Genomic DNA, 56,161 nt, shown 5'->3' with positions numbered 1-56,161 from the left:
CGTAAGGCGGAACCGGCGATGGCCTACGACCAGGGTGACGGGACGATGCGGATCTACCGGTGGCTGTCCGACGGTGACTCGTTCAACCGCACCAGCGACTACGACTCGGGGCCGTTCCGGCTCAGCGCCGTGGGTGACCGGATGGCCTCCGGTGACGTGGACGGTGACGGCAGGGACGACATCGTGATGGCTTACCAGCAGCCGGATGGCACGTTCTCGTACTACGTGTGGCGCAACGGCAACTCGGCTGCCCGTGTCTGGTACGACAGCGGGCCGTTCGGTCTCAGCCGGGTCGGCGGGCGCCTGGTGCTCGGTGACTTCAACGGTGACCGTAAGGCGGAACCGGCGATGGCCTACGACCAGGGTGACGGGACGATGCGGATCTACCGGTGGCTGTCCGACGGTGACTCGTTCAACCGCACCAGTGACTACGACTCCGGAGCCTTCCGGCTCAGCGTCGTCGGTGACCGGATGGCCTCCGGTGACGTGGACGGTGACGGCAGGGACGACATCGTGATGGCCTACCAGCACGGCGACGGCACGTTCTCCTACTACGTGTGGCGCAACGGCAACTTCGCCGCCCGTGTCTGGTACGACAGTGGACCGTTCAACCTCAGCCAGGTTGGCGGGCGTCTGGTGCTCGGCAACTGGTAGGCGCCGACTCTGGCGTGCCACGGCGCGGCCTCCGCAGGACGGTGCGGAGGCCGCGTCGCTGTCGTGACGCCGTGTCCTCGGCCGCGCAGGTGCCGGGTGGCGCCCAACCGCCGTCGACGTCGCCGGTATGACGCTTCCGCTATGCCGAACATCGAACGCCGTCACACTAATATCGGCGTACATCGATGACCGGCGGCCCGATGGTCGTCGGACGACCGTAGGGGAGTGCCCGATGTTCCGAGGACAACTGAGACGCGCGGCGCTGGCCATGCTGGTGGCGATCCTGGCGGCGGCCGGGATGCAGCTCGCCACCGGCACGCCGGCCGCCGCCGTCCGAACCGTCTACTACGACGCGAGCCGGACCGGCGAGTTCCGCACCAACTTCGACCAGGCGGCGCAGATCTGGAACAGCCGGGTCAGCAACGTCCGACTCCTGGCCGGCACCCCGGCCAGCATCACCATCTACGTCGACGACGGCTGGCCCCGCGCGCAGCCGACCGGTCTCGGCTCGGGCCGGATCTGGATGGGCCGCACGGCCGTCAACCAGGGCTACGACCGCACCCGCATCGCCACCCACGAGGTCGGCCACATCCTGGGCCTGCCGGACCGGCGCACCGGCCTCTGCTCCGACCTGATGTCCGGCAGCAGCGCACCGGTCTCCTGCCGCAACGCGAACCCCAGCGCCGCCGAGGCGAGCCGGGTCAACTCGCTGTTCGCCGGCACCCTGGCCGCACCGGCCAGCACGACGTACACCTGGAACGACGCCTCGGACATCAGCCCGCTGGTGGTCGGCGGCCGGCCAGCCACCGAGAACTACCCCTTCATGGTGTACGTCTCCGGCTGCACCGGCACGCTGATCAAGGGCAACTGGGCGGTCACCGCCAAGCACTGTTCGACGCCGTCCTCGGTGCGGGTGGGCAGCGTCAACCGCACCAGCGGCGGGACCGTGGTGCGGGTGACCCGGGCGGTCAACCACCCCAGCGTCGACGTCAAGCTGCTGCAACTGGCCAGCTCGGTCACGTACGCGCCGGCCCCGATCCCGAGCACCTCCGGCGCTGTCGGAACCGCCACCCGGATCATCGGCTGGGGCCAGACCTGCGCCCCGCGGGGCTGCGGTTCGGCCCCTGCCGTGGCCAACGAACTCGACACGTCCATCGTGGCCGACAGCCGGTGCTCCGGCATCAACGGCACGTACGAGATCTGCACCAACAACACCAACGGCAACTCCGGCGCCTGCTACGGCGACTCCGGTGGCCCGCAGGTGCGCCGGGTCAACGGAGTGTGGAACCTGATCGGCGCCACGAGTCGGGCCGGCAACAACAACTCCACCTGCGCGACCGGCCCGTCCATCTACGTCGACCTGCCGTCCATCCGATCGTGGATCTCCACTCAGGTGGGTGGCCTACCGGTCTGACCATCAACGACATTGCGGGGCGGGGGGGCGAGTGTCAGGCGCGCCCCCGCCCCGGTGTGCCGGTGTCACCCACGCGATCCCACGATGCGGTACGGTGCGTGGCATATCGGCACATCGGAGGTGGCGGCATGCCTACCGTCGTCGTTCTCGCGCTGACCCTCGCCCTCGCGCCCGCGCCGTCCCCGTCGGCCACCTCGAACCCGCTCGGTGACATCGTGGGCGGCGTCGGCCAGATCGTCGACGACCTGCTCGGTGGCGACACCCCCAGTGCCGCTCCGACGCCGATCGTCACCGCCTCTGCGGCGGCAACGCCGAGTCGGCCACCGGTCACCGGTAAGCCCAGCCCGGTGGAACCCACAGTGATTCCCGGGCCCGCCGTGTCGGCGGGCAGCGTCCCCGCACCAGCAGCCCCCGATCGCCGCACCGCTGGGGCGAGCAGCGGCACCAGCGAGGCAGCCGCGCCCTGGCGCGTCGGCGACACCCCCGCACCGACCGCCCCGCCTGCGCTCGCCAACCCCACCCGCAATGCCTGGCCACCAGTGTCGTACCTGCTGGTCGTTGCGGTCCTCGCGGTGTTGGCACTGCTGCTCCTGCGCCGCCGGGCCCCCGTTTCCGCCGCCGCACCCGATCCCGGTCCGACGTCGGATCCCGGGCCGGAGCCGGATCCCGGCCCGACGCCGGACAACGTCAGCCGGTTGCCGACCAGCCTCAACGCCATCTACGAGATGGGCCGGCAGGACGAGCGACTCGAGCAGGAGCGCCGCCGGCGTACCTGAGGGCACGCCGTCCTCACGACGCCGAGTAGGCGCCCTCACGCCGGGGGATGGCGTCGTCGTACGCCCCGACCGGCCCGCTGTAGCGGGCCTTGCCCTTCGGGTACGGCCAGGCGTTCGCGGCGCAGCCGTGCAGGCCCAGCGTCTGCTGCTGCATCACCGGCGCCGGCCGGCCCCGCCCGGGGCACCGCTCGTGGCCGTACCCGAGTTTGTGCCCCACCTCGTGGTTGACCATGTACTGCCGGTAGGTCTGCACCGTCGCGCCGTAACCCGGCACCCCCTTGACCCAGCGCGCCACGTTGAGCACCACCCGGCCCCCGTTGCGGCAGGAGGTGTAGGCGTCCGGCACGTCCTGGCAGAGGGTGTCGCGGGTGCCGGGGGTCGCCAGGTAGATGGTGAAGTCGGTCGGTTCGCCGGCACCGACCCGGCGCAACCGCCCCGCCCCGCCCGCCGTCCACCCGCGTGGGTCGTTCAACGTCGTGGTGATCGCCGTGGCGATGTCCTTCGCCGGCAGGCCCCGGATGTCACGCTCGACGGCGACCCGGTAGCGCAGCAACCGGCCGGCAGTCGCGCGCACGGGGGTTGTCTCGCCGGGTGCCACCGACCAGCGGTTACCGCCGGTGGCGGGGTAGCTGACCGGGACGACGGGCGCGGAACTGGGTCGGACCTCGGCGGCCCCGGTCGGCCGACCGGTAGATGTCGCCGGTCGGCTGGGCACCGGCCCAGCGGCGACCGGGACGGCGGCGGGTTGCCCGGCGGCTGGCAGGCCGCACCCGGTGAGCAGCGCCACCACCAGCAGTGACGCCATCGAGGCGGTACCCCAGCGGCGGGTAACCTTCGTCGACATGTCTCTCCCCTCGCGCGTCGCCGGGTGGCGGCGCGGAGGAGAAGACGGGTGACAGTGGCGAAAAGTTGATGTGACCCAGGGCTCAACCTTTTGCCGGCTCCGCCCGTCTCTAGCTCTGTGGCACGGGGAGGGTTCGCGGTGGCGCGGGGTGACGCGGATTTCGTCGAGTTCGCGCGGGCGGCGTCCGCGCGACTGGTGCACGCCGCGTTCCTGATGACAGGTGACCACCACCAGGCCGAGGACGCCGCGCAGACCGCGCTGGTGCGCACCTACGCGTCGTGGTCGCGGATCCACGACGACGACGCCTACGGATACGCCCGCCGCACGCTGGTCAACCATCTGGTCGACGGGTGGCGACGGCCGATGCGGGAGTACCCGACCGACGAGGTGCCGGAGCAACGGCGTGGCGACGTGGCCGACGACGTAACCACCCGGCGCTGGTTGATCACCATCCTCGGTGCGCTCAGCCCCCGGGAGCGCGCCATCGTCGTCCTGCGCTACTACTTCGACCTGCCGGAGGCGCAGGTGGCCCGGGAACTCTCCGTATCCGTCGGCACTGTCAAGAGCACCAGCTCGCGAGCCTTGGAGAAGTTGCGCACCGCAACCCCCCGCACGGCCGATGAGAGGGCGCGCCGATGAGCGAGCTGGAACGGCTCCGCCACGCGATGCGGGCGACCGAGCGTCCCGACGCCGTGCTCGATCTGGACTCCGTGATGCGCGAGGGACGTCGGCTGCGTACCCGTCGATGCCTCGCCGGAGCCGGGGCGGCGACGCTCGTGACCGGCCTGGCCGCCGTGGTCGTCGTGGTGGCGGTCGGCGCGTCCGGGCCCGGCGATCCGGCGCCGACCGAGCGCCCGCCGCCGGTCGCCGTCGCCCCACCGTCGGTCGGTGTCTCGCCGTGGGCGGAGAAGTCGCTGGGCTCCACGCCACCGCCGACTGTGGGCCGCGACGAGCCGCCACCGAAGGCCCTGGGCCAGATCGTGGACAGCGGGGTGCGGCACGGCGCGGAGCGTCGGGTCTACTACTTCGTCGCGGTGTCCGTGCCCGGTGAGCCCAAGGTGTCCATCGGGCTGGCCGCCGGTCGCCAGGCTCCGGACGGCTCGTTGAGCACCGACATCCTGGTCAACGACGTCCACGGCAGCGACCGCGGCGCCGGGTTCCACCAGATCGGCTACGACGAGGGCTTTGCCGCGCCGGTGCCCACCTTCGGCTACTTCGTCGGCCCCGCCAGACGGATCATCGGCACCGTCGGCGGTCGGCAGGTCGACGCCCGAGTGGCGCCATGGAGTGGCGACAAGCAGGTGCTGATCTTCTGGTTCGACCCGGCGCGGCTCACTCCGGGGGAGCGGCTGGACGGCATCATCGCCCGTGACGCCAGCGGCCGCCGACTCTGACCCGCCGCCGGCACTCAGGCCAGTCGACGCTCGATGGTCACAGTCGTTCCCTCGGCGGTGGAGACCAGCCGCACGTCGCCGTAGGCGTTCATCAGCAGCGCGCCGCGTCCCCGGTCCATCGCCGGCCGGCGGTCCCGCCAGGTGCCGAAGTCCCGTACCGAGATCCGGATCAGCCCGCCACCCACCTGGGCGCGCACCCGTACCTCCGGACGACTGGGTCGCTGTGCGTGCTCGACGGCGTTGTTCATGGCCTCGGAGGCGGCGAGCAGGAGATCTTCCAACACGTCCGGGTCCACGTCCAGGTCGCCCAGCGCGCCACGGACGTCCCGACGCATCGCGGCGGCGGAGGTGGGGGCGGACGGGTACGTCCACCCCACGTCCAGGAGGTCGCCCAGCCCGTCCGGCTCGGCCGGCGCCTGCACGATCACGGCCGCGTCGCGGACGGGTTCGACCGCCGGGCCAGGCGCCCCCGGTTCCACCGGGGCGGGCCGAGCCGAGGGAGCTGCGGCAGCGACAGCGGCCGGGTCACCGACGACGGCCGCGGCAGGGGTACGGTCGCGGGCTCGGCGGATGCTGGCCCGGATCCGGGCGATCAACTCGGCCGCGGCGAACGGCTTGACCAGGTAGTCATCGGCACCCAGGCTCAGGCCCTCCACGCTGGCCTCCCCACCCGCACGGGCGGAGAGCACCAGCACCGGCAGCGTCCGGGTCGTCGGGTCGGCGCGTAGTCGGCGCACCAGGTCGAAGCCGTCCAGCACCGGCATCATCACGTCGGTGAGGAGCAGGTCGGGCAGCTCACTGTGGATCTCGTCGAGGGCCTGCCGGCCGTCGGTGACGGCCCGCACCCGCCAGCCCTGCCCGGTGAGCAGCCGGGTGAGGTACGCCCGCATGTCGGCGTTGTCGTCGGCGAGCAGGATCCGGGCCCCGGCCAACTCGTCAGTGGCCGGCCCGGACGCGGGATCGGGCTCGGTCAGCGCGTCCGGTTCGGTGAGCCAGCCCATCGCCTCCTCGACGGCGGCGCGTGCCGCGTCACCCCGCCCGTCCACCGCCGGCCCGGTGACCGCTGTGCGGTGCGCCGCCGACCAGGGCAGCGTCACCGTGAACCTGCTGCCGACGCCCACCTGGCTGGTCACGTGCACGTCGCCGCCCTCCAGCCGGGCCAACTCGTGCACCAGGGCCAGCCCGATGCCCGTGCCCTCGTGACTGCGCGAGCGGGCGCCCCGCACCCGGTGGAAGCGTTCGAAGAGTTTCGGCAGGTCCCGTTCCGCGATGCCGATGCCGGTGTCCGCGACGGTGAGGCGCACCTCTTCGTCGTCGGCGTCGACGGTGACCCGGATGCGGCCGATGAACGTGTACTTCAGTGCGTTGGAGAGCAGGTTCGTGACGATGCGTTCCCAGTTGACCGGGTCGACAGCTACCGGCCGGGGCAGCGGTGGGCAGCTCACCTCGAGAGTCAGCCCGGCCCGCTCGACGGCGGCCCGGAACACCCCGGCGAGTTCGGCGGTCAGCGCGGCCAGATCCACCACCCGGGCGTCGCTGCGCGCCCGCCCGGCCTCCAGGCTGGAGAAGGTGAGCAGGCTGTTGACCAGCGTCAACAGTCGGGTGGCGTTGCGCCAGCCGGTCTCCACCCGCTCCCGCTGCACCGCCGCCAACGGCGCGGTGGCGTCGGTGAGGGCGTCGGTCAGCGGGCCGAGGATGAGGGTCAACGGGGTACGGAACTCGTGGCTGACGTTGGCGAAGAAGTCGGTCTTGACCCGGTCCAGTTCCGCCATCGCCTCGATCCGGCGCCGCTCCTCCTCGTACTCCTGGGCGTTGCGCAACGCCACGGAGATCTGCTGGGCGAGCAGTTGGTGGAAGGAGCGGTACGCCTCGTCGAGCCCTCGGCTGGGGCTGACCCCGGCGAGCAGGACGCCGAGCGGCTGATCCTCGTCGGCGGAGGGCAGCGGTAGCGCCAGCGCGGTGCGAACCGGGTCGTTCCACGGGCCGGCGGGCAGCGGCAGCCGGTCGGCGACGTCGGTCACCTGGGTCGCCCGGCCCTCGGCGGCGTCCGCAAGCCCCCAGGCGTACGCGGGCGGGCCCGGGTCGGTCAGCTCGACGGTGTCCGGCAGGGCCGGGGCGTGCCCCTGGTCGCCGCCGGTGCAGGTGACCCGGCGCAGTGCCGTGCCGTCGCGCAGGTAGATGGCGGCGAACGGCACGTCCAGGGGGTGGCCGTCGATCACGTCGATCAGCCGCGCGCCGGTGGCGTCCACGTCGACGGTGCGCCCGTCGCCGAGCACGGACAGGTCGCGAAGGAGACGGAGGCGGCGTTCGCCGACGACCTGCTGGGTGACCTCGCTGCACACGGTCAGTACGCCGACGGTGCGGCCGTCGTCGTCGCGGGCGGGGGCGTGCGAGACGCTGAAGTAGGCCTCCTCGCGGTAGCCGGCCCGCTCCAGCAGCAGTTGCAGGGCGGGGACCCAGCTGGCCACCCCGGTCGCCATGGCCTCCTCGATCAGCGGGGCGAGCACGTTCCAGCCTTCGGCCAGCGTCACCCGTACGTCGTCGCCGAGCGCGGCGGGGTGCTTGTCGCCGATCAGCGCGGAGTACGCGTCGTTGTAGAGCTGGGAGTAGCTCTCACCCCAGAGCAGCAGCATGGGGTACCGGGAGGAGAGCACCATCCGGACGGCGGCGCGCAGGCTCTGCGACCATTCGTCGACCGGGCCCAGCGGGGTGCCGGCCCAGTCCAGTTGTGCCATCAACCGCCCGGTGTCGCCGCCGAGGAACAGGTCAGTGCTGGGTCGCGTCACGCTCGATCCGACCCCATCGCAAGCCCCCGTTCCGGGCCCGACGACCCCTGCCGCGTTACCTACCCATCCTGACACCTCTACTCACCTGTGCCGACGCCGGTACCCACAGTCGAACCGGCGGCGGTTCGGGACGAACGACCGATGCTCAACAAATAGATATCTGTAAGTGTCTCGGGTATCTCTCCAACCCCGAGGAGCCCCCATGAGAGGCAGAACGCTGAGCGCGGGAATCGCGCTCGCCGTGTTCGCCGGGATGACGGTGCCGCTGGTCGCCCAACCGGCGACCGCGTCACCTCCGACCGCCACGACGGTGACCCGGCCGATCGCCGCGTCCGCCGCCGCGTTGGCCGCGCCGGACATCTCCATCACCAACGTCCAGGCGCACCTGACCCAGTTCAACGCCATCGCCACCAGCAACGGTGGCAACCGACGGGCCGGCTCGGCCGGCTACACCGCCTCGCTCAACTACGTCAAGACCAGGCTCCAGTCGGCCGGCTACACGGTCAGCGAGCAGTACTGCTCCAGTTGCCGGTACCCCTCGAACAACCTCATCGCCGAGTGGCCCGGCGGCCCGGCCGACCAGGTGGTCATGTTCGGCGCGCACCTGGACGGCGTCGCGGCCGGTCCGGGCATCAACGACAACGCCACCGGCTCGTCGACCCTGCTGGAGAACGCGCTGGTCCTGGCCGCGCAGAACCCGACGATGACCAAACGGGTGCGGTTCGCCTGGTGGACCGACGAGGAACAGGGGCTCAACGGCTCCCGGTTCTACGTCAACTCGCTCAGCGCCACCCAGCGCGGCTACCTCAAGGGCTACTACAACTTCGACATGGTCGGCTCGACCAACGGCGGCTACTTCATCAACCGCGTCACCTCGACCACCGCGGCGCCGTTGAAGGCGTACTGGGACTCGTTGGGCCTGCAACCGGAGGAGAACGTCGAGGGCCAGGGCCGCTCCGACGACTACTACTTCCAGCAGGCCGGCATCCCCACCTCGGGCTATGCCGCCGGCGCCAGCGCGCGCAAGACCAGCGCCCAGGCGGCCAAGTGGGGCGGCACCGCCAACTCCGCGTACGACCCGTGCTACCACCGGTCCTGCGACACCACCGCCAACGTCAGCGCCACCGTGCTGAACCGGGCGGCCGACGGTGTCGCGTACGCGCTGTGGCAGCTCGCCGTGGGCGGCGGCACCCCGACCTGCACGGGCGGTCAGGTGGTCGCAAACGGTGGCTTCGAGAGCGGCAGCACGCCGTGGACAGCGTCCTCCGGCGTGATCACCAACGCCAGCGCCCAGCCGGCCCGGACCGGGTCGTACAAGGCGTGGCTCAACGGCAACGGCAGCAGCGGCACCGAGAGCCTGACGCAGTCGGTGACACTGCCGGCCGGGTGCGCCAGTTACACGCTGTCCTTCTGGCTGCACATCGACACCGCCGAGACCACCGGCTCCACGGCGTACGACCGGCTCACCGTGCAACTGGGGTCGACCACGCTGGCGACGTACTCGAATCTGAACAGGGCGTCCGGCTACGTCCAGCGCAGCTTCTCGGTGGCCGGGTTCGCCGGGCAGACGGTGACGCTGCGCTTCACCGGCACCGAGGACTCGTCGTTGCAGACCAGCTTCGTGATCGACGACGTGACGCTGGTGGCGAGCTGACCTCGTACCCCGAAAAGGGCCGCCGCCGGCAGCGTCCGGCGGCGGCCCGTCACGTCGTGGGTCAGGGGAGCTGTGGGTAGAGCGCGGCGACGCCGCCGGGGAACCCGGCCTGCACCCGCCGGCTGACGTCGTCGGCCACGATCTCGTAGGCGTCGGCCTCGACGCCGTCGACGGCGAGCCCGGCGATCACCGCCGGGTCGGACTTCGGGCCGGTGACCGTCGCGGCCATGTCGGTGTCCAGGTAGCCGATGTGCAGGCCGGCCACCCGGACGCCCCGGTCGGCGAGCTGGAGGCGCAGCGCGTTGGTCATCGCCCACTCGGCGGACTTGGCGGCACCATACGACCCGTGCAGGGGGAAGTTCACCCAGGACAGCACGGAGAGCACGTTGAGGATGGTTCCGCCGCCGTTGCCGGCGATGACCGGCGCGAATGACCGGATCATCGACAGGGTGCCGAGGTAGTGGGTCTCCAGCTCCAGCCGGATGAGGTCCAGGTCGCCGTCCAGCAGATCGGCCCGGTTGTCGACGCCGGCGTTGTTGATCAGCAGGTTGACGTCGCCGGCCAGTTCGGCGGCGGCGGCCACCGAGGCGGGGTCGGTGATGTCGAGGCGCACCGGCGTCACGCCGGGCAGGTCGACGCTGTCGGGGTTACGGGCGCCGGCGTAGACGGTGGCGCCCCGGGCGAGGAGTTCGGCGGCCAGATGCCGGCCGAGGCCACGGTTGGCGCCGGTGACGAGGGCGGTGCTTCCAGCGATCTTCATGGCGGTCACGCTATCCGACCTGACTTCTGTTAAGCAAAGTCAGCCATGTCACGGGGGTCGTCAGCCGGATCGGGAATACGACCCGGATGCGCCCACACCCCGACCCGTGACGACTCGTATCCTTTCCGCGAACCTTCGCACGAGCCGAGATGGGAGACGGTGTGAGCAACCAGGCCGAAACGTTGGAATTCCAGGCCGAGGCGCGTCAGCTCCTCCAGTTGGTGGTCCATTCGATCTATTCGAACAAGGACGTCTTCCTGCGGGAACTCATCTCGAACGCGTCCGACGCACTGGACAAGCTCCGGCTTGCCACCCTCGTCGACAAGGACCTCGTCGCCGACACCGACGACCTGCACGTCGCCCTGGAGATCGACAGCGACGCCCGCACCCTCACAGTGCGCGACAACGGCATCGGGATGACCCGCGACGAGGTCGTCCAGCTGATCGGCACGATCGCCAAGTCGGGCACCGCCGAGCTGCTGCGCCAACTGCGCGAGTCCGCCGACGCCCACGCCAAGCAGGACCTCATCGGCCAGTTCGGGGTCGGCTTCTACGCCGCGTTCATGGTCGCCGACCGGGTCACCCTGCTGACCCGCAAGGCCGGCGAGACCGGCGGCACCCGCTGGGAGTCCACCGGCGAGGGCACCTACTCGATCGAGGCGGTCGACGAGGCGCCGCAGGGCACCACAGTGACGCTGCACCTCAAGCCGGCCGACACCGAGGACAACCTGCACGACTACACCGCCGAGTGGACCGTCCGCGAGATCGTCAAGCGCTACTCCGACTTCATCGCCTGGCCGATCCGGATGAGCGTCGAACGCCCCGGCGTCGACGGTGCGGCCGCCACCCGTGAGGTGCAGACCCTCAACTCGATGAAGGCGCTCTGGGCGCGACCCCGCGACGAGGTCGACGCCGCCGAGTACAACGAGTTCTACAAGCACGTCAGCCACGACTGGGCCGACCCACTCGAGGTCGTGCACATGAAGGGCGAGGGCACCTTCGAGTACGAGGCGCTGCTCTTCCTGCCCAGCCACGCCCCACTGGACCTGTTCTCCCCGCAGGGCCGCCGCGGCGTCCAGCTCTACGTCAAGCGCGTCTTCATCATGGACGACTGCGAGGCGCTGGTCCCGACCTACCTGCGCTTCGTCAAGGGCGTGGTCGACGCGCACGACCTGTCGCTGAACATCTCCCGGGAGATCCTCCAGCAGGACCGGCAGATCCAGATCGTCCGCCGCCGCCTGGTCAAGAAGGTCCTCGCCACTGTCAAGGACCTCAAGGCCAACCACGCCGAGCGCTACCGCACCTTCTGGACCGAGTTCGGCGCGGTGGTCAAGGAAGGGCTGATCGACGACACCGACAACCGCGACGCCCTGCTGGACCTGCTGTCGGTGGCCTCCACCAACGATCCGGCCGAGCCCACCGACCTGGCCGGCTACGTCTCGCGGATGAAGGACGGCCAGAGCGACATCTGGTACGCCACCGGCGAGTCCCGGGCCGCCATCGAGAACTCTCCGCACCTGGAGGCGTTCCGCGCCAAGGGGCACGAGGTGCTGCTCCTCACCGACCAGGTCGACGAGGTGTGGGTCGAGCGGGTCGGCACGTACGACGGCCGGCCACTGCGCTCGATCGCCAAGGGCGAGATCGACCTGGACACCGACGAGGAGAAGCAGCAGGCCGAAGCCGAGCGCGAGCAGCAGCGACAGGAGTTCGCCGGGCTGCTCGACTGGCTGGGGACCACCCTCACCGACAGCGTCCGGGAGGTCCGGCTGTCGTCGCGGCTGACCACCTCACCGGCCTGCGTCGTCGGCGACGCCCACGACCTCACGCCGACCCTGGAGAAGATGTACCGGGCGATGGGGCACGAGATCCCCACCACCAAGCGGATCCTGGAGATCAACCCCGGTCACCCGCTGGTGTCCGGGCTGCGCAAGGCCCACGAGCAGGGCAGCGACCCCACCGCCCTGACCGAGACCGCCGAGCTGCTCTACGGCCTTGCGGTGCTCGCCGAGGGCGGTGAGCTGACCGATCCGGCCCGCTTCACCCGGACGCTCGCCGACCGACTGGCGCGCACCCTGTAAGCCTTCTGCCAGGTTGGTTCGCCTCGTCGATCATGGAGTTGCGGTGGGTGACAAAGCGCCCGTCGCAGTGCCTAACAGGCACCACAACTTCAAGATCGACGAGGCTGGCGCCCCTCGCCTGCGTGAGGTGGCTCCCGGTCAACTGGTGCGGGCGCTGGTAATGTTGGCGGCCTCAGGGTCCGCACCCTCCCGGCCAGCGGGAGGCGCAAGATCTCCGCTTTCATGCTGGGGAGTCTTGCCGTGCTTCTACACAATCGACCGACGAATCCACCGCACGCTCGGCTGCGCCTGTTGACTGCGGTCAACGCCCGCAAGGATGCGGGCAGCAGCCCCACCGGGATCGTCGGGCGGAGCCTGGCTCGGCAACTGCTGGGCGCCGGCGACAGGGTGCGGGTTCTCGCCGAGCCCGGCCAGGCCGATGACTGGCCCGACGGGGTCGAGGTCGTCGAGGGATCCATCACCCGCCCGATCGAGTACGCCGAGGTCTTCGACGGCGTCGACGGCGTCTTTCTCGCCGGAGCCGTCCCGACGACGGTGCCGGATGCCCTGGAGGTCGCCCGGGATGCCGGTGTACGACGGGTCGTCGTGCTGTCCTCGCACGGGCCGGAGTACGAAGAGGAGCATCCGCCGGAGACGTGGTTCTGGTTGGCCATCGAGCGGGCCGCCGAGTGCTCGGGCATGCAGTGGACGCACATCCGCCCGTCGGCGGTGCTAGGGGCGATGATCGAGGGCACCTATCCAGCGACGGGGTCGGACTGGCCGGAGATGATCCGGGGCGATGGTGTCGTACGGGAGGCGTTTCTGGGCGGCGGACACTACCCCTTCATTCACGAGGACGACCTCGCCGCGGTCGCGATGGCGGCGCTGCGCGTCGACGACCACGTCGGCACCGTACTGGAGGCGGTCGGTCTGCCGATCAGCAGCCGTTCGCGGGTGGCGAGCATCGCCAGGGCCATCGGCCGCGACATCGCCGCCGTCGAGGTGACGCCCGACGAAAGCCGCGCGAGGTGGCGGCGTGACGGCTGGCCCGACAGTGGCATCGACGTGACGCTGTACGCGCTCGAGGAGTACGGGGCGCGGCTCGCCGAACTCACCGCGTGGACGCTCGACCAACGGCCGGCCGTGCACGAGATCATTGGCCGCCCACTACTCGACGTCGACGACTGGGTGGTCGAGAACGCCGAACTGTTCCGCTGAGCGTGGGTTGCCCCGCCTGCGCTAGCGCATCGCATCGTGGCCTGACTCCGCCGCCGTCACCGGCCGGGGATCACCAGACCCGACTCGTAGGCGATCATCACCGCCTGGGCGCGGTCGCGCAGGTGCAGTTTGGTGAGCAGGTTGCCGACATGTGTCTTCACCGTGTGCTCGCTGAGGTGGTGGTGGGCGGCGATCTCGGCGTTGGACAGGCCGGCCGCGATCAGGCGCAGCACGTCCGTCTCACGGGCGGTCAGGGCAGTCACCGCGGCGGCCCGGGCGGGGTCCGGATGGCCCCGCCGGTGCAGCTCGCCTATCACTCGGGCGGTGACGGCGGGAGCGAGCAGCGCGTCCCCGGCGGCCACCACGCGGACCGCGTTCACCAGGTCGGCTCGGGGAGCGTCCTTGAGCAGGAAGCCGCTGGCCCCGGCCCGCAGGGCCGCGTACAGGTAGTCGTCGGTGTCGAACATGGTCAGGGCGAGGACCCGGCTCGGGGTGAGCGCGCAGACCTGGCGGGTCGCTGCGACACCGTCCAGGACGGGCATCCGCATGTCCATCAGGACGACGTCGGGGCGGTGTTCGCGGGCGGCCCGCACTGCGGCTGCGCCGTCCGGGGCCTCGGCGACCACCTCGATGTCCGGCTCGGCGCCGAGGATGGTGGCGAACCCCGCCCGGAACAGGTCCTGATCATCGGCGAGCACGACACGCAGCATCAGATCACCGCCGGTGTCGACAGCGGCAGGACAGCGGTCACCGCGAAGCCCTGGCTGTCGGAGGTCGGGCCGGTGTGCAGGGTGCCGCCGCAGGCGTGGGCGCGCTCGCGCATGCCGACGATCCCGTACCCGGCCCGGCCGGCGTCGGACGCTCGATGACCGCGCCCGTCGTCGGTGATCGACACGGTGAGCGAGTTCGCCGTGTAGTCCAGTCGGACGCGAACCGATCCTGCCCCGGCATGGCGCACCACATTGGTCAGGGACTCCTGCACGATCCGGTAGGCGGCCACCCCGACGTCCGGGGGTGGCGCGAGCGGCGGCTCGACGGCACCCGCGGACGGCGAGACGGTGAGCACGGCATCGAGGCCGGTGGCGCGGACCCGCTCGACCAGGACGGGAAGGTGGTCCAGACCCGGCTGGTCGAGTGGCTGGTCGGTGGGTTCGTGCAGGCTGCCGACCGCGCGGCGGAGCTGGACGACAGCGTCCCTGCCGGTGGCGGCGATCGTCGCGAACGTGGCATCGGCGCGATCCGGCTGGTGACGGACCAGGAGGGGACCCGCCTCCGCCTGGACGATCATGACGCCGACCGCGTGGGTGAGGATGTCGTGCAGGTCGCGGGCGATCCGGGTGCGTTCACGCAGCACCGCCGCCGCACGTTCACCGGCGATCCGACGATCGCGTTCGGCGAGGGCCGCGGTCTGGCTTCGGCGTGCCCGGGTGCTGGTGCCCAGCGCGTACGCGAAGAGGTAGGCGACCGACAGGTAACGCAGCACCTCCACGTCCGGGCGGGGATACAGCAACGAGACCAGCAGGCCGGCGGCGGTCAGCACGATGCCGAGCAGGCGGATCGGCACTGAGGCCCGCGCCGCGAACGTGTAGAGGCAGACGAGCGGTCCGACCGGCAGCAGTGGGGGCGCGCCGAGCGAGGCGGACACGGTGGTGGCGACGCCCACCACGAGGGCGACCCGGAGCAACGCCTGGTCCCGCCACAGCACCGGCACCGACGACGCCACCGCGAGCGGCAGCACCCACCACTCGCGTGGCCCACCGGCCAGGGCGGGCAGCACTGTCGCGGCGACGGCGGCCACGGTGACGGCGAGATTGACGTACCGCTTCACGTCGGCAGTATCGTCCGACCCGGCGCGTTGACGCCTCCCTCCACGGGACCAGATCGATCCGGCCTCGCAGGGCGATCCGACCCGGCCGCCACCGCCGCACGCTCGACACATGATGACGATCCTCGCCACGCTCCTGAGTGGCCTGCTCTGGTTCGGTGGCACCGGGCTGCACCCGGTCCCCGCGCTGACCTGGCTCGCCCCGCTCCCGCTGATCCTCGCCTCGACGCGGGTACGCCCGAGGACGGCGCTCTGCGCGACAGCCCTCGCCTGGTCGATCGGTCAGTGCGGCGTGCTCGGCTACTACCTCGGCACCCTGCGACTACCGGTCCCCGTGGTCGTCGGTGTGGTCCTGCTCGGCGTCGGTCTCGCGACCGGCACGGTCCTGCTCGCCCGCGCACTGCTGTTGCGCGGACGAACAGTCCTCGCCGTCCTCGCCGTGCCCTCGCTCTGGGTGCTGGGGGAGTACGTCGCGTCCCGCCTGCTGCCCAACGGCGCCTGGTGGAGCCTCGCCTACACTCAGGCCGACGTCCGCCCGGTGATCCAACTGACCGCGCTCACCGGCGTCTGGGGCGTCACCTACCTGCTGCTCGCCGTCCCGATCGCCCTCGCCGCCCTGCGCGGAAGCCCTCGTCCCGCCCTCACCTGCCTGCTCGTCCTCCTGCTCGGCGCCGGCGGGTGGTCGGCCTGGTCGCTGGGCCGTTCGCCCGAGCCGGCCGAGCGGCTGACCGTCGGCCTGGTGGCATTGCGGCAGCCCGAGGACGGGCTCCCGATCGACGGGCAGCCCGGCCGTGACCTGCTCGCCCGTTACGCCGCGCGGGTCGAGAACCTGGTCGCCCGCGGGGCGCGGATCGTCGTCCTGCCGGAGAAGGTGTTCGCCGTGACGGACACGACGATGCCGGTGCTCGTGGCCGCGCTCCAGCAGACCGAGGCTCAGGTCGTCGTCGGCGCGGTGCGGCGACGGGCCGACAGGGCGAGCAACGTCGCGCTGGTGCTCACACCGGGCGGGACCATCGCGACGTACGAGAAGCAGCATCTCGTCCCGGGCCTGGAAGACTGGCTGACGCCGGGTGACGAGGTGCTCGTGGACGGGCGGTTCGGCGTCGCGATCTGCAAGGACCTCGACTTTCCCGGCCTGGTCCGGCGGTATCGGGCGCAGGGCGCCTCGGTGCTGCTCGTCCCCGCCCTGGACTTCACCTCCGACGGCTGGCTGCACGGACGGATGGCACTGGTCCGGGGCGTGGAGAACGGGCTCGTCGTGGTCCGGGCCGCGGCGTTCGGCCGGCTGACGGTCACCGACCCCGGCGGCAGGATCGTGGGTGAGGCCACCGCCGGTGACGCGCAGTTGCTGCTCGCCACGCCGACGTCGGGGTGGGGCACTGTCTATTCGCGTACCGGAGATTGGTTTCCGCTGTTGTCAGTGGTCCTGTTGGTACTGGCCGTGGGTGGCGCGCGGTGGTGGCCGGTTACCAGCGGTTCCGGTGGGCGAACGCGTCCGGGTCGGCCCACGGACCGGGCTTGAGGTCCATCGTTGCCAGGCTCCGCCGCGACAGCCGAACGCTCGGCCGGACAACCGGCCGAGCGTTCGCCTGTGCGGTGCGGATCAGCGCAGGGGTTGGTGGCCCGTCACGCCGCGGAGGCGGCCTTCGCCTCTCGGTGCGACGCCACCGGTCCGGCGTTCCAGCCCCAGCGGGGGGCCGGTACCGCCGCGTCACGACGCCCGTCCGTGTCGGCGTCGTCGCCGTCTGTTCCGTCGACGGTCAGTTCGACCGAGGCGGGTGTGCTGCGGGCCAGCCGCAGTGAGTGCTCGGCGCCGGTGCGGGCCGCGCACGGCCACTGCTGCCCGGCGCACTGGAGGTTGCGGCACTGGCCCTCGTCGTCCGGCTCGTGTGCGCTCAGCACGTCAATCGCCAACTGCCACAGCAGCGGATCGGTCACGTCGTGCGGACGCTCGGCGGTGCGACTCGGTCGGTTGCTGGTGTCGTCGGACATGGTGGGCCCCCCTCGTCAGGCTGTACCCCCCAAGGGTCACCCGTCAGTCGCCGGCTAAACCGCCGACCTGCTGTGATGTGTCTCTGATCGCAGCTCGGCCGAGGACGCCGCACGCTTATCGGTCAGTCCGGCAGAAGCGGCATCTCCACGCCCGGCTCCCGGCCGAGCAACACCGCCCGCGTGAGCGCCGCTGATCCGAACCGGTCGCGGACCGCGTCGACCGCAGCGTCCAGATGGGACCCGGAGTCCGGCTGGAACGGCAGCTCAGGCTGGACCGGGTTGTCGTCGAGGTTGCCCACTGAGACACCGATCAGGGTGATGCCACGCCGATCGATCTCGGGCAGCGCGGCGCCTAGCAGCGCACGCGCGGCGGCGAGCAGTGGCGTCGTCTCCGCCGTCGCCTTACCCACCGTGTGTGAGCGGGTCGCCCGGGTGTAGTCGCCGAAGCGCAGCCGCAACACCACGGTGCGGCCGGACCGCCCGGCCGTCCGCATCCGCCGGCTGACCCGGTCGACCAGGCTGGCGAGGATGGCGTCCAGTTCCGTCGAGGCGTGCGGGGTGCGACTCAGCGCGTGTTGCGCGCCCATCGAACCGCGCCGCCGCCCCACCTGCACCGCCCGGGGGTCGCGATTGTGCGCCAGCGCGTGCAGGTGCCGGCCGGCGCCCGCACCGAGCAGCGACACCAGCGCCGCCTCACCGAGGCGGGCCACCTCCCCGACGGTACGGATCCGGCGTTCGCGCAGCTTCGCGGCCGTGACCGGGCCGACGCCCCAGAGCCGTTCCACCGGCAGCGGGTGCAGGAACGCCAGCTCGGCGTCCGGTGCGACCACCAGCAGGCCGTCCGGTTTCGCCACGCCGCTGGCCACCTTGGCCAGGAACTTCGTGCGGGCCACCCCCACCGTGATCGGCAGGTGGACCCGGTCGCGGACCTCCCGGCGCAGTCGCTCGGCGATCTCGGCCGGTGGCCCGACCAGCCGCCGTAGACCACCCACGTCGAGGAACGCCTCGTCGATGGAGAGCCCCTCGACCAGCGGTGTGGTCTGCCGGAAGATCTCGAAGACCGCGCGGCTCGCCGCCGTGTACGCCGACATCCGAGGCGGCACGACGATCGCGTCCGGGCACAGCCTCCGCGCCTGCTGGCCGCCCATCGCGCTGCGGACGCCCCGCGCCTTCGCCTCGTAGCTGGCCGCGAGCACCACGCCGCCACCGACGATCACCGGCCGCCCCCGCAGACGCGGGTCGTCACGCTGCTCGACCGACGCGTAGAACGCGTCCAGGTCGGCGTGCAGGATGCTGGCGCCGGGCGACACGTACACATGTTCGCATGGCGTCCGGCTGGTGCGGCAGTGAGCTGGGCGAACGTCGGTCAGTCGAGGCAGAACTCGTTGCCCTCGGGGTCGGCCATGATGAGATGACCGGCGCCCAATGGGGGAGTGGGCTCGTGCCGACTGAGCCGCTTGGCACCGTGCGAGACGAGCCGTTCGGCCTCCGCCTCCAGGGCCGCCATCCGCTCCTCACCCTCCAGTCCGGGGGCCGCGCGTACGTCGAGGTGGACGCGGTTCTTCACCTGCTTGTGCTCCGGCACCCGCTGAAAGAACAGCCGTGGCCGCGAGCCCTCGGGGTCGACCACCGCCGACGCGTCGTTGCGCTTCTCCGGCGGCACACCCATCGCCTCCAGCGCCTGGTCCCAGGACTCGAAGTCTCCGGGTGGTGCCTGCACCTGGTAGCCGAGCGTCTCGGCCCAGAACGTGGCCAACCTCGCCGGGTCGGCGCAGTCGAACGTGATCTGGACGTCGCGGGTCACGGCGGATCCCTGCTTCCTGTTCTGGTCGGTCATGATTTCAGCCTCTCGCGGATAGCGGACAGGGTTGTTCCGCTATCCGTGAAACGATCGACGCGTGACAGTCGAGGCGACGACCGAGCGGGTGCTGCGCCTGCTGGCGCTGCTGCAACGACGGCTGTCCTGGACGGCTGCCGAACTCGCCGCCGAGCTGGGGGTCAGCGGCCGTTGCGTGCGCCGCGACGTGCAGCGTCTGCGGGCGCTCGGCTACCCGGTGCACGCGGTGTCGGGCGTCGGCGGCGGCTATCGACTCGGTGCGGGCACCCGGCTGCCGCCGTTGCTCCTCGACGACGAGGAGGCGATCGCCACGGCGGTGTCGCTGCGGCTGGCCTCCGGGGGCACGATCGCCGGTGCGAGCGAGGCGGCGCTGCGGGCACTCGCGAAGCTCGACCAGGTGATGCCGTCGCGGCTCCGCGCCGAGGTGCGGGCGGTGCACGGCTCCACCGACACCCTCATCGGTCCGGTCGCCGAGATCGACGCGGAACTGCTGGTGACACTCGCCCGGGCCTGTCGGGACGGGGTCCGCGTTCGGTTCCACTATGCCGGCCGGGACGCTGGTGAGCAGGAACGGACTGTCGAGTATGCCGGCCGGGACGCTGGTGAGCAGGAACGGACTGTCGAGCCGATCCGGATGGTCACCACCGGCCGCCGTTGGTATCTGATGGCCTGGGACGCAGACCGCGCCGACTGGCGGACGTTCCGACTGGACCGGATGCGGGCTGCGGTGGCGACGACCTGGCGTTTCCCCGCGCGCGACCACCCGGATCCGGTTTCCTTCGTGCAGCGTTCCGTGACCGGGGCGCCGTACCGGTACCTCGCCCGGGTGCGGGTGCACGCCCGACCGGAGCGGTTGCGGGAGGTTATCCCAGCACAGGTGGGGCGGGTCGAGGAAGACCGCGACGGTTGGTCAGTGCTGGTCGTCGGCGGCGACAGCCTGGACTGGCTCGCCGCGCACCTCGCCCGCCTGGATCACGAGATGGAGGTGTTGGAGCCTCCCGGGCTGCGCGAGGCCGCAGGCCGGCTGGCCCGTCGCCTCGCGGGGCTGGCCGGCGCGACCTCGGAGCCCGGCGCGCGGTGACGCAGCGTGTAGTGGCGCAGCGACACCGGGCTGCCGTCGGGAGCGGTCCATGGTGCCGTGCTGGTGCCGACCCACAGCCACCCTGCGCGCTCGTACAGCGCGGCGGCCGCGGTGCCACCGGCGGCCAACTCCAGCACCAGGTCCGTTGCGCGTTTGTCCGCCCACTGGCGGGCCCGTTCCAGCAGCGCGCTGCCCAGCGCCAACCCACGGGCTCTCGGCGCGACGAAGAGACGAGCCACCTCGGCTGTCGGCCGGCCGGGCGGGCCGTCCACCTGATCGGGGATCCGATGCACCGCGACGTGTCCGACAACGGCCGCGTCGGCGTCGACGGCGACCCAGGCTCGCGCCGGGTGCGGCTCGCGCAGCCAGCGGTGCGGGTCGGCGGGCCAGTTCAGTGGGTACCCGTCGACCCGGTGAACCTCGGCGAGCGCCGCGACGCAGCCGTCCAGGTCGGTGGCGCGTCGTCGACGCACAGCCTGTCGGTTCACAGGTCGTCGAACGGGCTGGCGTAGCGGAACTCGCCGCGGATCGACTCGCGCCAGGCGTGCGACTGTCGCGCCATGAAGTACTGCGGCCCCCACGGCTGGGGCGGGGTGACGCCCAGCTCGACGGCCGGCCGGAACCCGAAGCGCGGGTAGTAGTCGGGATGCCCGAGCAGGACCACCAGCGGTTCGTCCCGTGCGTCGGCCGCGCCGAGCACCGCGTGCATCAACGCGCTGCCCACACCGCTCCGCTGCCGGTCCGGCAACACGCCCAGCGGCCCCAGGCCCAACGCCACCGGCGCACCGTCCACTCGGCCGCGGGTGGCCACCACGTGCCCGACCACCCGGCCGTCCACATCGGTCGCCACCAGGGAGTACGCGGGCAGCCAGCCCTCGTCGGCGCGCAACGCGTCGACAAGGGTCGCCTCGACCGGTACGCCGTCACCGCCATCGGCCTTGGCGAAGGCTGCGCAGTGCACCGCCCGAACGTCGTCGACGTCGGCGGGTGTCTCGCGTCTGATCAGCACCGCGCCACCATACGGGTGCCCTCGGCAACGGCTCCACGCGTTATCCCGTCGAATGCCGACGACGCGACGTCCCCGGCCCGCCGACCCGTGGCGCCCGTGGCGCCGATCATCTGGACGTCCGCGGTTCGGCGCTGTGCTCGGCCGGTTGGCGCGGGCCGGTCGGTTGCCTCGCCGGGGCTGTTGCCGAACCGACGGCAGTTGGAGGGCATGTCGCGGAAACGGGCGATGACTGTCAGTCATATTGATGACTGACAGTCATCGCACGAATGAGCGAATAGGGCTCCCGGCCCGAGATCAGCGGGGTCGTAGGCCGGCGGGTCGGAGTCCAGGTCCGGTCGGAGGCCGGGGCGGGGGCGGGTCAGCGGCCAGGTCCGGTCCGGCCAGGTCCGGTCCGGCCAGGTCCGGTCCGGCCAGGTCCGGTCCGGCAAGGCCCGGCTCGGCTCGGCTCGGCACAGCCCGGGTCGGGTCGGGTCGGGCGCCATCTCAGCCGACGGCAGTGGCGGAGGGCGGGGCGCTGCCGCCCTGGGGTGCCTCCGGGACCATCAGCCGGATGATCTCCGCCTGGTCGGCGGGCGAGGGCAGTCCCCATTCCGGTCGGTAGCCGTACACCTGGTGCAGTGGGGTGGAGCCGGTGCGGCCGTCCAGGATCTCCACGGCGTCGGTGCCGATCAGGCCGGGGTGTTCGACGCCGCAGGCCTCGGCGACCTTGGTCAGGTCCCGGCGCAGCGTCCGCAGGTAGTTGGCCGCCCGGACCGACTTCGACGTCGGGTCCAGGCCCCGGGCGAGCCACGCGTTCTGGGTGGCGACGCCGGTGGGGCAGGTGTCGGTGTGGCACTTCTGCGCCTGGATGCAGCCGATCGCGAGCATCGCCTCCCGACCGACGTTGACCATGTCGCAGCCGAGCGCGAACGCCACTATGGCGTTGTCCGGCAAGCCGAGCTTGCCGCCGCCGACGAAGACCACCTGTTCGTGCAGATCCCGCTCGGCGAAGATCTTGTAGACCCGGGAGAAGCCCTGCTGGAACGGGAGCGACACGGAGTCGGTGAAGATCAGTGGTGCGGCCCCGGTGCCACCTTCGCCGCCGTCGATCGTCACGAAGTCCACACCCCTGCCGGTGTCCCGCATCAGGGTGGCCAACTCCTGCCAGAAGCTCAGGTCACCGACCGCCGACTTGATGCCGACCGGCAGACCCGTCTCGGCGGCCAGCAACTCCACCCAGTCGAGCAGGCTGTCGCAGTCGGAGAACTCGGCGTGCCGGGATGGGCTGACGCAGTCCTGACCGGCCGGGATGCCCCGGGTGGCGGCGATCTCGGCGGACACCTTCGCCCCGGGCAGCAGCCCACCGAGGCTTGGCTTGGCGCCCTGGCTCAGCTTGATCTCCAGCGCCCGCACCGGTGCGCCTGCGACCAGGTCCTTCAGCCGGTCGAGGCTGAACCGGCCGTGCTGGTCGCGGCAGCCGAAGTACGCGGTGCCGAGTTGGAAGACCAGCTCACCGCCGTTGCGGTGGTACGGCGACAGGCCGCCCTCGCCGGTGTTCTGCAGGCAGCCGGCGAGCGCCGCCCCCCTGTTGAGCGCGGCGATGGCATTGCCGGAGAGCGAGCCGAAGCTCATCCCGGAGATGTTGACCACCGACTCCGGTCGGAACGCCCGGGCGCGTCCCCGTGCCGCTCCGAGCACCTTCGCGCAGGGCAACCGCACGTCGTGCCCGGCTGTCGGTGACGACGGCGGCACGGCACGGCCGAACGTGCGGTGCTTGATGATCGGGTACCCGGGGGTGTACTCGATGTCGTTGTCAGTGCCGAAACCGAAGTAGTTGTTCTCCTGTTTGGCCGACGCGTACACCCAGCGGCGCTGGTCGCGGGTGAACGGCCGCTCCTCGTTGTTACCGGCCACGATGTACTGCCGTAGCTCCGGCCCGATCGTCTCCAACAGGTAGCGGGCCCGGCCGAGGACCGGAAAGTTGCGCAGCAGCGCGTGGTCGCGCTGGATCAGGTCCCGCGCGGCGAGGGCCGCGACGGCGGCGGCGACAGCGGGTACGGCTCGACGGGCCCAGGTCATGCCCGGGACTCTTTCCGCCCGGGCGGCGGATCAAACCGGTGAGCTGGCTGGTGGCGGTGCGGGTGCGGCCCGCACCGCCACCCCGCGCTCAGCGGTGCCGGAACGACTCGCGGACCGATCCGCCGACGACAGTGCACCACGTGCTCGTGCTGAGTTTGCCGTTGCGGGGCAGACCGTGCAGCGCCTGAAGGTCCTGCACCGCCCTCCGGGTGGCGTGGTCGTACGCCCCGGTGACGGTGACCGCGTACCCCTTGGTGGCGAGGATTTCCTGCACGGCCGTGACCGGCGCCCCGGCGGCGTGCTGGTCCAGCTCCGGGGCGAGGGTCTCCCAGGTCGGCGTGGTGAGTGTGGCGTCCACGTCCACCGCGATGCCGTTGCGGGCCTGCCAGTCCTGCACCGCCGCGACGGTCGCGGCGTCGAACGTGCCGCTGACGGTCACCGGGTAGCCCCGGTAGGCGAGCAGGTGCTGCACCACGCGAACCGAGGGGGAGTTGACGAAACGCCACAGATCCGGCCAGCGGCGTGCCGGCACCTCACCGAGCTTGGTGCCGAGGGCGGCGTGCACCCGCCGCCGCAGCTCGGGGAACTGCCGGTAGAAGGCCGCGCCCGGGCACTCGGTGGTGCGGAAGTCCCAGTGGCCGAAGATGTCGTGTGCGTGCAGCCCGTACTGCCGGCAGATCGCGACGCAGAGCTTGACCAGCGAGTCGGTCAACGCCTCGGGTGGCGTCTCGGTGACGTAGGTGCCCTCGTTCTCGATGCCGATGGCCCTGCCGTTCTCACCCGGACAGTGCGCCGAGATCATTTGCCGGTCGCCGGCTTCCAGGCGCTCCAGGCTGCCCCGGCGACCCTCCAGCACGTACCCGCCACGGCTCACTGTGAAGTGCTGGCCGGTGTCCGACCAGCCGTTGCCGTCCATATGCAGGTCCTGGCAGTCGTGGGCCAGCTTGACCGCCTGCTCGCGGGAGTAGTCGGTGACGTTCGGGAACGCCATGTGGTGCACGATGATCTTGTTGGTGGCGATGGCGCTCACCGACAGCGGGTCCTTCGGTGGGCGGGCGGCCCACTCGTCACAGCTGATGATCCAGTCCAGGTCGGCGCCCGGCGCGGCCTGCGCCGCGCCCGGGAAGGCGAGTTCGCTCCCGACGACGGCGACAGTGGCGGCGCCGAGACCGGCCCGCAGCAGCGTCCGGCGATCCACTTCGGAATGGTCGACGTGCATTGCGTCTCCTCCTGCGGCCGACGGCGGGGGGATGAAAAGTAGCTCCAGTGGCCGCACTTACTCCGGAGAATATTGCCAAGACTCGTCCCCGCGCCAGAGGGGCGGTCCTGCCTGGTCGGCGTTTCCGCGCGTCGGGTCGGGGGTAGGTCGGGACTGACCGTTCCGGCTGCCACATTTAAGGAATGACCAGATGAGTGACAACGTCAGCGACGCGGTGGGCGACGCTCTCCGCTCGGTGATGCTCTTCCTGCCCAAGGCCGTCGCCTTCCTGGCGATCCTGGTGGCCGGATGGCTGATCGCCAAGGCCGCACTGAAGATCGTGGAGAAGGTCCTCGAACGGGTGGGCTTCGACCGCGCCGTCGAACGCGGCGGCATCCGCCGCGCGTTGAGCCGCTCCCGGTACGACGCCAGTGACATCGTCGCGAAGCTCGTCTACTACGCGGTGCTGCTGTTCACCCTTCAGCTCGCCTTCGGCATCTGGGGGCCGAACCCGATCTCCGACCTGCTCGGCGCGGTGATCGCGTGGCTGCCCCGCGCCTTCGTCGCGATCGTCATCGTCGTGGTCGCCGCCGCCATCGCCAACGCGGTCAAGGACATCATCAGCGGCGCGCTCGGCGGCCTGTCGTACGGCCGGGTGCTGGCCACCATCGCCTCGGTGTTCATCCTCGGCCTCGGCGTCATCGCCGCGCTCAACCAGATCGGCGTGGCCACAGCGGTCACCACTCCCGTGCTGATCGCCGTGCTGGCCACGATCGGCGGCATCCTCGTCGTCGGTGTCGGCGGCGGTCTGATCCGTCCGATGCAGAGTCGTTGGGAGTCGTGGCTGACCCGCGCCGAGCAGGAGTCGCAGGTGATCGCCGAGCACGCCCAGGCGTACCGGGCCGGTCGCCGCGACGCCGAGGCCGAGCTGGCTCGCCGGTCGGCCACCACCAGCGGCGCGGAGGCCACCCAGGTGGTGCCCCGGCCGGCCGCCGCCGACGCCACCCAGGTGGTGACCCGGCCCACCGACCCGGAGGCCACCCAGGTCGTCCACTTCCCGGTCAGCTCCGACGCCACCCAGGCGGTCGATCGCAGCGCCGTCGACGACGTGACGCCGATGCCGGCCCGGCCCTCCGCTACCGACGACACGACCCAGGTGGTCAGCGGCTCGGCCGATTCGGACACCACGCAGGTGGTGGGCGCCGGCGTCGACCCCGACGCCACCCAGGTGGTCACGGGCGGCACCGATCGCGCGGTGCCCGGGCAGCGCACCAGCGACGACGGTGAGACCACCACTGTCATTCCGCCGGTCGACAGGCGCTGACACCAGCGGTACGGCGGCGGGGCGGGATCGATCTGATCCCGCCCCGCCTCTCGTTGGCCACTCCGCCTCGCCCAGCCGGCGCGGTTCGCGTTGCCCGGCACACCGAAAGCGCTGGCCGTAGCCGCGCCGGTTGTCTAGCATCGCGGCCATGACCTGGCGACATTGATCCAGCAGCGTCGGCCGATCCCGTGGACCACCACGGGCACCGAACGTCCGGTGTCCGTCTCCACTCTCACGGGAAGGCCCCATGACCCGCATCGACTCGCGCGTGCCCGAGCCGGCGGTCCGTCGGCTGACGGCGACCCTCTACGGGTACTCGTTCCTCAGTGACCTCGTCCTGCTCTATCCGCTGTACGTGGTGTTGTTCGCCGACACCGGGCTGTCGGTGGGGCAGATCGCGTCGCTCTTCGTCATCTGGTCCGCCGCCGGCATCCTGTTCGAGGTGCCCTCCGGCGCCTGGGCCGACGTGCTGTCCCGCCGGCTGCTGCTGTGCCTCGCCCCGCTGGCGGCCGCCGCGGGTTTCGCGCTCTGGGTGCTGCTGCCGTCGTACCCGGCCTTCGCTGTCGGTTTCCTGCTCTGGGGCGCCGGTGGCGCACTGGTCTCCGGTGCGCTGGAGGCGTTGGTCTGGACCGAGTTGGACCGGCTCGGCGCTGTCGGCCGGTACGCGCGGGTGCTCGGGCGGGCGCGGACGGCGGGTGTGCTGGGCGTTGTGGTCTCCGGAGTGCTCGCCGGCCCGGTGCTCGCCGTCGGCGGGTACCCGGTGGTCGGCGCGGCCAGCGTGCTCGCCTGCCTGCTCGCCACGATCGTCGCGACCCGCTTCCCGGAGCACCGCACGCCGACCGCCGCGGCCGTCCCGGTCGCCGAGCCGGCGATGGCCGCCCGGCCGGTGGGTGCCGCACCCCCGGGACCGCACGAGCCGGACACCGTCGCGCCCGCGAGCCCGGACGACGATGGGGACCTGGGGTGGTGGGACACGCTGCGGGCCGGAGTGTCACAGGTCCGCACCCGCCCGCCGGTACGGGCCGCCGTGCTGCTGGTGGCCGTTGTCGCCGCCGACTGGGGTGCCCTGGACGAGTACACCCCGCTGCTCGCACTGGACACCGGCGTCGACGCGCGGGCCGTACCGCTGCTGCTCCTGCTGCTCTGGGCCGGAGTGACGGTCGGTGGGCTGCTCGCCCCGGCGGGGGAGCGGCTGGGCAGCCGAGGCTACGCCGCCCTGCTGGGGCTGGTCGGCGTCGCGCTGGCCGCAGGGGCCCTGCTCCGGCACCCGGCGGGGTTCGTGCTGCTCGCGGTGGCCTTCGGGGCCGCGCAGTTGGCCACAGTGCTGGCCGACGCGCGGCTCCAGGCCCGGATCACCGGCACCACCCGCGCCACAGTCACCTCGTTGGCCGGGATGGCCACCGACGTGCTGATCATCGTGACGTACGCCGGCTACGGTCTGCTCGCCACGGCGGCCGGCAACGCTGTGGCGTTCGCGCTGACCGCCGGGGCGTACCTCGTGGTGGCGCTGGTGCTGCTGACCCACCGCCGCCGGACGGCGGTGCCCGTCGGCGTGGCCGCGGCGGTGCCGGACTGACCGGGGCCCGGCGGCGGCCTCCTCGGGCCGCCGCCGGGCCGTACTGTCAGCCGGCCATGTGCAGGAACGACCACTGGTGGCCGTCGAGGTCGCGGAAGCCGCGCATGTACATCGGGCCGTTGGCCATCCCCGGCCCGAGCGACTCCCCACCCGCGACCGCCGCCTGGTCGACCAGTTCGTCGACCTGCCCTCGGCTCGACGCCGACAGCCCGATGATGACCTCCCGGCTGGTCGCCGTGTCCGGCGTGGCGACCCCGGTGTACGCCTCGAAGCCCGAGCGCAGGTGCAGCACCAGCCGGGTGGTGTCGGAGATGGTGAGCACCGTGCTGTCGCCGTCCGGCCCGGCCTGGTCGCTGGTGAAGCCGATCGCCCGGTAGAACTCGGTGGCGGTGGTCAGGTCGCGCACCGGCAGGTTGATGAATGTCAGTGTCATCGGTGGTCTCCGTCCGTTTCGAGCAACACCTTCAGCGCGGTGAGCCGGTCCCGCCAGTACGCCTTCAACTCCGCGGCCTGCTCCGCTCCGGTCAGCTTCTCGTGCAGGACGTTGACCCGGGCCTTTGACTCGCCGACAGCGCCGGCTCGGCGGTCCGCTTGATCAGGTGCCGGCGGGCGGTGGTGTAGCTCTCGCCGGTCTTCTCCATCCGGGCCCGGCCCACGTTCCCGCCGACCCCGCCGGAGTGGGGCATGTGGCACCACGTCCCGAGGGCTCAAGGCCCCCTCTGCCTCCGCGTTGCCGACGGCGCGAGCGCCGGGAGGGAGGTGCGGCGCAGGACTACGCCGACGTCATCCTATGCCCGAACAGCCGTCAGGGTTGGTCACCGTCGAGGTAGACCCACCTGCCGTCCTCGCGGACGAACCGGCTGTGTTCGGTCAGCGTGCCGGGCTGGCCCGCGTCCCGGTAGTGGGCGTGGAAGGTCACCGTGCCGGCGGTGTCGAGCAGGCCGCCCCGCTCGGTCTCCACGACCTCCAGTCGGGTCCACCGCTGCCCCGGGTCGAGCTCCAGGGAGGCGGGCCGGGTCGAGGAGTGCCAGCTGCGCAGCAGGTAACCGGAGTCGCCGAGGGCGAAGGCGCTGAACCGGGAGCGCATCAACGCCTCGGCCGTCGCCGGGGCGTCGCCGCCGTGCGCCGGGGCGCAGCAGTCCGCGTACGCCCGACCGGAACCGCACGGGCACACCCGTCCCGTCGTCGCGTTCGCCCGCCGACGTCCCGCACCTTTACCCACGTCGTTCATCCTGCCGCACCCCCGGTCTTTGGCCCGCCCGCCCAGGCCCGCCTCACGCGATCTTGCACTTTCTGTGGCGACATAAGTAATTAAGGGTGCGTATCGACGACACAAACTGCAAGATCGCGGGGCGGGGCGGGGGCGGGGGCGGGGGCGGGGTGAGGGTGGGCTCACAGCCAGCCGGAGCGGCGGAACAGCCGGTACAGGAACAGGGCCGCCGCCGCCATCAGGGTGAGGGCCCCGGCGTAGCCGTAGCGCCAGGCCAGCTCGGGCATGTGGTTGAAGTTCATGCCGTAGATGCCGGCTATGCCGGTCTGGGTGGCCGCGATGGCCGCCCAGGCGGCGATCTTGCGCATGTCGTTGTTCTGCTCGACGGCGAGCTGCGCCAGTCGCGACTGAACGATCGAGGTGAGCAGGTCGTCGTACGCGGCCACCCGGTCCACCGCCCGGCTCAGCCGGCCGTCGACGTCGACGAACCAGCGGTGCAGGGCACGCGGCGGACCGTCGGGTTCGAGCAGCGTACGCATCGGCGCCTGCAACGGCAGGACTGCCCGCTTGAACTCCACCACCTCCCGTTTGAGCTGGTAGATGTGCTGGATGTCGGCGCTGCGGTCGCGGGCGAACACCGCCTCCTCGACCCGTTCCAGGTTCCGTTCCACGTGCCCGGCCACCTCCAGGTAGGAGTCGACCATGCGGGCGCAGACCGCGTACGCCACCGCCCACGGGCCGGCGGCCAGCAGCGCGGGGCGGCGCTCGATGTCGGCGCGGACGCTGCGCAGTGCCCCGGCGGCGCCGTGCCGCACAGTGATGGCGAAGCGGTCGCCGAGCAGCACCATCACGTCACCGGTGTCGATCACCTCGGAGGTGTCGGTCAGCTCGTCGTGCTCCACGTACCCGGCGGTGCGCAGGACCAGCAGCGTGACCGGCCCGTGGCGCTGCACTGTGGGCCGGTGCCCGTCGGCGAGCGCCTGTTCGACTGTCAGTTCGTCGAGGCCGAAGGTCTGGCCGACGGCGGCGAGCACGGCCGGGCCGGGATCGTGAAGTCCCAGCCACACGAAGGCGTCGCGGCCGTGCCGCGCCCGGGCGTACGCGTCGGCGTAGTGCGGTTGACCGGGTTCCCGGCGGCCGTTGACGTAGACGGCGCAGTCGACCACGGCGTCCGGGTTGGACCGACGGGGGGTGGGGGAGGCGCCCTCGACCCGTCCGAGCAGTCGCCGGGCCAGGGCGCGTACGCCTCGACCGGTCCGGTCCCGTACCGGTCGCTGATCCACCGCGTGCCTCCCCGTCGCCGCCGCACCGTCCCGATCAGGGGATGGTGCCACCGCATTCTGCCGACCAGGGTCCGGCTCCCGACAGCGGGGAGTCGGCCCGGGCGTGCTCGGTTTCAGGCGGGTGGTCCGGTTCAGGCGGTGCGGGTGGCGAAGACGACGATGTTGTCGACGTAGTTGCCGGTCGCCGCGTCGAACCGGCCGCCGCAGGTGATCAGGCGTAGCCCGGCGGCGTCGGCCGGGCCGTAGACCAGGGTGGTGGGGAAGTGCTCCTTGGGGTACGCCCGCACGTCGTCCACTGTGAATGTGGCGACCCGCGCGTCGGCGCGGGTGACCTGCACCTGCTGCCCGGCGCGGAGCCGACCGAGGTCGAAGAAGACCGCGGGGCCGGACGGCGCGTCGACGTGTCCGACCAGGACGGCGTTGCCTGTCTCACCGGGGCTGACCCCGTGCCGGTACCAGCCGGCGAGGGTGGGCCGGTCCAGCGGCGGCACCTCCAGCACCCCGGCGGCGTCGGCGCCGACGGGGACGATGTCGGCGCGTACGTCGATGGCGGGGATCTGCACCCGGATCGGCGCGGCGGGTGGCAGCGGCGCCAGGTCCGGTGCGGGGTGGGTGCGGGTCGGCTCGTCGGCCGACGGTAGTGGTGGCCGCGCCGGGTCGGCGGTGAGGCCGACGGTGATCAGCCCGAGCCCGGTCACGCCGAGCAGGGCTACCACTGCCGGTAGGGTTCGCCGCCACCGCACGTGTGCACCTCCGTACCGGGTCGTCGGGGTGCCCGCGCCGGTGTCACCGGCGCGGGCACCCGTCTCAGGGATGGAACGGTCGCCGATCAGGCGACAGTGGACACCGGACGGCGCCGGCGGATCAGGATCACCGCGCCGGCGAGGGCGGTGCCGAGCAGCGTGCCGCCGGCGGCGAGAGCGCCGGTGTCACGGTTGTCGCCGCCGGAGCCGGCCGGCGCGCCGCCGATCGGGGTGACGGCGAAGGTGGCGGTGCCGGCCGAGCTGCCGTCGCCGCAGGTCGCCGCCACCGTGTACGTGCCCAGGGTGAACCCGGCGGTGAAGAGCTCGGCGCTCAGCCCACCGCCGGCGGCGGCCGTGGTGGATCGGACGTTCTGGTCGCGGTTGGGGCCGGTGACCCGGAAGAGGGCGTCACCCGACTTCGGGTTGCAGGTCGTCGCGGTGAGCACGACGGTCCCACCGACCGGGGTGGTGGCCGGTGACACAGTGGTGTCGGCCAGTGCGGCGCCTGGCAGCAGGAGCGTGCCGAGGCCCACGCCGAGCGCCGCCGAGCAGAGTGCTGTTGAGACCTTCATACGCGTCTTCCCTCACTTTTCGTCCGCTGACTGCGTGGGACGTCGTTCGGGTGGCCAACTCCGTGACTAGCACCGGTGTGCCCAACACTAGGTGGGTTGGGTCCACGATCAGGTGAAAATGAGAAATCCTCGTTGCCGTCACGTGTCCACCCGAAGGTGGGGAGAGCTGCGGAAAGGCCCGGACGACCCGACCGGCACCGGTGCTCCGATCGATGTCTGCTCCGGCCGGGCTGTCGTCGCTGGGCCGATGGCGAGGTATTGCCGACGACGGCGGAAATGCACCGCCTGGGGTAGCGCGATCCGCGCTCGGTCAGCGGGCCTGGGCCGGGGTCGGGTCGGGCATCGGCTCGCCGGTCTCCAGCAGGGTCTTGAGGCTGGCCAGCAACTCCGGCCAGCCGCCGCTGCCGTCGAGCTGGCCGCTGATCGCCCGGTGCATCTCACTGTCGGGGGAGAAGTCGTCGTGGATGACGGTCAGCCGGACGGTCGACCCGCTGTGCGGCGCGATCTCGAATGTCACAGTCGAGCGGCGCTCACCGAGCCGGGCGGCCAACTCCTCGGCGGACCAGCCGAAGTGCGCGGCGTGTTCGGCCTGGAAGCCGTGCCAGCTGTAGGAGAGCCGACGGTACGGCTCGGCGACGAGCACCCGCTGGCCGAGGTCGCGCGGCTCGCCGTCCGGTGCGTCCTGCCACAGCACGGGTGACCCGACCTGCCAGTCTGAAATCAGCGCGACTCCACCCCAGTAGCGACTGGTGAACGCCGGTTCGGTGAGCGCGGACCACAGTCGCTGCGCGGTGGTGGTCACGTAGGTGGTGTAGACGAAGGTCGGGCTCTCCATGGGTTGTCGCTCCAATGCGGTGGTCAGGTCGGCCAGGGTGGCAGCGCGCTCGCGGTCGTAGCGGCTGAGCCACCGGTCGGCGATGGCGTTGATCGGGGCGGCGTTGAGGTAGTGCAGCTTCTCCCGGCCGCGCCGCACGGTCGTGACGAGATTGGCCGCCTCCAGCACCGACAGGTGCTTGCTGACGGCCTGTCGGGTGCCGGCCAGCCCGTCGCACAGCTCCCGCAGGGTCTGGCCGTTGCGTTCGTTGAGCCGGTCCAGCAGTCGACGCCTGCTGGGGTCGGCCAGCGCCCGGAACGCGTCGTCCATCGACCCTCCTCGCAACAGGCAACCATTCGGTTGCTCGTCACGTTAGGCAACCAAGGGGTTGCCTGTCAATCCGCCCCGGGCGGCCTCCTCCCGGGGGATAAATCCGCTGGCGGCCGGGGGAGACGCTGGTAGGTTCGCTCGCCGTGACACGGAACGTGGGAGCCGGCCTGGGACCGGTCTTCGCCAAACTCTGGGCGGCGAGCACCCTCTCGGCCCTGGGCAGCGGCCTGGCCACCGTCGCAGCGCCGCTCTTCGTCGCGTCGCGTACCGATGACCCCCTCGTGGTCGCCGGGGCGTCCGCCGTGGCCTGGCTGCCGTGGCTGCTCTTCGCCCTGCCCGGCGGGGTGCTGGTGGACCGGATGGACCGACGCCGCCTGATGATCGTCATCGATCTGGTCCGGGTGGCCGCGCTCGCCGTTCTGGCCACGGCGATCCTCAGCGGCCGGGGCGGGGTGGCACTGCTGTTCGCGGTGCTGTTCCTGGTCAACACCGGTGAGATCGTGTTCCGCGCGGCGAGCCAGGCCATGGTTCCGGTGGTGGTGCCGCGGCACCGCCTGGAGCGTGCCAACGGATGGCTCAGCGGCGGTGCCACCCTCATGCACAGCATGCTCGCCGGCCCGCTCGGCGGCTTCCTGTTCGCGCTCTCGGCAGGCAGCCCGTTCCTGGTCAACGCCGTCACGTACGCCCTCAGCGCCGTGCTGGTGGCACTGATCGGCGGGGACTTCCGGGCCGCCGTCGGCGACACGCACACACGCCGTACCCGGTCGATGGGCGGCGAGATCGCCGAGGGACTGCGCTGGCTGGCCAACCAGCGGCTGCTGCGCACGATGGCGGTGCTGATCGGTCTGCTCAACGTGACCCTCACCGCCGCGCTCGCGGTGCTGGTGCTGCTCGCCGGCGAGCGGCTGGGACTCGGATCCGTCGGCTACGGACTGCTCTTCACCTGCATGGCCAGCGGTGGAGTGCTCGGCGCCCTCCTCGGCGACCGGATCATCGCCCGGATCAGCGCCACCTGGACGATCCGGGTCGGCCTGCTCATCGAGGCGGGGCTGCACCTGGCGTTGGCGGCGTCCCGCAGCACCATCGTGGTCGGGTTCGCGCTGTTCGCCTTCGGCGTGCACGGCGGGTTGTGGAACATCGTGTCGAACTCACTGCGCCAACGACTCACCCCACCGAACCTGCAGGGCCGGGTGGCCAGCACGAACCTCTTCGTCGCGGCGGGCGGCAACTGCGTGGGCGCACTGCTGGGCGGGCTGCTCGCCGCCCGATTCGGCATCACCGCGCCGTACTGGGTCGGGTTGGTGGTGGCGATCGGCGTATCCGCGGCCACCTGGCGGGTCTTCAACCGCGCCGCCGTCGCGCACGCCTATGCCGACCCGCCACCTGTCGAGTCGCCCGCCCCGGTGGCCTGAGCGCCGATCCGGCCCATCCGGTGGTCGCGCGCGAGGGTGTGGCAGCGTGGTCCCTGTGACCGACTCCGCGCCGCTCGACGTCGACCTCGCGCTGCTCGGTGGTGGCGGCGCCGCGTCGTTGCTGCTCGCCGCACTGGACCGCCACGGTGTCCGGGATCTGCGGATCGCCATCGTCGACCCGGTGCGCCGACGCGGTCAGGACCGCACCTGGGCGTTCTGGGGTCACCCCGACAGCGATCTGGACCCGCTGCTCAGCGCGAGCTGGCAGCAGGTCGAGGTGGCGACTGCGGCGCGACGCCGCGTCCTGGACCTCACCCCGCTGCGGTACGCCATGCTCCGCTCCGGCCCGGTCTACGACCGGGCTGCCGACGCCGAGCGTCGCCTCCACGCCACCCGGATCGTCGCGCCCGCCGAGACGGTGCGCGACGACGGTGACCGGGTGCTCGTGGGTACCGGCGACGGGCGCGGCGTACGGGCCGGCTGGGTGCTCGACTCCCGTCCCCGTCCGCCGACGCGAGCGGGGCGGACCACCTGGTTGCAGCACTTTCGGGGGTGGTGGCTGGAGGCGGACCGGCCGGTGTTCGACCCGACGCGTGCGGTGCTGATGGACTTCCGTACCCCGCAGCCGCCCCGGGGCGTCTCCTTCGGGTACGTGCTGCCGGTCAGCGACCGCTACGCCCTGGTCGAGTACACCGAGTTCTCACCGGACCTGCTCACCGACGCCGGGTACGACGCGGCGCTGGCCGGCTACCGGGATCTGCTCGGGCTGGATCCGAGCGTGTTGCGGGTGCGGGAGGTGGAGAACGGGGTGATCCCGATGACCGATGCGCCGTTCCCGGCCCGGCCCACCCCCCGCGTGGTGCGGCTCGGCACGGCCGGTGGCGCGACCCGCCCCTCCACCGGCTTCACCTTCTCCGCCATGTACCGCCAGGCCGACCAGGTGGCCCGCGCCCTCGCCGCGGGCCGCGCGCCGGTGCCCGAGCCGGCCTACCCTCGCCGGCACCGCTGGATGGACGCGGTGGCGCTGCGCGCGCTGGACCGGGGCGGGGTGGGCGGTCCCGAGTTCTTCGACCGGCTCTTCGACCGCAACCCGGCCGAGCGGGTGCTGCGCTTCCTCGACGGCGGCACCACTCCGGCCGAGGAGATCGCGATCATGAATTCGACCCGGCTGTTGCCGATGATCGCCGCGACCGCCGGCGACGCCGTACACCGGGTCCGTGACCGGCTGCGCCCCACCCGGCCAGCGCCGGCCATCCCACCAGCGGTGGTGGGTTCGGCGCCGACGGCTCGGCGCGCCGGCCCCCCGAGCGGGGAGGACGAGGTCCGCGCCCGGTAGGTTGCCGGGCATGGTGGACGCGGCGGCCGGCAGGGGCGTGCAGATCTGGACCGACGGGGCGTGCAGCGGCAACCCTGGTCCGGGTGGTTGGGGCGCGCTGCTGCGCTACGGCGATCACGAGCGGGAGCTGTGCGGCGGTGAGGCCACGCCCACCACCAACAACCGGATGGAGCTGATGGCGGCCATCCAGGCGTTGGAGAGCCTGAACCGGCCGGTCACCGTGGAGCTGCACACCGACAGCACGTACGTGCGCAACGGCATCACCAGTTGGCTGGCGTCGTGGAAGCGCAACGGTTGGCGGACCGCCGCGAAGCAGCCGGTGAAGAACGCCGACCTGTGGCAGCGGCTGGAGGCGGCCTGCGAACGGCACGAGGTCACCTGGCTGTGGGTCAAGGGGCACAACGGTCACCCGGAGAACGAGCGGGCCGACCGGCTCGCCAACAAAGGCATGACCGAGGCCCGGGGCGCGCTGACCAGCCGCTGATCCTGGTCAGCGGGTCGCGTCCGGGTGCCCCGGCATTGTCGACCCGCCGCCGCTGCTGCCGGACGAACCACCGACGACGCCCGAGCTGTCGGGCTCGGTCACGATGTCCGGCCGGACGTCGGTGTCCGCCGGTGCGGGGACCTCGGTGTCCGCCTCGACCTGCACCAGTGCCGCCTGGCCGACCTCGTCCTCGCTGTGCTGCGGGTCGCCCGGCTGCTCACCTTGGCGATTTCGGTAGCCCACGCCGTGCCCCCCGTCGATGCCGGTTCGCGTCGGCGCTGGCTACCCGGCGTCGTCGCGGCCGAAACCTCACGGTCAGCGACGTCGGCCCCGGCGGGCGGGTGCGGGAGACCGGGCCGGCTGACGGACCGGGGTGAGCGGCAGCGCCGTCCAGTGCGCCGGCCGGGTGAGCGTCTGCGGCAGCCCGGTGTGGGTGTCACCCCGGGCGGCGTCCAGCTGGGTCTGGTGCAGGAACAGCGTGCGCCGCAGGTCCGCACCCCGCAGGTCGGCCCCGCGCAGGTCCGCGCCGGTGACGTCGGCCAGGCCGAGGTCCGCTCCGCGCAGGTCTGCGCCGATGAGCAGCGCCCCGCGCAGGTTGGCCCGGCGGAGGTCGACGCGGCGCAGGTCCACCCCGAGCAGGTGCGCGCCGCGACGGTCGGCACCGCCGGGGGCCCGGGCCGCGTCGCTGGCCCGGGACAACAGCGGGTTGATCCGGTTCCGGTGGTCGGCGACGTCCACCGCGCGAAGGTCCGCCGGGCCACCCTCGGTGAGCGTCAGCGTCTCGGCGCGAGCGCGTTCCAGTTCGGCGCGCAGGTCGCCCGGCGGGCGCAGCGACACCGCCTCGGTGAGGTACCAGAGCAGCTCGTGCAGCGGGCGCAGCACCGCGAACGCCTCAGCCATCACCGGCAACGTCTCCGGCGCGTCCCGCCAGTCCCGCCCGCCGAAGGTCACCTGGGCGACCTGCTGCCCCGCGCCGAAGCAGTCGAACACCGTGCAACCGGGAAAACCACGCTGCCGCAGCTCGGTGTGGATGCCGCAGCGGTGGTCGGGGCGCAGGTTGGGGCAGGGCGACCCGGCCGGCTTGTCGATGGCGAAGTCCGCCGACGCGGCGAAGGCGGGCACCACGCAACACAGCCCGAAGCAGCGTCCGCAGTCGGCGCGCAGCTGCGCCGCCCCGGACGGCGGTGCGGTGCGGTGCGACACGCCGACGGTCCTCCTGGCGATCAGGGGTGGGCCACCATTGTTTCCTGTGCCGAGCCCACGGGTCGCTCGGGGGTCACCGTGCGTGTGTGTCACCGGCCGTCGCGGGGCGGGGCGACGGGGTACGGGCATCGCCCGGTGGCGGCACCAGTCGGCGGACGTCCCGCTCGCCGTCGTCGTGCCCGTACTTCTGGTCGAAGTGCCGTTTCACCACGTCGGCCGGGGTCCGGTCCCCGTCGGCGGGCTCGGCCAGCGCGAACACGCCGGGCGCCGCCCCGGGCGCGCGGGGCGGCAGCACGGCTCGCACCGTCAGCGGCCCGGTCACCCGGAACCCCCGGCAGTCGACGTAGTGCTGCCCGTCCACAGTCACGAACGGCACGCGTACCTCGACAACGTCCGACTCGTCGTGGCGCAGTGTGACCGTGACCGACCAGTACCGCTCCAGGTCGAGGGTGGCCTGCTCGTGCTCCCACAGTTCCTCGAACCGGGCGTGCACGAACCCGCCCCACGGACTGTCCATGTCCACCTCGAGCTGCGGCACGTTGAACGACAGCTTCCCGATCGGAAAGAACGAGATCAGCGCCCGCCCGTCCCACTGGTAGAGCTGGATCGACGGGGACGCGTCGTAGAGCCGGACCTGGAGGCGGTGGCGCAGCCGCGAGTCGAGCGCGTCGGCGAACGCGGCCAGGTGGCGCAGGTTGGTACGGATCTGCCGGGGCACGTCCACCCGTTGCCGTTCCAGCTCCTCGGAGCGTTGCTGGGCGGCGGTGCAGTCGGGGTCGAGCAGGAGCAACTGCACCTGGGCGCCGTTGGCCAGCGCCGCGCGCACCGCGCTCAGCGTCTCCTCCCGGTGCCGTTGCTCCAGCAGGATCGTCCAGGTGTCGAGGATGCGCACCCGACGCCCGGAGCGGTGCAACCGCGCCACGAACGCCTGCTGGTCGAAGCTGAGGTGCTCCTGCACCCGCGCCTTGCGGGCCTCCTCGAACAACGGGTCGAAGATGACGTACGAGATGGCCGCGAGGACCACGCTGGCCCCGAGGTTGAGCAGCAGGTCGCTGAGGAAGCCGGTGCTGCGCCAGGCGGCCAGCAGCATGACGACGGCGACCGCGAAGAGTGCCCCACCGACGACGAAGGCCCGTCGTTGCCGCCCGCCCCGACCAGCCCACCCGGGCATCAGGTCCCCTTCCGCCGTCGGTCGGCCCCACCGCCGCTTGCTGATCACCGGAATTCGGAGGATACGTGCCCGCTTTGCTGCGCGCTGTCCCGTTCTCCGAGCGATCGGTTCGCCATTGCGAAACGCCCCGCCGCTCATAGGGTGACGGTAACGGAGTCATGCGACCACGGAGGGTGGCGGGGTGGACGAGAGCGAACGCGAGCAGGCGCTTCTCACCGTCCTGACCACCGAGCACTACGCGTTGCAGACCTCTCGCGCCGGCACCATCGCCGAGGCCACCGGCCGCGCCACCATCTTCCTGTCCGTGCTGTCGGCGGCGCTGATCGGCCTCGGCTTCGTCGCCAGTAACGACAAGCTGGTCCGGCCGTACCTGGCCGCGGTGCTCCCGACGCTTGTCATCCTCGGGGTGCTGACGTTTCTGCGGCTGGTGGAGACCACAGTGGAGAATTCCTTGGACCTGCTGCGGATCCAACGCATCCGGGCCTACTACCAACACCAGCTCGCCGGCGAGCATGACTTCTTCGCCGACGCGGTGGTGGCCGACGACGCCATGAGCACCGCCTGGAACCTGGTCGGCACGCGTCCGGGGTGGTGGGAGTTCCTGCTGACCACTGCCGCGCTCGTGGGCGCGGTCAACGCGGTGCTGACCGGACTCGGCATCGCGCTGGTGGCCGCGACCGTCGGGGTCGGGGTCGGGCTGACGGTTGTGGTCGGTGTGCTGGTCGCTGTGGTGGCGTTCGGTGTGCAGTTCACGTACATCGTCCGGGCGTCGGCCGCATCGATGCGCTGACGACGCCCGCCGGTGCCGCTCAGGCCGATCGCCAGTCGTCGTTCGTCAACGCCGTGGCCTGAGGGCCCATCAGCAACATGCCCCCGTCGACCGGCCAGGACGCGCCGGTGACGTACCCGGCGGCGGGGGAGGCGAGCAACGCGACAACTGCGGCCACCTCCCGGGCGTCGCCGGGCCGCCCCAGCGGCACGCCGGGCCGTTCCTGGGTGAACGGGTCGACATCCTCCTGACCGGTCATCGGCGTGGCTATCTCGCCCGGGGCGACGGCGTTGACGGTGATCCCGTCGGCGGCCAACTCCTGGGCCATCACCTTGGTCAGCAGCCCGAGCCCGCCCTTCGCGGCGCAGTACGCGGCCGAGCCCACCCGGGGCGCGTGCTCGTGCACGCTGGTGATGTTGATGATCCGCCCGCCGGCGCCGGTGGCCCGCATCCGTCGCGCCGCCCGCTGGGCGCACAGGAACGGCGCGTCCAGGTCGACGGCGAGCACCTCGCGCCACTGCTCCCACCCGGTGTCGACGAACGACGTCGAGGCCCCGATGCCGGCGTTGTTGACCAGCACCCCGATGCCGCCCAGCCGGTCGGCCAACTCGTCCACCACCGCCGCCGCGTCCGGCAGTCGGGTCAGGTCCACCTCGGCGACCTCGCAACGCCGCCCCGTCGCACGGACCTCGGCGGCCGTCCGGTCCGCGCCGTCGGGGTCGCCGTACCAGGTGATGCCGATCTCGAAGCCGGCCCTGGCCAGCGCCACCGCGCAGGCCTTGCCGATGCCGGAGTCCGCGCCGGTGACGACGGCGATCCTCGGGTAGTTCTCGTATCGCTGTGGCATGCTGCCGCACTACCCCGGCACGGCCGGCCCAACCGCCACGAGGGCCACGGCTCATCTGCCGGCGGCGTACCGTCGCCTGATGCGGATCACCCGATTCACGCACGCCTGTGTCCGCGTCGAGCACGACGGCGGGGTGCTGGTCGTCGACCCGGGGACGTGGAGCGAGCCGCGGGCCCTGGTCGGCGCGGACGCCGTCCTGGTCACCCACGAGCACGCCGACCACATTGACGTGTTGCGGCTCGCCGGTCTCGGTGTTCCCGTGTACGCGCCGGAGGGTGCCCGCCTGCCGGATCTCGCCCCGCTGCCGGTGACCCGGGTCCGGGCGGGCGAGCGCTTCACGGCGGCTGGCATCGCGGTCAGCGCGCACGGCGGCCGGCACGCCCCGATCCACGAGGGGCAGCCCGACTGCCCGAACCTCGGCTACCTGATCGGCGGCGAGCTCTACCACCCGGGCGACGCCCTGCACGTGCCGGACGCGCAGGTGCGCACCCTGCTCGTCCCGGCCCAGGGGTCCTGGCTGCGCCTCGACGAGGCGATCCGGTTCGCCCGCGCCGTGGGCGCGGCGGCGGCGTACCCGATCCACGACGCGCAGCTCAACGACCGTGGTCTGGCCAGCGTCGCGGGTTGGTTCGCCGAGACGATCCCCGGCTACCGTCACCTGCTGCCCGGCGACACCGCCTGACCCCGGTCGTCGTCCGCCGCCGGGGTGCGGAAACGGGGCGCGGTGGTGGTGAGCACCGCGGCGGCCGTCGGGGCCGACCACCCCTCGGTCAGCTCCGTCACGAGGTCGGCGACCAGCCGGGTCACGGCCGGCCCGCTGCCCGGGTGCAGCGCTTCGGCGACGATCAGCACCGACGAGGTGCCCGCCCGCACGGCCGACCAGCCGCTCTGCCGGTTCGTCCACCGTCGGGCGTGTGCCCGCCCGGCGGAGTCGACGAAGGTCACCTCGCCCGGCTCGGGATGCTCGGTGTCGCCCGCGAAACTCAGGTACGTCTCGTCGCCGTGTGCCGGCCGGACCACCAGGTCGCCCTCGACCCGGTCCAGGTCGAGCGCCGCGACCGGGATGGCGTACGCGGCCGAGATGGCGTTGCAGAGATCGACCAGCGGGTGTACCCGGGGCAGTTCGCCGTCCAGGCGCAGCCGGCGTAGCAGCGCCTCGGCGGCGCACCGGTACTTGGTGGGCTGCAGCCCCATCGCCGCGTACGCCCGCCGCCACGCCTGGATCTCCGGGAACCCGCTCTCGGCCCCACCGGACAACCGCCGCCGTGCCTCGGCGAGATGATCGGCAGTGCGTGCCGCCACGTCGGCGTCGGCGGTGATCCCGGCGGCCTGCACCACGCCGGCGACCAGATCGGGGTACGCGTCGCGAAGCAGCGGAGAATGTTCGAACTGCACTGTGGTCCTATCGGTCGGTGAGGGCGAGGGTCACGCCGAGCGCGACGAACGTGCCGGCGGCGGATCGGCGCAGCCAGTCGGTGACCCGGGGTCGGGTCAGCACCCGGTCGCGTACCCGGGCCGCGAAGATGCCGTAGCCGCTGAACACCACGAAGGTGAGCAGCATGAACACCGCGCCGCAGCCGAGCATCGCCCGGGTCGAGCCCGGTGCCGTGGTGTCCACGAACTGCGGCAGGAACGCGACGAAGAACATCGTCGGCTTCGGGTTGAGCAGGTTGACCAGCACCCCGGAGACGATCACCCGGATCGCCGAGCGGGGTGGGGCGTCGGTGGTCACCGCGAAGGCGTCGCGGTTCCGCGCCATGGACCAGGCCAGGTAGAGCAGGTAGCCGACGCCGAGGTAGCGGACGGTCTCGAATGCCACCGCGCTGGTCTGCATCAGTGCGGCCAGTCCGGTCATCGCCGCCAGCAGGTGCGGCAACGTCCCCAGCGTGCAGGCGAGCGCCGCCAGCACCCCGGCCCGCGCGCCCCGCGACAGGCCGGCGGAGAGCGTGAAGATCACCCCGGTGCCCGGGGTGACCACCACGATCAGCGTGGTGATCAGGAACGGAATGGTCACGGTTGTCCTCCGGCGGAGTTGGCAGGTCTGGCTCCTGCTCACTCTGCTGCCACAATGGTCCGATGGGCAGAGCCAAACCAACGGCGTCTGACAGGTCCATATCGGCCGGGTCCGACTTCCTGCACCTGACCATCACCGACGCGACGCCGGGCGGGCGCGCCTCCTGGCTGACCGACCGGCTGCGGCAGGCCATCGCCGAGGGGCGGGTGCCGGTCGGTGACCGGCTGCCCCCGACCCGGGTGCTCGCCGCCGACCTCGGTGTCTCCCGGGGCGTGGTCACCGAGGCGTACCAGCGCCTCACCGAGGAGGGGCATATCGCCGGTCGAGGTCGGGCCGGCACCGTCGTCGTCGCCGCGCCGGCCGCGCCCACACCCACCCCGGCCGCCGCGCCGGCACCGGTCGTGACCTTCCCGCCGGCACCGGGCACCGACATCTTCGAAGCGGTACGCGCGCTGCACGCCACCATCGACCTGGCGCCCGGCGTACCCGATCTGGCCGCCTTTCCCCGCGCGGACTGGCTGCGCGCCGAACGGAGCGTGCTGCGCCGCCTCGCCGCGGCCGACCTCGGCTACGGCGACCCCTGTGGCACGCCCGCGCTGCGACAGGCCGTCGCCGCCTGGTTGGCCCGCAACCGCGGTATCGGCGTCGACCCCGCCGAGGTGATCATCGTGGCCGGCGTCTCCCAGGCGCTCGGGCTGCTCGCCCAGGCACTCACCGCTGCCGGCGTCGACCGGATCGCCGTCGAGGACCCGGGCTCACTCGGGGTGCGACAGCACCTGAACAACTGGGGGATGGACACCCCGCCGATCACCGTCGACGACGCCGGGCTGCGCGTCGACGAGTTGGTCGCCAGTGGCGTACCGGCCGTGATGCTCACCCCCGCGCACCAGTTCCCGACCGGCGTGGTGCTCGACGGTGACCGCCGCCGCCAACTCGTCGCCTGGGCGCGGGCCGGCGGTCTGATCATCGAGGACGACTACGACGCCGAGCACCGCTACGACCGTCCTCCGGTGCCGGCGCTGCGTGGTCTGCTGCCCGAGCAGGTCTGCTACGCCGGCAGCGTCTCCAAACTGCTCGCCCCCGCCCTGCGGGTCGGCTGGCTGCTCGTGCCAACGTGGCTGCGCGAGGCAGTGGTGGCCGCCAAGCGCAACGCCGACCTGGGCAACGCCGTGCTGCCGCAACTGGTGCTGGCGGAGTTGATGACCTCCGGCGCCTTCGAGCGGCACCTACGGCTGCTGCGCCGTCGACACATCCGCCGGCGGGACGCCATGATCACCGCGCTGGCCCGCGCGTTGCCGTCGGCGACGGTGCACGGCGCCGCCGCCGGCCTGCACCTGATGATCACGCTGGACGACACAGTTGTCGACACCGAGCTGGCGGCGGCGACGCTGGCGCGCGGGGTGAAGGTGCAACCGCTGTCCTGGCACTGCCAGCGGCCGTACCGGCCCGGTCTCGTGCTCGGCTACGCGGCCCGTACGCCCACCGAGATCGAGGACGGCGTCGCCGCTGTCGCCGCCGCCCTCGACCTGGGTCAGCGCTTGACGTCGTAGACCACCTTGAGGATCCCGTTCGAGTAGGTCTCCGACTCCCGCAGCGTCAGCATGTGCTTGTCGCGGTCGGCCCGGCCGAACAGGCTCTTGCCGGCACCGAGCAGCACGGGGAAGACGAGCAGGTTGTACTGGTCGATCAGCCCTTCATCGGACAGCCGCCGGGCCAGCTCCGCGCTCCCGTGGATGAAGATCGCCCCGCCCTCGCCCTGCTTGAGCGCGGCGACGTCCCCGGTCGAGCGCAGGATCGTCGTCGGCCCCCACCCGTCGACGAGCGCGTCGTCGGACAGCGTGCTCGACACCACGTACTTGGGCAGGTCCTTGTAGTCGGCGTGGTCCTCCGAACCGGGCCAGACCGACGCGAACGCCTCGTAGCTGCGACGGCCGAACATCAACGCCGTCGTGTCGGCGAGTTCCTCGCCCTTGAGCGACCAGGCCTCCGGGACGAACTCGAGGTCCTTGAACACCCAACCGCCGCTGCGGTGCTCCTCACCCGGCCCGCCGCCGGGCGAGTCCACGACGCCGTCGAGCGACATGAAACCGGTGTAGACCAGATCGCGCATTGTGTGTCTCCTCGTGCTCGGAACGGGCTGCCGGGTCCACGCTAGATCGCGGTTGCGACGCTGTCTTGGACGGAAACGACAGCCGCTCCGGCTCAGCCCAGGAACAGCTGGACGAGGACCAGCACGGCGAGCAGCGCCGGCCCCCGTGACCCCTGACGCAGCAGGTCGACCGGGATCATCCCGAACGGCGTGTTCACCGTCGCGCCGCCGTAGTCGATCGGCGGGCGGGTGCCGGCCCGGAACGCGGCGGCGACCACCCCCAGCGCCAGCGTCGGCGCCAGCCAGGCCGGCCCCGGGTCGACCGTCGGCACTGTCAGCAACCACCACAGCCCCGCGCCGACAGCCGGCACCACCACGTGGATCCCGCGCAGCAGGTTGTCGCTGCCACCGAGCGCCCGGCGCAGCCCCGGTGAGCGGCTGACCGACCGCAGACCGCCGGTCAGCCGGTTGGCGGCGAGGTACGCGAAGACCACCTGCGCGGCCCCGGCCAACCCGGGCAGGGCGAGCGCGGCAGCGTACTGCACCCCGATCAGCGCCGCCCAGATCAGCACGGCGCTCGGGTGGCGGCGCAGCCGACGTACGTCGGCCTGGAGCAGCGCCCACCAGCCGGGGCCGGGCCGGAACCGGCGGCTGCGAACCCGGCCGATCCGGCGCCAGCGGCGGCTCTCCACCAGGCCGGTGAGCAGGCTCGGATCCAGCAGGATCGTGGCCGTGGCGGCGGCGTTGGCGAACTGCGCGCCGGTGGTCAGGGTGGCCCGGTCAACCCGGGGCAACGCGCGTACCGCGAGGATCACCCCCAAGCCCACGAGGGGCACCGCGGCGGCGAACAACGCGACGGTCGGCGTCGTCGCCGGCCGGGGCAGGCCGTCGCCGAGACTACCCACGAGCACCACCAGGGCGGTGATCACCGCCGCCACCACCATCGGCGCCGCCCCGACCACTGTCGGCCAGCGTCGCCCTGACCGGCTGCCCTGGGCGACGACGCTGAGCGCCAACGCGGCAGCGCCCCACCCCGCGCCGGCCGCCGCCGCCCAGCCCAGGGCGGACGGTTCGCTGACCCCACCGAGCGCCGCCACCGCCACTCCGAGCGCCGCGGTGCCGACCGCCGAGCCCAGCAGCAACAGGACGAAGCGCGGCGCCAGCCAGGCCCGCCGGTCGATGGGCGCGCTCGTCGCCCAGCTCTGCGTCGCCGGGGTGACCAGCAGCGGACCGAGCGCGCGCAGACCACGCCAGGCCAGCCCCGCGCCGGCCAGCAGCGCGGCGACCGCCAGCCACCACCGCACGCCCGGCTCGGCCCGCCCCACAGTCGGAGAATCCAGCAGGTCGCGGCTGGCGCTGATCGCGAACCAGCCGTACATGCCCACGAACAGGACCATGACGTACGCGTCGCCGAGCACGTCACCGAGGGAATGGTCGTGGTGCCGGCCGCGGGCCTTGCGCAGGTGCGTCCGCACCTGCCGGGCGGTCGGCACCCCGACCGGCGTGTCGGCGATGGTGGCCGGCGCGGCGGTCACTTGCCGATCTCGATGCGCTCGTCGACCACCGCGTCGATCAGCTCCGGGTCGTGCGAGGCCAACAGCACGGCGGTGCCCGCCGCCCGTTCCCGGAGCAGACGGTCGGCGAGCCACTGTCGCCCGCGGACGTCCAGCCGCTGCTCGGGCTCGTCCAGGATCAGCACCCGGCGGGGCCGGACGAAACAGGACGCCAACGCCAGCCGGCGGCGCTGCCCGCTGGACAGCGTCACCGGCAGTTGGTCGCGGGCCGGCTCCAGACCCAGCTCGGCGAGGACCTCCTCGACCGGCTCGGCGTCACCCCCGTGGGCGTACGCGACCAACTCCAGGTGCTCGACCACCGACAGGTCGGGGAAGAAGTCGATGTCGTCAAGGGCGGCCGCCACCAGCGCCCGCACCTGAGGATCGGTCTCGTCGGCGCGGCGGCCCTGCACCAGCACCTCACCCGCGTCCGGCCGGTCGGCGCCGACGACACACCGCAGCAGAGTCGTCTTGCCGCTGCCATTCGGGCCCAGGACCACGGCGATCCGGCCCGCCGGGAGCGTGAAGCTCACCTCGTCGAGCACTACCAGGTTGCCGAAGTTGCGACTGAGTCCCCGTACCGAGAGCGCGTCCACGATCACAGAGTCTCCCAGAGCCACGCCACCGACCAACCCGAGCGACCTACGTCACCCGACTGTCGGCGTCGTCGTCGAGTCGGGCGTCGGCGGCGGCCAACCCCTGGGCGTCGGCGACCTCCTCGGCCACCGCCGCCGCGTCCGCCCAGTGCTGCCGCGCGTCGGCCCGCTCGCCCAGCGCGGCGCAGGCGTCACCCAGGTAGAGCAGGGTACGCGCCAGCCCGGCGGTCAGCCGGGTCCCCTCGCGCATTCGGCGGCTCTCGGCCAGCAGCTCGTACGCCGTGCGCGCCTGCCCCGGGCTGCTGCTCAGCAGTGTCGCCCCGGCGTTGAGCAGCGCCGTCGCCCGGCTGGTCGGGTCGTTCACCGACTCGTACTCGCGCAGTGCGGCCCGCCACGCCTGGGCGGCGTCCAGGTGCTCGCCGAGCGCCGCGTGCACCAGCACCAGGTTCGTCAGCGCCGCCGCGTACCCCCGGGCGTCGCCCACCGACCGGAACGTGTTCGCCGCCCGCACCAGGTGGTGGTGCGCGGTGTCCGGTTCGCCCCGGGCCAGTTGGGCCGCGCCCAGGCCCAGCTCGGTGAGGGCGTGCCCGGCCCGGTCAGCGCCGGAGCGGTGTCGGCGCGACATCTCCAGGTGCTCCACAGCGTCGTCGAGCTGCCCCAGGTCGAGCAGGGCCAGGCCGAGGTTCATCCGCGCCTGGGCGTTGCCCCGCCGCCCCCGTTCGTTGACCGCGAGGGTGAGCGCTGCCGCCGCACCCTGCGGGTCGTGCCGACGTCGGCGCAGCACCCCCAGCTCGTTGTGCGCCCACCCGGCGATCTCCGGACGGTCGTCGGCGGTCGGGGTGGCCAGCACGGTGCGGCAGACCTCCTCCCACTCGTCGAGCCGCTCGGCGTACGCCAGCCACCCACACAGCGCCACTGCCAACCGGAACCACCACCGACGGACCCGGCGGGGCAGTGTCTCCTTCGCGCCGGCCGGCACCCGCACCACCGCCAGCAGCAGCTCCTGGTGCAGGTCGAACCAGCCGTACGGGTCGTCGTCCAGCGGCAGCGACCACTCCCGGTCCCCCGGGGAGCCGAGCACCGCCAGGTTGGCCGCGTGCCGTTCGGCCCGGCGGGCCAGGTGCCGGGTCAGCCGGGCCTGCGCGGCGACCCGGGCCCGGACCGGATCCGCGTCCCGCAGGTGCAGTCGGGCGCTGCCGGCCAGCAGGGGGCGGATCTCGTACCGGTCGCCGGGCGCGCCGACCACGAACGCCGCCGCGGCCAACCGGTCGAGCAACGCGGTCACCAGCTCGGGGTGCCGCCCGGCCAGCGCGGCGATGGTGGGCCGGTCCACCGGGGCGGGGACCAGCGACATCAGCCGGTACAACCGGCGGGCCTGGCGGGGCAACACCCGGTACGCGATGTCCCGTTCGGTGACCAGGCGGGCCGCCGGTGAGACGGCGAGCCGCTGGTGCGGTGGCGTCTGCACCGCGCGGCGCAGCGCGTCCAGCACGTCGGAGTGCCGCCAGCCGTGCTGAGCGGTGCGGTAACCGAGTGCGCGCACGGTACGCGGTTGCCGCCCGCACAGGTTGACGATCTCGCGTACCGCCGGATCGGTGCGCGGGTCGGCGCGACGGACCCGGGCGGCGGGCGCGGCCCCGCCCGCCGTCGCGAACAGCTCCACCGCCTCGGACGTGCCCGGTTCGGCGATCCAGTGCGCGACCACACCCTCCAGGCCGGCCAGCGCCGGACCACCGGCGAGCAGCAGGCGGCAGGTGCGCGCGGTGGGTGGCAACAGTGGCCGGACCTGGTCGGGGCGGTCGACGTTGTCCAGCACCAGCACGATCTTGCGACCGTCGAGTTGACCGCGCAGCGCGTCGGCGGCTGCGGCGAGCGCGTCCGGCCGGCCGGAGGTCGGCGGGGTGGTGCCCAGGATCCGGGCCAGCGCGGTGAGCACGTCCCGGGCCGAGCGGGGTCGGCCGCGCCGCCGCAGGTCCAGGTAGTACTGCCCGTCGGGGAATTCCTCCCGGCACTCGTTGGCGGCCTGCACCGCGCACGCGGAGGTGCCCACCGCGCGTCGGCCCAGAACCGCCACCGCGTGCTCCCGGCTGAGCAGACCGACCAGCGCGTCGACGTGCTCCTCACGACCGGTGAACTCGGCCGTGTAGGGCAGGTTCGGCGCCCCGGCGGCCGGGGTGGTGAGCACCTCCGTCGGCTCGGGGCCGACCTCCTGGTTCGCCCGGCGGCGGCCCATCACGAAGCCGGCGACGCCGACGACGCCACCGACGACGGCCAGCACGATGGTCGCCGGCCCGAGCAGGTTGGTCGCCAGCTCGGAGAGGAGATTGCCGGCCAGGTTGCCGCCCACGTTGACGATGGCGGCGCTGAGCAGCCCGCCGATCCCGACCAGCGCCGGCCAGCGCGGGTTGCGGCGCCCGCCGCCGGGCCCGGTCACCGCACGCCCCCGGAGACGAGCCCGGCGACCAGGTGCCGCCGCGACAGGACCACGAGCACCACCGGCAGCACCGAGGCGAGCACCGAGCTGGCGGCCAGCGCCCCGCTGTTGCTCACGAAGCTGCGGGTCTGCTCGGCCAGGAACGGCCCGAGCGGCGACGACCCCGGCCCACCGAACAGCCGACCCACCACCAGGTCGTTCCAGACCTGGACGAACTCCAGCACGGAGACCGCCACCACCGCCGAGAGGTTGTGCCGGGCCAACCGGCGCAGGGTGTGCCACCACCGCCGGCCGCCCAACCGGGCGTCGCGGACCTGCTCGACCGGCAGGTCGGCGAACGCGTTGCGCAGCACCAGCACCGCGAACGGCACGCCCAGCGCGATGTGCACCAGGGCCAGGCCCTGAGCCGTGCCGGAGGAGAGCACCAGGCCCAGCACCTCGTTGACGGGCCCGGCGATGACCTGGATCGGCACGACGCTGGCGGCCAGCAGCAGCAGACCGGTGGCCTGCGCGGCGGGCCCGGTCAACCAGGCCAACGGGTACGCGGCCAGCAGCGCGACCACCAGCACCGTGGCGGTCACCGCGGTGGCCAGCAGCAGGGTGAAGCCCAGCGTGCGCCACAGCTCGGTGCCGGTGACCAGGTCGCGGTAGGACTCGCCATTCGGCGGCGCCGACCACCAGCCACGCGCGGCGGCGTCCACCCGGCCGTGCGCCGACGTGGCGACAAGCACCGCTAGCGGCACCAGCCAGGCGATCGCGGCACCCGCCGCGAGCAGCCGGAACACCCGCCGGGGTGGGGCGACCGGGGCGGGCTCGGGTGCCGCCTCGACGCGCGGCGGAGGCCAGGCCTGCCGGACGAAGAGCGCGGCCACCATGATCCCGCCGATCACCGCGACCAGCCACACCACGCCGAGCGCGGCGCCGTCGCCGGTGGTGGTGCCGCCGGACGTCTGCCAGATCCGCAGCGCCAGCACCGATGCCTCGTCGCGGACCGAGCCGGGGGTCATCACCAGGATCAGGTCGAACGTGCGGCTGGTGCCGACCGCCACCAACGCGAAGACGACAGCGGTCGTCCGCAGCAGCAGCGGCCGCCACTGCGCGTCCCACAGCACATGGCGACGCTTGCCGCCGTAGGCGCGGACCGCGTCGGCGAGGCTCGGCGGCACCGCGTCCAGCGCGGACCGGAAGACCAGCACCGCCAACCCCACCCAGGCCCAGACGAACGCCGACATCAACGCGACGGTGACCATCCCCGGCCCGAGAAACTGCGGCGCGTCCTCCACCGAGCGGCCGGCCAGTCGGGTCGCGACCAGGGTCGCCAGCCCTCGGCTCGGGTCCGGGTCGTACATCAGCCGGAAGGTGACCCCCGTGACGACCAGCGGCAACGCCACCGGCACCAGGAGGATCAACCGGACCAGGCCACCCTCCTGGGAGCGGCGGGACGCGGCGGCGAGCAGATAGCCCAGCGCCGTCACCACCGCCGGCACCAGCAGGGCCCAGAGGACCGTCCGGCCGACCACCGCGCCGGTGCCCGGAGCGGCGAGCGCGGTCCGGAAGTGCTCCGCGCCGACCCAACGACCGTCGGTGGTGACGCTGGCGTGCATGGTCCGCAGCACCGGCCACAACACCAGCCCGCCGAGCAGCACCGCGGCCGGCAGCAGCAGCGCCGACGTGGCACCCGCCGCCGGATAGGCCCGACCCCGCCGCGCCGGACCGACGTCGTCGAGGACGGCCAGCTCGCCGAGGACCCGCACCTGGCTCATCGGCCGCCCTCCGCGCTGCGGGCCGCCGCGGCGAGCAGGCCGGTGGCCCGGCGGATCGCCTCGCTGGCGCGGACCCCGTCGGTGACGTCGGCGAAGAAGCCCTGCATGATCCGCCAGATGCCGACCCCGTCCGAGCCGGTGAACGCACCGCGCAGTTGGTCGGAAAGGTCGAAACGCAGGGTGCCGGGGGCCCGCATCTCCGTGGCGAGTCGCTGGCCGACGCCGTCGGTGTAACTGGTGATCGAGACATTGGTGTTGGGCGACAGGTAACCGCCTTCGCGTAGCCACGGCTGGAACGAGTCGGCCCTGGCGAGCCATTCGACCAGCTCGACCCCGCCCCGGGCGTCGGCGAACGCCACTGCCGCGTCCCCACCGACGATCAGCGGACCGCCGCCCGGCTGGGTGCCCGGGAACCGGAACGTGACAGGTGCCTCCGGGCCGCGCCGGAACGGACGAACGACGTCGGCGGTGAAGTCCGCTCCGAGAAGCATCACCGCCCGCCGGGTGTGCACCACCTGGATCACCGACTCCTCGTACTGGGTGAGCAGGGCACGACGGCCGCCGCCGACGAACGCGCCGTCGATGCTCCACAGCCCGGCGAGGCGGTCCAGGGCGTCGCGTACCGGCTTGTCCTGCCAGTCGGCGCCCTGTTGGGCGAGGGCGTAGTAGCTCCCGGGCGCCACGTCGGCCAGGACGTTCTCGAACCAGTCGGTGAGCACCCAGCCGTCCGCGGCGCCGATGGCCAGGGGCACCGGGCCGCCGTCGCGTCGGGCGCGCGCGGCGAGCTGCCTGGTCCGGTGGACCAGTTCGTCCCAGGTGGTCGGCGGCGCGGGCAGCACGGAGGGCAGGTGCCAGACCAGCGACTTGTGCGCCGCCTTGACCCAGACGCCGTAGCGTTCGCTCTCGGTCATCAGCAGATCGCTCAGCTCGACCCGCACGGCGTAGTCGGTGGACGGGCGCACCGGGCTCAGCCAGCCGCGCTGGGCGTACTCGGTGACCAGGCCGGGGCGCGGCAGGATCGCCACGTCCGGGCTGGTGCCGGCCAGGTGTCGGGCGCGCAGGAACGCGTCGATGTCGTTGCCGGCGCTGATCACCTGCACCGGGGCGGGGTAGCCGGCGACGACCTCGCGGAACCGGTCCAGCTCGCTGCTGCTCCAGACCACCGCTACCTGCACCGACCGGGTTCCTCCGGAGCAGCCGGCGGCCAGGGCGGTGGCGCCCGCGGCGGCGGCGCGCAGCAGCATACGACGGCTCACTCCGGCGGGCGGCCTCATCGAGCCGCCTCGCTCGGCTCGGTGACCAACTCGTGCCGCACCGGTATCTCGGCCAGGGTGGCCGGGTCGGCCGTGCAGACCAGCACCGCCACCCCGGGGGCGTCCGGCGGCGAGAGGCGAGGCATCAGGTCACCGAGGCGGCTGTCGCCCGCCGAACCGGCCGGCAGGTCGATCACCAGCACCTCGGGCAGGCAGGCCGCCGCTCGGGCGAGCGCCACCCGGAACCGCTGGGCGTCGGAGATCTGGTGCGGCAGCAGGGCGAGAGAGAGCGCCAACTCGAGCCGGTCGACAACGGTGGCCGTCCAGTCGTTCGCCACCTCGTGCACCCGTTCGCGTTTGCGCTGGCCGTACTCGATGTTGCGCCGCACGGTGAGCTGCGGCAGCAGCGCGCCGCCGGCGGGCACGTAGCCGATCTGCCGGCGGGGCGGCGGCAGGCCGGTGACGTCCCGCTCGCCGACGAGGACGCGACCGGTCACCGGCGCAGCGAGGCCTGCCAGCACCCGGGCCACCGCCGTGCCGAACCGGGGCGGCGCCACCAGGGCGGCGAGCGTGCCGGCGGGAACGTCGAGGGTCACCGGCCCGGTGCCGGGGACGGCGACCAGTGCGCGCAGTCGTAGCGTGACCCTCACCTCCGGTGACCATCGATGACCGTCCCAGGGTGGCACACCGTGACGACAATCGACGCCCCCGACCCTTCCACTGTGGAGACGGTCGGGGCTGTTCAGGCGGGGGAGTAGAGCGCGGCGAGCCCGGCGGCCGTGGCGGCCAGCCGTTCGCGCAGCGCCACCGGGGTCAGCACCTCGACGTCGGCGCCGAGGCGCAGCAGGTCACCGTGGGCGTGGGTGAGCGACTCGATCGGCAGCACCGCGGTCACCCAGCCCCGCGCGTCCGGTGGCCCGGCGCTGCTGTCCATCGCTGTCACCACCGGATCGCTGCCGACCTCGCGCAGCCGTTCCCGCCCGGCGGGGGAGAGGCGGACGTGGGCCTCGTCGCGGTGCAGTCGGGCCCGGAACTGCACCACGTGCGCCCGCCACCAGGACGGCAGGTCGAAGTCGGCGGGTCGGTCGAACTCCTGCGCCAGTGGGGTCAACGCGAGGATCTGGTTGACCCGGTAGGTCGCCGGCGCGCCCCGGCCGGGCTGGTCGGCCACCACATACCAACGGCCGCCCTTGAGCACCAGGCCGTACGGCTCCAGGACCCGGGTCACCTCGCCGTTCCAGCCGCGGTAGCGCACCTCGACGCGGTGCTGCCGCCAGACCGCCTCGGCCGTGCGGGCCAGCTCGGGGGAGGCGTCGCCGTCGGCGTACCACCCGGGAGTGTCCAGGTGGAAGCGTTGTTGCAGTCGGGTCGCCCGGTCCCGCAGCGGCGCGGGGAGCGCGGCGTGCAGCTTGAGTTGCAGCGCCGCCACGACGTCGCCGTAGCCCAACTCGTCGGCGGGGCCGGGCAGCCCGGCGAGGAACAGCCGGTCGGCCTCCTCGACGGTCAGCCCGGTCAGTCGGGTCCGCCAGCCGTCGACCAGTTGGTAGCCGCCAGCGTGCCCGGCTTCGCCGTAGAGCGGGATGCCGGCGGCGTGCAGCGACTCGACGTCCCGGTAGATGGTGCGGGGAGAGACGGCCAACCGCTCGGCGAGCTGCGCGGCGGTCAACCGCCCGTGCGACTGGAGCAGCATCAGAACGGAGAGAAGTCGACTGGCTCGCACTTCACTGACACTAGTTGTCAGGGGACCGGTCGTACCGTCCCGGCATGGCTTTTCGCGACAAGGAACTGAGAACGCCGGGACCGATCATGGTGGACGGTCGGCAGCTCAAGCGCTACCACGTCGACCAGCCGGATCGACCCATCGAGCCGGAGGTGGAAAAGGCCGCGTACGACCTGCTGCCCGCGCTGCTGGCCGACATCGTCGACGACGGCACCCCGGCCGCCGGGTGGGTGGTGCTGCACCGGGGCGCGGACACCGGCGCCTATCTGCTGGCGTACACCTGGGTGTGGGACAACGCGGTGGAGATCCGTGTCGCCGCGGCCGGGCAGCCGGCGCTGGACTGTCCCGACGACGACCCGGCACACTTCGTCCACCTGCGCCGCCCAGCGATGGGCTGCGTCTGGGAGTTGGCGGTTCTGGAACACGAGCGGGCCGCCTGGGTCCGGCACATGCTGCTGCCGGAGAGTCCGAATCTGATCAATTATCTGCGTGACACGCGAGCGGAAGGGCCGGTGGGCCGCTGATGGGCGACTTCGACTTCTTTGTGGGCACCTGGAACGTTGTCAACCGGCGGCTGCGCAAGCGGCTGGTCGGCTCCGACGAGTGGGAGGAGTTCCCGGGGGTGTCGGTGGCGCACGGGTTCTTCGCCGGTGGCGGTCACTTCGACGAGATCACGTTCCCGACCAAGGGCTCCGCTGGGGCTACCGTCCGGATCTTCGACCCGGCTCGCGAGCAGTGGTCGATCTACTGGATGAGCAGCGTGGACGGGGTGCTGGGACTGCCGCCGATGGTGGGCCGCTTCGTCGACGGGGTGGGCCGCTTCTACGCCGACGACCAGCACGAGGGGCGGCCGGTCCGGTGCCGGTTCATCTGGTCCGACATCAGCGCTACCACCGCCCGCTGGGAGCAGGCGTTCTCGGTTGACGGCGAGCAGACCTGGGAGACCAACTGGATCATGACCTTCACCCGGGCGTCCTAGGGCTCTCGCGACAACTTTCGGCCGTCCGGGTGCGGTGTTATCGTCCGATCACCGCCCCGGATGGAGGAACGCGATGGCCTCCGACCACCTCGACGTGCTGATCATCGGCGCCGGCCTGTCCGGCATCGGCGCCGCCTGCCACCTTCGTCGCGACTGCCCCGACAAGACGTACGCGGTGCTGGAGGCGCGCGACGCCATCGGCGGCACCTGGGACCTGTTCCGCTACCCGGGCATCCGCTCCGACTCGGACATGTTCACCCTCGGCTACTCGTTCAAGCCGTGGACCGCGCCGAAGGCCATCGCCGACGGCACGACCATCAGGGAGTACGTGCGGGAGACGGCCCGGGAGTACGACGTGCCGCGGCACATCCGCTTCCGCCACCGGGTGCTGCGCGCCGAGTGGGCCAGCGACACCGCCCGCTGGACGGTGCACGCCCAGCGCACCGACACCGCCGAAACAGTGGTGCTGACCTGCTCGTTCCTCTTCGCCTGCACCGGCTACTACCGCTACGACGAGGGTTACACCCCGCCCCTGCCCGGTGTCGACGCGTACGCCGGACGGTTGGCGCACCCACAGCGCTGGCCCGACGACCTCGACCACAGCGACAAGCGGGTGGTGGTGATCGGCAGCGGCGCCACGGCGGTGACACTGGTGCCGGCGATGGCGCAGCGGGCCGCGCACGTGACAATGCTCCAGCGCTCACCGACGTACATTCTGGCGCGGCCCGCCCGCGACCGCCTGGCCGACGCGCTGCGGCGTTGGCTGCCGGCGAAGGCCGCGTATCCGGTGGTGCGCTGGAAGAACGTGCTGCTGTCCACCGTCACCTTCCAGCTCAGCCGGCGTGCGCCAGGCCTGGTGAAGCGGGTGCTGCGCCGGGCCGCGCGGGGCATGCTCCCGGTGGGGTACGACGTCGACAGGCACTTCTCGCCCCGCTACGACCCCTGGGACCAGCGGCTCTGCGTGGCACCCGACGGCGACCTGTTCGCGGCGGTGCGTGCGGGCAGCGCGTCGGTGGTCACCGACACCATCGACACCTTCACGGCGAACGGTGTCCGACTGGCCTCCGGCGCGGAGGTGCCCGCCGACATCGTGGTCACCGCGACCGGGCTCAACCTGCTCGCCCTCGGTGGCCTGACGCTGCGGGTCGACGGCGTGGACATCGATCTGCCGAACACCGTGGCCTACAAGGGCATGATGCTCTCCGGTGTGCCGAACTTCGCGCTGACCCTCGGCTACACCAACGCGTCGTGGACGCTCAAGGCCGACCTGGTCGCCGGCTATGTCTGCCGACTGCTGCGGCACCTGGACCGCACCGGTCAGCACGTCGTCACCCCGCTCCCGCCGCCCGACGCCGAGCGGGTGCCACTGATCGATCTGCGCTCCGGCTACGTGCTGCGCGCCGTCGACACGCTGCCCAAGCAGGGTGCGACAGCGCCGTGGCGGCTGCACCAGAACTACGCCCGCGACGTGTTGCTGATGCGGCACGGCCGGCTCACCGACGAGGGTGTGCGGTTCTCGCGGGCCGGCGGGGTGTTCGTGCGCGACCGCACTCCGCGTCCCGTCGCGTCCGAGCATCGGTAACCGCCAGCAGAGGAGCAGGATCGTGCAGAGGTTCGACTTCGCCGGCGCGACAGCGGTGGTCACCGGGGCGGCCAGTGGCATCGGCGCCGCGCTGGCCCACGCCTTGGCCCGCCGAGGCACCGATCTGGTCCTGCTGGACCGCGACGCCGAGCGGCTGGACGCGGTCACCACCGCGATCCGCGCCGACCACCCGGATCGTCAGCTCGCCACGTACCTGGTGGACCTCGCCGACCAGACCGCCACCGCCCAGGTGGCCGCGGAGATCGGCCAGCGGCACCCCCGGGTACGCCTGCTGATCAACAACGCCGGCGTGGGCCTCGGCGGCCGGTTCGACCAGGTGACGTTCGACGAGTTCAGCTGGGTGATCGACGTCAACTTCCGGGCAGTGGCGCAGCTGACCCACGCGCTGCTGCCCACCCTCCGGGCCGAGCCGGGCGCGCACCTGGTCAACATCTCCAGCCTGTTCGGGCTGATCGCGCCGGCCGGGCAGACCGCGTACGCGGCGAGCAAGTTCGCCGTGCGCGGCTTCACCGAGGCGCTGCGCCAC

General features: G+C 72.4%; 54 protein-coding genes and 2 pseudogenes (1 of these 56 only partly in view). 23 read left to right on the top strand and 33 right to left on the bottom strand.

Annotated elements, in window-relative coordinates; all coding sequences use genetic code 11:
- The 4 genes and pseudogenes from AB0K35_RS14950 to AB0K35_RS14935 all read left to right on the top strand — a co-directional run.
- Positions 1–654 (top strand): FG-GAP-like repeat-containing protein (locus AB0K35_RS14950; RefSeq protein WP_363885678.1); only part of this gene is annotated, 654 nt, incomplete at its 5' end.
- Positions 655–781: 127 nt separating this feature from the next.
- Positions 782–1,360, top strand: a pseudogene (locus tag AB0K35_RS14945) (snapalysin family zinc-dependent metalloprotease); the annotation flags it as partial.
- Between the two features lie 18 nt (positions 1,361–1,378).
- The gene (locus AB0K35_RS14940; RefSeq protein WP_238669607.1) at positions 1,379–2,068 is read left to right on the top strand and encodes a trypsin-like serine protease; all 690 of its coding nucleotides are present in this window, start codon (positions 1,379–1,381) and stop codon (positions 2,066–2,068) included.
- Positions 2,069–2,196: 128 nt separating this feature from the next.
- Positions 2,197–2,844, top strand: coding sequence for a hypothetical protein (locus tag AB0K35_RS14935; protein WP_363885676.1), 648 nt, complete (start codon positions 2,197–2,199; stop codon positions 2,842–2,844).
- A gap of 13 nt (positions 2,845–2,857) precedes the next feature.
- On the opposite strand, the gene AB0K35_RS14930 is transcribed toward AB0K35_RS14935, so the two are convergent.
- A complete protein-coding gene (locus tag AB0K35_RS14930) occupies positions 2,858–3,688 on the bottom strand; it encodes a DUF3152 domain-containing protein (RefSeq protein ID WP_363885674.1) in 831 nt (276 codons plus the stop codon).
- Positions 3,689–3,826: 138 nt separating this feature from the next.
- Here AB0K35_RS14930 and AB0K35_RS14925 point away from each other — a divergent pair, with 138 nt between their 5' ends.
- Positions 3,827–4,327 carry a SigE family RNA polymerase sigma factor gene (locus AB0K35_RS14925; RefSeq protein WP_238669583.1) on the top strand — a complete coding sequence of 167 codons (501 nt, stop codon included), beginning with the start codon at positions 3,827–3,829 and terminating at the stop codon, positions 4,325–4,327.
- A complete protein-coding gene (locus tag AB0K35_RS14920; RefSeq protein WP_363885672.1) occupies positions 4,324–5,082 on the top strand; it encodes a hypothetical protein in 759 nt (252 codons plus the stop codon). Before AB0K35_RS14925 ends, AB0K35_RS14920 begins: the two co-directional genes overlap by 4 nt.
- A gap of 14 nt (positions 5,083–5,096) precedes the next feature.
- Here the strand turns inward: AB0K35_RS14920 and AB0K35_RS14915 are convergent, their stop codons facing one another.
- Positions 5,097–7,868: an ATP-binding protein gene (locus tag AB0K35_RS14915; protein ID WP_363885670.1), complete on the bottom strand. Its 2,772-nt coding sequence runs from the start codon at positions 7,866–7,868 to the stop codon at positions 5,097–5,099.
- Between the two features lie 202 nt (positions 7,869–8,070).
- Here AB0K35_RS14915 and AB0K35_RS14910 point away from each other — a divergent pair, with 202 nt between their 5' ends.
- Positions 8,071–9,522 (top strand): M28 family peptidase, encoded by a 1,452-nt coding sequence (locus tag AB0K35_RS14910; protein ID WP_238669586.1) that lies wholly within the window; start codon positions 8,071–8,073, stop codon positions 9,520–9,522.
- Positions 9,523–9,583: 61 nt separating this feature from the next.
- Here AB0K35_RS14910 and AB0K35_RS14905 read toward each other — a convergent pair whose 3' ends face one another.
- Positions 9,584–10,282 (bottom strand): SDR family oxidoreductase, encoded by a 699-nt coding sequence (locus tag AB0K35_RS14905; RefSeq protein WP_238669587.1) that lies wholly within the window; start codon positions 10,280–10,282, stop codon positions 9,584–9,586.
- A gap of 149 nt (positions 10,283–10,431) precedes the next feature.
- Here AB0K35_RS14905 and htpG point away from each other — a divergent pair, with 149 nt between their 5' ends.
- Positions 10,432–12,360: a molecular chaperone HtpG gene (htpG, locus tag AB0K35_RS14900; RefSeq protein ID WP_363885668.1), complete on the top strand. Its 1,929-nt coding sequence runs from the start codon at positions 10,432–10,434 to the stop codon at positions 12,358–12,360.
- A 240-nt stretch (positions 12,361–12,600) separates the two neighbouring features.
- Positions 12,601–13,557 carry an NAD(P)H-binding protein gene (locus tag AB0K35_RS14895; RefSeq protein WP_238669589.1) on the top strand — a complete coding sequence of 319 codons (957 nt, stop codon included), beginning with the start codon at positions 12,601–12,603 and terminating at the stop codon, positions 13,555–13,557.
- 56 nt (positions 13,558–13,613) lie between these two features.
- Here the strand turns inward: AB0K35_RS14895 and AB0K35_RS14890 are convergent, their stop codons facing one another.
- Together AB0K35_RS14890 and AB0K35_RS14885 are read right to left on the bottom strand one after the other, a co-directional pair.
- Positions 13,614–14,267 (bottom strand): response regulator transcription factor, encoded by a 654-nt coding sequence (locus tag AB0K35_RS14890; protein ID WP_238669590.1) that lies wholly within the window; start codon positions 14,265–14,267, stop codon positions 13,614–13,616.
- Positions 14,267–15,385: a sensor histidine kinase gene (locus AB0K35_RS14885; RefSeq protein ID WP_238669591.1), complete on the bottom strand. Its 1,119-nt coding sequence runs from the start codon at positions 15,383–15,385 to the stop codon at positions 14,267–14,269. Before AB0K35_RS14885 ends, AB0K35_RS14890 begins: the two co-directional genes overlap by 1 nt.
- 109 nt (positions 15,386–15,494) lie before the next feature.
- On the opposite strand from AB0K35_RS14885, the gene AB0K35_RS14880 reads away from it, so the two are divergent.
- On the top strand, positions 15,495–16,904 hold the full coding sequence (locus AB0K35_RS14880) for a nitrilase-related carbon-nitrogen hydrolase (protein ID WP_363885665.1): 1,410 nt from the start codon (positions 15,495–15,497) through the stop codon (positions 16,902–16,904).
- Between the two features lie 104 nt (positions 16,905–17,008).
- On the opposite strand, the gene AB0K35_RS14875 is transcribed toward AB0K35_RS14880, so the two are convergent.
- The 3 genes from AB0K35_RS14875 to AB0K35_RS14865 form a co-directional block, all read right to left on the bottom strand.
- Positions 17,009–17,374, bottom strand: coding sequence for a hypothetical protein (locus AB0K35_RS14875; RefSeq protein ID WP_363885664.1), 366 nt, complete (start codon positions 17,372–17,374; stop codon positions 17,009–17,011).
- A gap of 122 nt (positions 17,375–17,496) precedes the next feature.
- Positions 17,497–18,684: a DNA polymerase IV gene (gene dinB, locus AB0K35_RS14870; RefSeq protein ID WP_363885662.1), complete on the bottom strand. Its 1,188-nt coding sequence runs from the start codon at positions 18,682–18,684 to the stop codon at positions 17,497–17,499.
- 56 nt (positions 18,685–18,740) lie between these two features.
- On the bottom strand, positions 18,741–19,211 hold the full coding sequence (locus AB0K35_RS14865) for a VOC family protein (protein ID WP_238669595.1): 471 nt from the start codon (positions 19,209–19,211) through the stop codon (positions 18,741–18,743).
- Between the two features lie 61 nt (positions 19,212–19,272).
- On the opposite strand from AB0K35_RS14865, the gene AB0K35_RS14860 reads away from it, so the two are divergent.
- Positions 19,273–20,292 (top strand): YafY family protein, encoded by a 1,020-nt coding sequence (locus AB0K35_RS14860; RefSeq protein ID WP_363885661.1) that lies wholly within the window; start codon positions 19,273–19,275, stop codon positions 20,290–20,292.
- Here AB0K35_RS14860 and AB0K35_RS14855 read toward each other — a convergent pair.
- From AB0K35_RS14855 to AB0K35_RS14840, 4 genes are all read right to left on the bottom strand, one after another.
- Positions 20,184–20,765, bottom strand: coding sequence for a GNAT family N-acetyltransferase (locus AB0K35_RS14855; RefSeq protein ID WP_238669597.1), 582 nt, complete (start codon positions 20,763–20,765; stop codon positions 20,184–20,186). The genes AB0K35_RS14860 and AB0K35_RS14855 overlap by 109 nt on opposite strands.
- Positions 20,766–20,776: 11 nt before the next feature.
- Positions 20,777–21,301, bottom strand: a complete 525-nt coding sequence (locus AB0K35_RS14850) for an N-acetyltransferase (RefSeq protein WP_363885659.1) — start codon at positions 21,299–21,301, stop codon at positions 20,777–20,779.
- 483 nt (positions 21,302–21,784) lie between these two features.
- Complete coding sequence (locus tag AB0K35_RS14845) at positions 21,785–23,359, bottom strand: FMN-binding glutamate synthase family protein (RefSeq protein ID WP_363885657.1); 1,575 nt, start codon at positions 23,357–23,359, stop codon at positions 21,785–21,787.
- An 88-nt stretch (positions 23,360–23,447) separates the two neighbouring features.
- The gene (locus tag AB0K35_RS14840) at positions 23,448–24,557 is read right to left on the bottom strand and encodes an N-acetylmuramoyl-L-alanine amidase (RefSeq protein ID WP_357365140.1); all 1,110 of its coding nucleotides are present in this window, start codon (positions 24,555–24,557) and stop codon (positions 23,448–23,450) included.
- 211 nt (positions 24,558–24,768) lie between these two features.
- Between AB0K35_RS14840 and AB0K35_RS14835 the strand changes: the two are divergent.
- Together AB0K35_RS14835 and AB0K35_RS14830 are read left to right on the top strand one after the other, a co-directional pair.
- A pseudogene (locus AB0K35_RS14835) lies at positions 24,769–25,500 on the top strand (hypothetical protein); the annotation flags it as partial.
- Between the two features lie 628 nt (positions 25,501–26,128).
- Positions 26,129–27,457, top strand: coding sequence for an MFS transporter (locus AB0K35_RS14830; RefSeq protein WP_238669602.1), 1,329 nt, complete (start codon positions 26,129–26,131; stop codon positions 27,455–27,457).
- 46 nt (positions 27,458–27,503) lie between these two features.
- On the opposite strand, the gene AB0K35_RS14825 is transcribed toward AB0K35_RS14830, so the two are convergent.
- The 7 genes from AB0K35_RS14825 to AB0K35_RS14795 all read right to left on the bottom strand — a co-directional run bounded on the left by AB0K35_RS14825 (position 27,504) and on the right by AB0K35_RS14795 (position 32,409).
- Positions 27,504–27,890: a VOC family protein gene (locus AB0K35_RS14825; protein WP_363885655.1), complete on the bottom strand. Its 387-nt coding sequence runs from the start codon at positions 27,888–27,890 to the stop codon at positions 27,504–27,506.
- Positions 27,887–28,168 carry a hypothetical protein gene (locus AB0K35_RS14820; RefSeq protein ID WP_363885653.1) on the bottom strand — a complete coding sequence of 94 codons (282 nt, stop codon included), beginning with the start codon at positions 28,166–28,168 and terminating at the stop codon, positions 27,887–27,889. The genes AB0K35_RS14825 and AB0K35_RS14820 overlap by 4 nt, the downstream gene beginning before the upstream one ends.
- 94 nt (positions 28,169–28,262) lie before the next feature.
- Positions 28,263–28,688, bottom strand: a complete 426-nt coding sequence (locus tag AB0K35_RS14815) for a YchJ family protein (protein WP_363885651.1) — start codon at positions 28,686–28,688, stop codon at positions 28,263–28,265.
- Between the two features lie 161 nt (positions 28,689–28,849).
- Entirely contained in the window at positions 28,850–29,950 is a 1,101-nt protein-coding gene (locus AB0K35_RS14810; RefSeq protein WP_363885649.1) for a magnesium and cobalt transport protein CorA, read from the bottom strand.
- Between the two features lie 131 nt (positions 29,951–30,081).
- Positions 30,082–30,693 (bottom strand): class F sortase, encoded by a 612-nt coding sequence (locus AB0K35_RS14805; protein ID WP_363885647.1) that lies wholly within the window; start codon positions 30,691–30,693, stop codon positions 30,082–30,084.
- 86 nt (positions 30,694–30,779) lie between these two features.
- Positions 30,780–31,265: a hypothetical protein gene (locus AB0K35_RS14800; protein WP_091406610.1), complete on the bottom strand. Its 486-nt coding sequence runs from the start codon at positions 31,263–31,265 to the stop codon at positions 30,780–30,782.
- A gap of 310 nt (positions 31,266–31,575) precedes the next feature.
- Positions 31,576–32,409, bottom strand: a complete 834-nt coding sequence (locus AB0K35_RS14795; RefSeq protein ID WP_363885645.1) for a metalloregulator ArsR/SmtB family transcription factor — start codon at positions 32,407–32,409, stop codon at positions 31,576–31,578.
- Between the two features lie 143 nt (positions 32,410–32,552).
- Between AB0K35_RS14795 and AB0K35_RS14790 the strand changes: the two genes are divergently transcribed.
- From AB0K35_RS14790 to rnhA, 3 genes are read left to right on the top strand one after another with little or no spacing between them, the layout of a single operon-like run.
- A complete protein-coding gene (locus AB0K35_RS14790; protein ID WP_363885643.1) occupies positions 32,553–33,821 on the top strand; it encodes an MFS transporter in 1,269 nt (422 codons plus the stop codon).
- 55 nt (positions 33,822–33,876) lie between these two features.
- The gene (locus tag AB0K35_RS14785; protein WP_238670759.1) at positions 33,877–35,157 is read left to right on the top strand and encodes a lycopene cyclase family protein; all 1,281 of its coding nucleotides are present in this window, start codon (positions 33,877–33,879) and stop codon (positions 35,155–35,157) included.
- Between the two features lie 10 nt (positions 35,158–35,167).
- On the top strand, positions 35,168–35,641 hold the full coding sequence (gene rnhA / locus AB0K35_RS14780; RefSeq protein ID WP_238670758.1) for a ribonuclease HI: 474 nt from the start codon (positions 35,168–35,170) through the stop codon (positions 35,639–35,641).
- A gap of 6 nt (positions 35,642–35,647) precedes the next feature.
- Here rnhA and AB0K35_RS14775 read toward each other — a convergent pair whose 3' ends face one another.
- From AB0K35_RS14775 to AB0K35_RS14765, 3 genes are all read right to left on the bottom strand, one after another.
- A complete protein-coding gene (locus AB0K35_RS14775) occupies positions 35,648–35,884 on the bottom strand; it encodes a preprotein translocase YidC (protein WP_238670757.1) in 237 nt (78 codons plus the stop codon).
- Between the two features lie 72 nt (positions 35,885–35,956).
- The gene (locus AB0K35_RS14770) at positions 35,957–36,844 is read right to left on the bottom strand and encodes a pentapeptide repeat-containing protein (protein WP_363885641.1); all 888 of its coding nucleotides are present in this window, start codon (positions 36,842–36,844) and stop codon (positions 35,957–35,959) included.
- A 73-nt stretch (positions 36,845–36,917) separates the two neighbouring features.
- The gene (locus AB0K35_RS14765) at positions 36,918–38,015 is read right to left on the bottom strand and encodes a DUF5919 domain-containing protein (RefSeq protein WP_238670755.1); all 1,098 of its coding nucleotides are present in this window, start codon (positions 38,013–38,015) and stop codon (positions 36,918–36,920) included.
- A 181-nt stretch (positions 38,016–38,196) separates the two neighbouring features.
- On the opposite strand from AB0K35_RS14765, the gene AB0K35_RS14760 reads away from it, so the two are divergent.
- Entirely contained in the window at positions 38,197–38,805 is a 609-nt protein-coding gene (locus AB0K35_RS14760; protein WP_238670754.1) for a hypothetical protein, read from the top strand.
- A gap of 19 nt (positions 38,806–38,824) precedes the next feature.
- On the opposite strand, the gene AB0K35_RS14755 is transcribed toward AB0K35_RS14760, so the two are convergent.
- Positions 38,825–39,631 carry an SDR family oxidoreductase gene (locus tag AB0K35_RS14755; RefSeq protein ID WP_363885639.1) on the bottom strand — a complete coding sequence of 269 codons (807 nt, stop codon included), beginning with the start codon at positions 39,629–39,631 and terminating at the stop codon, positions 38,825–38,827.
- A gap of 79 nt (positions 39,632–39,710) precedes the next feature.
- On the opposite strand from AB0K35_RS14755, the gene AB0K35_RS14750 reads away from it, so the two are divergent.
- Complete coding sequence (locus AB0K35_RS14750) at positions 39,711–40,313, top strand: MBL fold metallo-hydrolase (RefSeq protein WP_363885637.1); 603 nt, start codon at positions 39,711–39,713, stop codon at positions 40,311–40,313.
- On the opposite strand, the gene AB0K35_RS14745 is transcribed toward AB0K35_RS14750, so the two are convergent.
- On the bottom strand, positions 40,286–41,026 hold the full coding sequence (locus tag AB0K35_RS14745; RefSeq protein ID WP_363885635.1) for a phenylalanine--tRNA ligase beta subunit-related protein: 741 nt from the start codon (positions 41,024–41,026) through the stop codon (positions 40,286–40,288). The genes AB0K35_RS14750 and AB0K35_RS14745 overlap by 28 nt on opposite strands.
- Before the next feature lie 7 nt (positions 41,027–41,033).
- Entirely contained in the window at positions 41,034–41,645 is a 612-nt protein-coding gene (locus AB0K35_RS14740; RefSeq protein WP_363885633.1) for a LysE family translocator, read from the bottom strand.
- Positions 41,646–41,707: 62 nt separating this feature from the next.
- Here AB0K35_RS14740 and AB0K35_RS14735 point away from each other — a divergent pair, with 62 nt between their 5' ends.
- A complete protein-coding gene (locus tag AB0K35_RS14735; protein WP_363885632.1) occupies positions 41,708–43,195 on the top strand; it encodes a PLP-dependent aminotransferase family protein in 1,488 nt (495 codons plus the stop codon).
- Here AB0K35_RS14735 and AB0K35_RS14730 read toward each other — a convergent pair.
- From AB0K35_RS14730 to AB0K35_RS14695, 8 genes are all read right to left on the bottom strand, one after another.
- Positions 43,177–43,755: a dihydrofolate reductase family protein gene (locus tag AB0K35_RS14730; RefSeq protein WP_238670748.1), complete on the bottom strand. Its 579-nt coding sequence runs from the start codon at positions 43,753–43,755 to the stop codon at positions 43,177–43,179. The genes AB0K35_RS14735 and AB0K35_RS14730 overlap by 19 nt on opposite strands.
- 92 nt (positions 43,756–43,847) lie before the next feature.
- A complete protein-coding gene (locus AB0K35_RS14725; RefSeq protein ID WP_363885630.1) occupies positions 43,848–45,269 on the bottom strand; it encodes a DUF6297 family protein in 1,422 nt (473 codons plus the stop codon).
- Positions 45,266–45,889 carry an ABC transporter ATP-binding protein gene (locus tag AB0K35_RS14720; protein WP_112602474.1) on the bottom strand — a complete coding sequence of 208 codons (624 nt, stop codon included), beginning with the start codon at positions 45,887–45,889 and terminating at the stop codon, positions 45,266–45,268. The genes AB0K35_RS14725 and AB0K35_RS14720 overlap by 4 nt, the downstream gene beginning before the upstream one ends.
- A 40-nt stretch (positions 45,890–45,929) precedes the next feature.
- Positions 45,930–48,317 (bottom strand): tetratricopeptide repeat protein, encoded by a 2,388-nt coding sequence (locus AB0K35_RS14715; RefSeq protein WP_363885628.1) that lies wholly within the window; start codon positions 48,315–48,317, stop codon positions 45,930–45,932.
- On the bottom strand, positions 48,314–50,080 hold the full coding sequence (locus AB0K35_RS14710; protein ID WP_238670745.1) for an ABC transporter permease subunit: 1,767 nt from the start codon (positions 50,078–50,080) through the stop codon (positions 48,314–48,316). Before AB0K35_RS14710 ends, AB0K35_RS14715 begins: the two co-directional genes overlap by 4 nt.
- Positions 50,077–51,336 (bottom strand): extracellular solute-binding protein, encoded by a 1,260-nt coding sequence (locus tag AB0K35_RS14705; RefSeq protein ID WP_363885626.1) that lies wholly within the window; start codon positions 51,334–51,336, stop codon positions 50,077–50,079. Before AB0K35_RS14705 ends, AB0K35_RS14710 begins: the two co-directional genes overlap by 4 nt.
- Positions 51,337–51,350: 14 nt before the next feature.
- Positions 51,351–51,983: an ATP-binding cassette domain-containing protein gene (locus tag AB0K35_RS14700; RefSeq protein ID WP_238670743.1), complete on the bottom strand. Its 633-nt coding sequence runs from the start codon at positions 51,981–51,983 to the stop codon at positions 51,351–51,353.
- 92 nt (positions 51,984–52,075) lie between these two features.
- Positions 52,076–53,053, bottom strand: a complete 978-nt coding sequence (locus AB0K35_RS14695; RefSeq protein WP_363885624.1) for a YafY family protein — start codon at positions 53,051–53,053, stop codon at positions 52,076–52,078.
- Between the two features lie 44 nt (positions 53,054–53,097).
- Here AB0K35_RS14695 and AB0K35_RS14690 point away from each other — a divergent pair, with 44 nt between their 5' ends.
- The 4 genes from AB0K35_RS14690 to AB0K35_RS14675 form a co-directional block, all read left to right on the top strand.
- Positions 53,098–53,577: a hypothetical protein gene (locus AB0K35_RS14690; RefSeq protein ID WP_363885622.1), complete on the top strand. Its 480-nt coding sequence runs from the start codon at positions 53,098–53,100 to the stop codon at positions 53,575–53,577.
- The gene (locus tag AB0K35_RS14685) at positions 53,577–54,032 is read left to right on the top strand and encodes a hypothetical protein (protein ID WP_238670740.1); all 456 of its coding nucleotides are present in this window, start codon (positions 53,577–53,579) and stop codon (positions 54,030–54,032) included. The genes AB0K35_RS14690 and AB0K35_RS14685 overlap by 1 nt, the downstream gene beginning before the upstream one ends.
- 73 nt (positions 54,033–54,105) lie before the next feature.
- Positions 54,106–55,614 carry an NAD(P)/FAD-dependent oxidoreductase gene (locus AB0K35_RS14680; protein WP_363885620.1) on the top strand — a complete coding sequence of 503 codons (1,509 nt, stop codon included), beginning with the start codon at positions 54,106–54,108 and terminating at the stop codon, positions 55,612–55,614.
- A gap of 22 nt (positions 55,615–55,636) precedes the next feature.
- On the top strand, positions 55,637–56,161 hold the 5' portion of the coding sequence (locus AB0K35_RS14675; protein WP_238670738.1) for an SDR family NAD(P)-dependent oxidoreductase. It continues 384 nt past the right edge of the window; the window shows 525 of its 909 coding nt (coding positions 1–525); the start codon lies at positions 55,637–55,639; its stop codon lies off the right edge, out of view.

Source organism: Micromonospora sp. NPDC053740, from assembly GCF_040677775.1.
Classification (GTDB): Bacteria; Actinomycetota; Actinomycetes; order Mycobacteriales; family Micromonosporaceae; genus Micromonospora; species Micromonospora alfalfae.
This window is presented reverse-complemented; position numbering and strand designations above follow the sequence as displayed.

Coding starts and splice junctions, on each gene's coding strand:
- AB0K35_RS14935 (WP_363885676.1), top strand. CDS start 2,197: ATGCCTACCGTCGTCGTTCTCGCGCTGACCCTCGCCCTCGCGCCCGCG.
- AB0K35_RS14750 (WP_363885637.1), top strand. CDS start 39,711: ATGCGGATCACCCGATTCACGCACGCCTGTGTCCGCGTCGAGCACGAC.
- AB0K35_RS14815 (WP_363885651.1), bottom strand. CDS start 28,688: ATGAACGACGTGGGTAAAGGTGCGGGACGTCGGCGGGCGAACGCGACG.
- AB0K35_RS14800 (WP_091406610.1), bottom strand. CDS start 31,265: ATGAAGGTCTCAACAGCACTCTGCTCGGCGGCGCTCGGCGTGGGCCTC.
- AB0K35_RS14920 (WP_363885672.1), top strand. CDS start 4,324: ATGAGCGAGCTGGAACGGCTCCGCCACGCGATGCGGGCGACCGAGCGT.
- AB0K35_RS14765 (WP_238670755.1), bottom strand. CDS start 38,015: ATGCCCGGGTGGGCTGGTCGGGGCGGGCGGCAACGACGGGCCTTCGTC.
- AB0K35_RS14845 (WP_363885657.1), bottom strand. CDS start 23,359: ATGACCTGGGCCCGTCGAGCCGTACCCGCTGTCGCCGCCGCCGTCGCG.
- AB0K35_RS14685 (WP_238670740.1), top strand. CDS start 53,577: ATGGGCGACTTCGACTTCTTTGTGGGCACCTGGAACGTTGTCAACCGG.
- AB0K35_RS14890 (WP_238669590.1), bottom strand. CDS start 14,267: ATGCTGCGTGTCGTGCTCGCCGATGATCAGGACCTGTTCCGGGCGGGG.
- AB0K35_RS14755 (WP_363885639.1), bottom strand. CDS start 39,631: ATGCCACAGCGATACGAGAACTACCCGAGGATCGCCGTCGTCACCGGC.
- rnhA (WP_238670758.1), top strand. CDS start 35,168: ATGGTGGACGCGGCGGCCGGCAGGGGCGTGCAGATCTGGACCGACGGG.
- AB0K35_RS14825 (WP_363885655.1), bottom strand. CDS start 27,890: ATGACACTGACATTCATCAACCTGCCGGTGCGCGACCTGACCACCGCC.
- AB0K35_RS14730 (WP_238670748.1), bottom strand. CDS start 43,755: ATGCGCGATCTGGTCTACACCGGTTTCATGTCGCTCGACGGCGTCGTG.
- AB0K35_RS14880 (WP_363885665.1), top strand. CDS start 15,495: ATGATGACGATCCTCGCCACGCTCCTGAGTGGCCTGCTCTGGTTCGGT.
- AB0K35_RS14865 (WP_238669595.1), bottom strand. CDS start 19,211: ATGACCGACCAGAACAGGAAGCAGGGATCCGCCGTGACCCGCGACGTC.
- AB0K35_RS14905 (WP_238669587.1), bottom strand. CDS start 10,282: ATGAAGATCGCTGGAAGCACCGCCCTCGTCACCGGCGCCAACCGTGGC.
- AB0K35_RS14690 (WP_363885622.1), top strand. CDS start 53,098: ATGGCTTTTCGCGACAAGGAACTGAGAACGCCGGGACCGATCATGGTG.
- AB0K35_RS14680 (WP_363885620.1), top strand. CDS start 54,106: ATGGCCTCCGACCACCTCGACGTGCTGATCATCGGCGCCGGCCTGTCC.
- AB0K35_RS14875 (WP_363885664.1), bottom strand. CDS start 17,374: ATGTCCGACGACACCAGCAACCGACCGAGTCGCACCGCCGAGCGTCCG.
- AB0K35_RS14710 (WP_238670745.1), bottom strand. CDS start 50,080: ATGAGCCAGGTGCGGGTCCTCGGCGAGCTGGCCGTCCTCGACGACGTC.
- htpG (WP_363885668.1), top strand. CDS start 10,432: ATGGGAGACGGTGTGAGCAACCAGGCCGAAACGTTGGAATTCCAGGCC.
- AB0K35_RS14930 (WP_363885674.1), bottom strand. CDS start 3,688: ATGTCGACGAAGGTTACCCGCCGCTGGGGTACCGCCTCGATGGCGTCA.
- AB0K35_RS14830 (WP_238669602.1), top strand. CDS start 26,129: ATGACCCGCATCGACTCGCGCGTGCCCGAGCCGGCGGTCCGTCGGCTG.
- AB0K35_RS14910 (WP_238669586.1), top strand. CDS start 8,071: ATGAGAGGCAGAACGCTGAGCGCGGGAATCGCGCTCGCCGTGTTCGCC.
- AB0K35_RS14795 (WP_363885645.1), bottom strand. CDS start 32,409: ATGGACGACGCGTTCCGGGCGCTGGCCGACCCCAGCAGGCGTCGACTG.
- AB0K35_RS14735 (WP_363885632.1), top strand. CDS start 41,708: ATGGGCAGAGCCAAACCAACGGCGTCTGACAGGTCCATATCGGCCGGG.